The following is a 49916-nucleotide window of genomic DNA, read 5'->3' on the forward strand; positions in this document are numbered from 1 at the left end:
CGAGATGACCCGAGCGCTCGATGAGCGGATCCAGCAGGGCGCGCTCGAATTCATCCCGGCCAAGCGTGTCGGCACCGCCGAGGAGGTGGCCGGCGTGGTGAGTTTCCTGGCGTCCGAAGATGCCAGCTACATCTCCGGCGCGGTGATCCCGGTCGACGGCGGCATGGGCATGGGCCACTGAGAGGACAGATATGACGCTGCTCGAAGGCAAACGGATCCTGGTCACCGGGATCATCACTGATTCGTCGATCGCCTTCCACATTGCGAAGGTGGCGCAGGAAGCCGGCGCGGAGCTGGTGTGCACCGGCTTCGACCGGTTGCGGCTCATCGAGCGCATCCTCGATCGGCTGCCTCAGAAGCCGCCGCTGCTGGAGCTCGACGTGCAGAACAACGAGCACCTCGACACGCTCGCCGACCGGGTCACCGAGGTGATCGGCGAGGGCAACAAGCTCGACGGTGTGGTGCACTCGATCGGTTTCATGCCGCAATCCGGGATGGGCATCAATCCGTTCTTCGACGCGCCGTTCGAAGACGTCGCCAAGGGCATCCACATCTCGGCGTATTCGTATGCCTCGCTTGCCAAAGCGCTACTGCCGATCATGAATCACGGCGGGTCGATCGTCGGCATGGACTTCGACCCCAGCCGGGCGATGCCCGCTTACAACTGGATGACCGTCGCCAAGAGCGCGCTCGAGTCGGTCAACCGCTTCGTCGCACGCGAAGCCGGCCCGCACGGCGTGCGGTCCAATCTCGTTGCGGCAGGGCCGATTCGGACGCTGGCGATGAGCGCAATCGTCGGCGGTGCACTCGGTGAAGAGGCCGGCGCCCAGATGCAGCTGCTCGAAGAAGGCTGGGACCAGCGGGCGCCGATCGGCTGGGACATGAAAGACCCGACGCCCGTGGCGAAGACGGTGTGCGCGGTGCTGTCGGACTGGCTGCCCGCGACCACCGGAACGGTCATCTACGCCGACGGCGGCGCGAGCACCCAGTTGCTTTGAGTTGAGCCGCAACGACTTCGACGCCCTGCTGCTGCTGTCGTTCGGCGGCCCGGAGGGGCCGGAGCAGGTGCGCCCGTTTCTGGAGAACGTCACCCGCGGCCGAGGTGTGCCGCCCGAGCGGCTCGACGACGTCGCCCGGCACTACCTGCATTTCGGTGGCGTGTCGCCGATCAACGGGATCAACCGTGCGCTGATCGAGCAGATCCGCGCGGAGCTCGCCGACCGCGGCGAGCAGCTACCGGTGTATTTCGGTAACCGCAACTGGGAGCCGTTCGTGGAGGACACCGTCGTCGGAATGCGCGACGACGGCGTGCGCCGCGCTGCGGTGTTCGCGACGTCCGCCTGGGGCGGGTACTCCAGCTGCCGGCAGTATCTCGAGGACATTGCGCGGGCACGCGCCGTCGTCGGCGCCGGCGCCCCCGAACTGGTGAAGCTGCGCCACTACTACGATCACCCGCTGCTGGTGGAGATGTTCGCCGACGGAATCGCCGCCGCTGCGCAGACTGTGCCGGCCGGCGCGCGGCTGGTGTTCACTGCGCATTCGATTCCCGTTGCGGCGCAAGACAAGTGCGGACCGAAACTGTATGCACGTCAAGTCGCACATGCGTCGGCACTGGTAGCAGCCGCCGCCGGATACGACGACTTCGACCAGGTGTGGCAGTCCCGCTCCGGGCCGCCGCAGGTGCCGTGGCTGGAACCCGACATTTCCGACCATCTGAGCGCACTGGCTGCCCGCGGCACCGCCGCGGTGATCGTGTGCCCGATAGGTTTCGTCGCCGACCACATCGAAGTGGTGTGGGACCTGGACCACGAATTGCGCGAGCAGGCAAAGTCTTTGGGCATCGCGTTCGCCCGGGCGACCACGCCGAATGCGGATCGTCGATTCGCCTGTCTTGCCGTGGATTTGATCGACGAGCTGCGTCTTGGCCGAGATCCAGCTCGGGTCCCGGCATCGGATATGCCTGCATTGCAGGGCTTTTCGGTGAACGGCGCTCCTTGCACAGCCGCGTGCACCTGACCGGCGAAGTGTCAGCGCGGTGACTCCCGGACTTCCGGCTCGGCGAGCGTGCGCAGTTGTCCGCGTCCCCCCGGCGTGTCGCTGTGCAGACACGCACGCTCGCGGCAACAAGGGAAGTCAGCGGCGCCAGGCCGAGTGCAGGATCGCATTGACGGCAGCCATCCGCGCGGACCGCACCACCGCAGACAACGGCGTGAACGCGTCACTGACGATCTGCGCCTCAGAGCTCACCGCAAGGATCGCATCGACGCGCGCGGCGTTCTCCAGCACACGCAGCGCACGAGAGGGCGCCCCGTCGGGCACGCGGTGCGCATGCGTGGATTCCAGCAGCTGCTCGACCATGCCGCGCGGGTCGGCGACCGCATAACCCGGCCGGATCGCGCCGAACGCGTCGGCGGCCGAGCGCACCGCGTTACGCAATGCGTATTCGGCTTCGCCGAGATCTGGATGCTCCGCCGGCGGCACTTCCGGCAGGCAGTAGACCGTCCACAGCACAGCCCGCGGGGCGTCGTCACCGGCGTCGTATCCGTTGTCGCCGTAGTCGAATTCCGGCACGAGCCCGATCGCGGTGCCCGGTTCGCCCGCCACCACGATGGCCTCCCCGGCGGCCAGCGCGTCTCGCTGGAATTGTGTTCCGGCGGTCAGCCCGCGCACGTCTCCGGGCACGGGCAGCAGGACGCGGATGGACCCCTCGCAGGGGCCGGTCCGAGGCGCGGTCGTGCGCAGCGTCTGCAGCAACGTGACCACGCTGGCATCGTCCACATCCGGCCACGGCAACCCAGTGTGCCCGGCGGTGACCGAATCGTATGCCGCGACGAAATGCCTTGGCGCCCATAGGCTTAGCGCATCCAGAACGTCGTCTGGCGCAGCCGAGCCGGCGAGCCAGGCGTTGGCCCACACCGACAGCGAGACACTCGGGCACCACATGACCGCCGAGTGTAATAGTTCGCCGCGGAGCGGGCTGGTTTCGCGTTAGGCTGGCGTCATGCCTGTGGCGCTGATCTGGCTGATCGTCGCGCTGGCGCTGGCGGGCGCGGAGGCTTTGACCGGCGACCTGTTTTTACTGATGCTCGGCGGCGGTGCGCTCGCGGCGGCAGGGGCCAGTGCCGCGTTCGACTGGCCGGTCTGGGCCGACGGCGTCGTGTTCCTTGGTGTGTCGGTTCTGCTGCTCGTCGGTGTCCGGCCCGCATTGCGCCGACACCTCATCACCGGCAAGGGCCTGCCGGAGCCCATGAAGGAGCTGGAGGGCAAAAGCGCGCTCGTGCTCGACCGGGTGGCGCGGCACGAGGGTCAGGTCAAGCTCGACGGCCAGGTATGGACCGCCCGGCCGCTCAACGAGAGCGACGTCTACGAACCGGGGGACCACGTGACCGTCGTACACATCGACGGAGCCACCGCGGTCGTCTCCAAGATCGACTAGACCTGGAATAGCAGGAAGGAACCCTCATGGAAGGTGCCGTCGCCGGGCTGGTGCTGCTCGGCGTGCTGGTGATCCTGGCGATCATCATCGTCGCGAAATCCGTTGCGCTGATACCACAGGCCGAGGCTGCGGTGATCGAACGGCTGGGCCGCTACAGCAAGACCGTGTCCGGTCAGCTGACGCTGCTGCTGCCGTTCATCGACCGGATCCGCGCGCGAGTGGACCTGCGCGAGCGCGTGGTCTCCTTTCCGCCGCAGCCGGTGATCACCGAAGACAACCTGACCGTCAACATCGACACTGTCGTCTACTTCCAGGTGACCAATCCGCAGGCCGCGGTGTACCAGATCAGCAACTACATCGTCGGCGTCGAGCAGCTCACCACCACCACGTTGCGCAACGTGGTCGGCGGTATGACGCTGGAGCAGACGCTGACGTCGCGCGACCAGATCAACGCGCAGCTGCGCGGCGTGCTCGACGAGGCCACCGGCCGGTGGGGACTGCGAGTCGCACGCGTCGAGCTGCGCAGCATCGACCCGCCGCCGTCCATCCAGGACTCGATGGAAAAGCAGATGCGCGCCGACCGCGAGAAGCGCGCGATGATCCTCAACGCCGAAGGTGTCCGCGAGTCGTCGATCAAGCAGGCGGAGGGGCAGAAGCAGGCGCAGATCCTGGCCGCCGAAGGAGCGAAGCAGGCTGCGATCCTCGCGGCCGAGGCCGACCGGCAGTCGCGGATGTTGCGGGCGCAAGGTGAGCGCGCCGCGCAGTACCTGCAGGCTCAGGGTCAAGCCAAGGCGATCGAGAAGGTGTTTGCAGCGATCAAGTCCGGCCGGCCCACTCCTGAGCTGCTTGCCTACCAGTATTTGCAGACGCTGCCGCAGATGGCCAAGGGCGAGGCGAACAAGGTCTGGATCGTGCCCAGCGACTTTGGATCTGCGCTGCAGGGATTCACCAAACTGCTGGGAGCGCCGGGCGACGATGGGGTGTTCCGGTATCAGCCCTCTCCGGACGACGACGCCAAACATGCCGCGCCCCATGACGATTCGGCCGAAGTCGCCGACTGGTTCAACACCGAAACCGATCCGGCGATCGCGCAGGCGGTGGCCGCAGCCGAGGCCGACGCGCGCAAACCGGTGGCCGGACCCACTACTCCACCGTCGTTGACCAGCTGATGAGTGCGCTCACCTCGCCCAAGACCTACGTCGCACTCGCCGCGTTCCAGGCCGGTGACGCCGTGGCGTGCGCAATCCCGCTGCCGCCGATTGCGAAGCTTCTCGACCAGCTCGGCGTTCCGGAAGGCATCCGCTGGGTCCTGCCTGTCGCGAAGGCCGCGTCGGCGATCGGGCTGGCATCGGTGTTGCGGTTTCCGTGGCTCGCCAGGCTCACCACCGCGATGCTGACGCTGTACTTCATCCTCGCCGTCGGCGCGCACGTGCGCGCCCGCGACCGCTTCTACAACGCGATTCCGGCGGCCACGTTCCTGGTGACGTTCGCCGCGATGACGGTGAAGGGTCCCGACCGATCCTAGGCGGCTGAGTCGACGGCCCTGCGCCGATGTGCCCGCACCTCGTATGCCAGCCCGGCGATGCCGACGGACGCGGTGAGCACCGACACGACGACGAGCACCGGATTGACCCGGCCGGTGACGGCATCGCCCAGCACGACGATCGCGAGCGTTCCCGGCATCAGTCCGATCAGCGTCGCCAGCGTGTACGGCAGCAGTCGCACCGCCGACATGCCCGCGGCGTAGTTGATCACCGAGAACGGAACGGCGGGGATCAACCGCAGCGAGAACACCACCGGCCAGCCTCGGCCGCGCAGCCGCGCGTCGACCGTCTCTACTGCCGGATGGCTGACCAAGCGGTCCAGCCGCCAGCCCGTCGCCCGCACCAGAATCAACGCGATCACCGCGCTGATGGTGCTGGCCAGCACCGCCAAGGTGACTCCCAGCGCGGTCCCGAACAGCAGACCCGCGGCGAGCGTGAAAGCGGTTCGGGGAAACGGCAAGACCGTGACGAGCACGTGGGTGGCGAAAAACACCAACGGAACCCAAGCACCGGCCGAGGTCGCCCAGTCGCGCACCTGCACGGCCGTCGGCATCGGGGTGAAGAACCACAGTGCGACCAAGATCACAATGGCGGTCGCCATCGCGACAATGCGCCGGCGGGGCACTTGCTGAGCCGCGACAACCATGGCGGAGTTGAGTCTGCGCAGGTCACGCAGGGCTCCGCCGATCTTCATGGCTATCGAGAGTACGGCCCCTTGATGAACACGTCGTTGATGCTGGCTTAGCCTGAACACGTGTCTATCGAAGCCAGCGTCGACCCCTCCGAGGTAGAGCAGGCTCGTCAGCGTTGGCGCTCGGCAGTGGCCGGCGTGCTGGCGAAAACCCACAAGTCCGATCTGCCCCCCGATCCGGAACGCCTGCTCGACACGCCCACTTACGAAGGCTTTCCCGTCCGGGCGCTCTACACCGCGCTCGACGCCCGCTCCGAGCATCCGTTGCCGGGGCGCTGGCCGTTCGTTCGCGGCGCCGACGCGCTGCGTGACGTCAACACCGGCTGGAAGGTCGCCGAGACCTTCCCGCCGCCGGGGGAGACCGGCGTCAGCGACCTCAACGGTGCGGTGCTGCTGTCGCTGACCGAAGGGGTCAGCGCGCTGGTGCTGCGGGTAGGCGACGGCGCCATCGCACCGGGTTCGCTCGGCGACGTTCTGGAGGGTGTGTTCCTCGAGTTGGTGCCGGTCGTGCTCGACGCCGGCGCCGACTTCGTCAGCGCCGCCGAGGCGGTGCTCGCGCTGGCTGCGCAACTGGACGAGGGCAAGTACGCGATGCTGTCGGTCGACCTGGGTGCCGACCCGCTCACCGCGCCGCTGAGCGGGCGCGCGGCGCCGAGCCTCGACGACGTGGTCGCGGTCGCGTCTCGGGCGGGCGGCTATCGGGGGGCGGTGCGCACGGTCACGGTCGACGGTCCCGCATTCCACAACCTCGGCGCCAGCGCGTCCTGGGAGCTGGGCGCCGGCATCGCCGCCGGCGTGGCGTATTTGAGGTCGCTGTCGTCGGTCACGGCCGCACATGCTCTGCGCCAAATCAGCTTCCGGTTCGCCGCAGACGACGACCAGTTCATGACGATCGCGAAATTCCGTGCAGCGCGGCAACTTTGGGCTCGTGTGGCCGAAGTCGTCGGCGCCCCGGGCGCCGGCGCGGCGACCATGCACGCCGTCACCTCGCTGCCGATGATGACTCAGCGTGACCCCTGGGTGAACATGCTGCGCACCACTGTTGCGGCATTCGCGGCCGGAATCGGCGGCGCCGACACGGTTTTGGTGCATCCGTTCGACGTCGCGATCCCGGGCGGCGCGCCGGGGATGAGTCCCGGCTTCTCGCGGCGCATTGCACGCAACACGCAGCTGCTGCTGCTCGAAGAATCCAACATCGGACGCGTGCTCGATCCCGCGGGCGGCTCCTGGTACGTCGAAGATCTCACCGAAGCACTGGCGCAACAGGCATGGGACCACTTCCAGGCGATCGAGGCGCGCGGCGGCTTCACCGAAGCTCGCGACTTCGTCGCAGACGAGCTCGACCGGCTGCATCAGAAGCGCACCGACGACGTCGCGCACCGACGCGCCAAAATCACCGGGGTCAACGAATACCCCAACCTTGCCGAGGCGCCGCTTCCGCAGGCCGGGGAGACCACCGATACCGGATTACGCCGGTACGCCGCCGGTTTCGAGGCATTGCGGGACCGATCCGATGCCTATCTGCAGCGCACGGGAAGCCGGCCGCGCGTGCTGTTGCTGCCGCTCGGGCCGCTGGCCGAACACAACGTCCGCGCGACGTTCGCCACGAACTTGTTGGCGTCCGGCGGAATCGAGGCCGTCAACCCCGGCCCGCTGGATGCTGCCACGATTCCCACAGCCGTCGAGCAGGCTGGCCGCCCCGACATCGCGATCATCTGCGGCACCGACAAGCGCTACGGCTCCGAGGTGGCCGGCGCGGTGGAGGCGGCGCACGCGGCCGGGATCACGACCATTTATCTGGCCGGTCCGCAAAAAGCCGTCGCGGATGTGGACCAGGCCCACCAGCCCGACGCATATCTGACCGCGACAATCGATGCGGTCGATGCCTTGTCGAACCTGCTCAGCCGATTGGGGGCGTGAGGACCGATGACGACTTCAGACGTCTCCGTAATCGCCAGCTTCGCCGACATCCCGCTGCACGGCGACGAGGTGGCGACTCCGCCGACCGCAGCGGACGTGTCCGCGCACGTCGCCGCCGCGGCCAGCGCCCACGGGTACAGCCCGGACCAATTGGATTGGCACACACCGGAAGGCATCGTCGTCAAACCGGTCTACACCGCCGCTGACCGGGCCGCCGCATCCGCGGAAGGCTATCCGCTCAACAGCTTTCCCGGTGAAGCGCCGTACCTGCGCGGGCCGTATCCGACCATGTACGTCAACCAGCCGTGGACTATCCGCCAGTATGCGGGGTTCTCCACCGCAGCGGAATCGAATGCGTTCTACCGGCGCAACCTGGCTGCCGGGCAGAAAGGTCTGTCGGTCGCCTTCGACCTGGCCACCCACCGCGGCTACGACTCCGACCACCCCCGCGTGCAGGGCGACGTCGGGATGGCCGGTGTCGCAATCGACTCCATCCTCGACATGCGCCAGCTGTTCGACGGGATCGACCTGGCTTCGGTGTCGGTGTCGATGACCATGAACGGTGCCGTGCTGCCGATTCTCGCGCTCTACGTGGTGGCCGCCGAAGAGCAGGGGGTGCCGCCGGAGAAGCTCGCCGGGACCATCCAGAACGACATCCTCAAAGAGTTCATGGTCCGCAACACCTACATCTACCCACCGAAGCCGTCGATGCGGATCATCTCCGACATCTTCGCCTACACCAGCGCGAAGATGCCGAAGTTCAACTCGATCTCGATCTCGGGCTACCACATCCAAGAAGCCGGAGCCACAGCCGATCTCGAGCTCGCTTACACACTGGCCGACGGGGTCGAGTACATCAAGGCCGGGCTGGACGCCGGACTGAACATCGACCAGTTCGCGCCGCGGCTGTCGTTCTTCTGGGGCATCGGCATGAACTTCTTCATGGAAGTGGCCAAGCTGCGGGCCGGCCGGCTGCTGTGGAGCGAGCTGGTTTCCGACTTCAATCCCAAGAACCCGAAATCGCTTTCGCTGCGCACACATTCGCAAACCTCCGGCTGGTCGTTGACCGCGCAGGATCCGTTCAACAACGTCGCGCGCACCTGCATCGAGGCGATGGCCGCCACCCAGGGGCACACACAGTCTTTGCACACCAACGCTCTTGACGAAGCGCTGGCCCTGCCCACCGATTTCTCCGCGCGCATCGCACGCAACACCCAGCTGCTGCTGCAGCAGGAATCCGGGACCACGCGGCCGATAGATCCTTGGGGCGGTTCGTATTTCGTGGAGTGGCTCACCCATCAACTCGCGCAGCAGGCGCGTGCGCACCTGCGCGAGGTGGCCGAGCATGGCGGCATGGCGCAAGCGATCAGCGACGGCATTCCCAAGTTGCGCATCGAGGAGGCCGCTGCCCGCACGCAGGCCCGCATCGACTCCGGGCAGCAGCCGGTGATCGGCGTGAACAAGTATCGGGTCGACGAAGATCCGGCGATCGAGGTGCTCAAGGTGGACAACACCAAGGTGCGCGCCGAGCAGTTGGCCAAGCTGCAACAGCTGCGCGCCGAGCGGGACCCGGATCAAGTCGAGGCCGCACTCGCAGCGCTGACGCGGGCCGCCGCCGAAAACGACGGCAATCTACTGGAGTTGTCCATCAACGCCGCCCGGGCCAAGGCCACCGTCGGCGAGATCTCCGACGCGCTCGAGAAGGTCTATGGCCGCCACCAGGCCGAGATTCGTACGATTTCGGGCGTCTACCGCGACGAGATCGGAAAGGGGACCGCTATTTCGTCCGCCACCGAGCTCGTCGAGAAGTTCGCCGAGGCCGACGGCCGCCGGCCGCGCATCCTGGTCGCCAAGATGGGCCAGGACGGCCACGACCGCGGACAGAAGGTGATCGCAACGGCGTTCGCCGACATCGGGTTCGACGTGGATGTCGGCTCGTTGTTCTCCACGCCCGAGGAGGTGGCGCGGCAGGCCGCCGACAACGACGTCCATGTGATCGGTGTGTCGTCGCTGGCCGCCGGACACCTGACACTGGTTCCGGCGCTGCGCGACGCGCTCGCCGACGTCGGCCGGCCCGACATCATGATCGTGGTGGGCGGAGTGATTCCGCCCGACGATTTCGACGCACTCTATGCCGCCGGGGCGACCGCGATCTTCCCGCCGGGAACCGTGATCTCCGACGCCGCGATCGGCCTGCTGCGTAAGCTCGCCGAGCGGCTCGGCTACAGCCTGGACTGATGGCCGAAACGACCGATCGGGTCGCCGAGGCGATCCGCGCCGGCGACCGAACCGAGCTGTCCCGGGCGATCACGCTTGTCGAGTCGACGCGGCCCGACCACCGCGAGCAGGCCCAGCAATTGCTGCTGACGCTGCTACCGCAGGCCGGAAGCGCGCTACACGTCGGCATCACCGGGGTACCGGGCGTGGGCAAGTCGACGGCGATCGAAGCGCTCGGCATGATGCTGATCGAGCAAGGGCACCGCGTCGCCGTGCTCGCGGTCGACCCGTCGTCGACGCGTACCGGAGGCTCGATTCTCGGCGACAAGACCCGGATGGCCCGCCTCGCAGTGCATCCCGATGCTTACGTGCGTCCGTCGCCGACGTCGGGAACGCTGGGCGGCGTCGCGAAAGCCACCCGCGAAACCATCGTGCTGTTGGAGGCCGCCGGCTTCGACGTGATCCTGGTGGAGACCGTCGGCGTCGGGCAGTCCGAAGTCGCGGTGGCCAACATGGTGGACTGCTTCGTCTTCCTGACGCTGGCGCGCGCCGGAGATCAGTTGCAGGGCATCAAGAAAGGCGTGCTGGAACTCGCCGACATCGTGGTGGTGAACAAGGCCGACGGCGAGCATGCCACCGAAGCGAAGGCGGCCGCTCGCGAACTGACGATGGCGATCCGGTTGATCTACCCGCGCGACACTTTGTGGCGGCCACCGGTGCTGACCATGAGCGCGCTGGAGGGTACCGGTCTGCAAGAGCTGTGGGACACGGTGCTGCGACACCGCGACGTGCTGACCGAGGCCGGCGAGTTCGAGGCGAAACGCCGCCAGCAGCAAGTGGATTGGATGTGGTCGATGGTGCGCGACGCGGTGCTGGACAGAGTGCTGTCGAACCCGGCGGTGAAAGACATTCGCGGCGACGTCGAGCGGCAGGTCCGCGACGGCGAGTTGACCGCTGCGCTGGGCGCGCAGCGGATCCTGGACACCGCCTCGCAGCCGTAGATTAACGGAACCATAACAATGGGTTTGTTTGGACAGCTAAAGGGTCATCATTAGCCTGTGACGCGCGCTCAGCTGCATCTGATCGACAGTGGCTTGCCCCACGGGGTGCAGGGCGCCGCCGATCCCCACTTCGCGTGTGCGATCCGGTTGTTCTCGAAACTCTTCCCGGGCCGCCGGTTCGGTGGCGGCGCGCTGGCGGTGTATCTCGACGGCCGACCGGTGGTCGACGTGTGGACGGGATACTCCGACCGGCGCGGAAAACAGCGGTGGACCGCCGACACCGGTGCAATGGTCTTCTCGGCCACCAAAGGCGTGGCCGCGACCGTGATCCACCGGCTCGTCGACAGGGGACTGCTCAGCTACGACGTGCCGGTGGCGGCCTACTGGCCGGAGTTCGGGGTGAACGGCAAGCACGCGATCACAGTCCGCGACCTGATGGGTCACCGCGCCGGTCTGTCGCACCTCAACGGAGTCAGCAAGACCGAACTGCTGGACCACGTCGCGATGGAAGCACGGATGGCGGCCGCGCATGTGACGCGCCTCCTGGGCCATCCCGCTTATCACGCAATCACTTACGGCTGGCTGGTTTCCGGGCTCGCGCGCGCGGTCACCGGTGTCGGCATGCGCGAACTCATTCGCTCCGAAGTGGCCCGTCCGCTCAACATCGACGGCTTGCATCTGGGCCGCCCGCCCGCACATTCGCCGACCCGCACTGCGCAGATCCTCGCGCCGCAGAGCACGCGCGCCAACCCGCTGTTCAATCTGATCGCACCCAAGTACGCGGCATTGTGGTTCTCCGGCGGCTTTGGGGCGATGTACTTTCCCGGTGCGAAATCCTTTGTGCAGGGCGACATTCCGTTCCTCGACGGCGAAATCCCTTCTGTCAACGGGGTAGCGACCGCTCGGGGGCTGGCGAAGATGTACGGCGCGATCGCCAACTGCGGACGGATCGACGGAATGCGTTATCTGTCAGCAGATGTGGTGCGCGGGCTGGCTGGCCGGCCGAGCCTGCGGCCCGATCTCAACATCGTTGTGCCGCTCGCTTGGCACCTGGGCTACCACTCCGTGCCGATTCCCGGTGTGCTGCCGGGATTCGGGCATGCCGGGCTCGGCGGGTCGATCGGCTGGGCAGATCCCAGCACCGGGATGTCGTTTGGTTTCGTGCACAACCGGCTGCTGACGCCAATGGTTTTCGACCAGGCGACGTTCGCGGCACTGGGAAATCTGCTGCGCCGTGGCGCAGAAGCCGCGCGCAGGCACGGCGCGCACTCGGTGCCACATTTCGGTGCGCCGTACACCGAGCCGTCGGAATCGGTCGCGGGCTAGACGCCTCGTCAAAGGCTGAAGGCCTGGACCGACTTCCTTGTAGTCAGTCGGTCCAGGCCTCCGCGAGAGTCGCTCAGTAGTTGTTGCAGGTGTTGAAGACCTGCTGCAGCATGCCGATGTACGGCCGGTTCGCCGGCGCGTTCATCATGTTCTCAGCCATCTTCTGGCGTTGATCCGGCGGCGCGGCCAGGAACTGCCGCAGACCCGACTGCAGCTTGCGCGACGAGTTGAAGTACGCAGCCGCAGTGGCATCCTGCGCGTTGAGCGCCGCCACCCACTGCGGATACGTGCAGGTCGTGTTGACCACCGGACCCAAATCCGGGTCCGCGGACGCGGTCCCTGCGGCGCCGGTGAGCGCGATTGCCAGACTGCCCACCCCGATAGCCAGTCCAGTCAGCGAACGCTTGATCATTCGAAACTCCCTCCCTCTAGCTGACCGCATCGACTCTAGCCATCGAAGCCGAGCGGTGCATCAAGGTCGGCAAACATCGGTTAACCAAGCACTGCGGTGTTCGGCTTTCAGGGAGCCGTCGAGAGGTGATCGGCAGGTGGCTCAACGGGATTCGGCGGGCTCGGCGCCGGAGTCACTGACGATGTGCCGGGCGCCATTCGCTGGAAGCACTCCCGCCGCCCGGAACCACCGCCCTTGCCGACGTGAGCGGTGAGGCTGTCGCGCTCGGCACGGGAACCCGACCCCTGCGTCCATCGCTTGCTCTCACCTGCCGTTTCATGTTCGTCATGAATTGGTTGCCGCGTCAATTCGTCACCGCTGGCGGGCCGGACTGTACACTTCTACGCCACCCAAGCCACAGCATCGTGTGATTTGCGGGTGATGCCGACGATCCATACCGTGCCTGTACGCGCGCGGTGCGTATTGCGATCCCATATCACGTTGGGAACGACCCAATATGGAGGTAAGCGGCATGGTTTACTGTTCAAGATCGGGTTGCGCTCCCGAGGCGCCGCAGGTCTGAGGTGCCGCCGCACGGCTAGCCGGCGACGCCCAGCGCATACCATGTGCGGCCGTCGGCTGTCGCGGCCGACGCGAGTGACAAATGGTTGAGCGGCTGATTTTGCACCGGGTGGCTGGAACGGGCGGAGGGGAGTCACAATTTTCCGGGTACTGAGGCGGCTGTGGATTCCGCTGCTGGCGCTGGTGGTGATCGCCGCCGGCGGATTTACGGTGTCCCGGCTGCACGGAATCTTCGGCTCTGAGAAGCGCCCGTCGTACGCAGACACCAAGATCAACGACACCAAACCGTTCAACCCCAAAAAGCTGACGTATGAGGTCTTTGGCGCCCCGGGAACGGTGGCCGACATCAGCTACTTCGACGCCGAAGCCGAACCCCAACACATCCAGGGAGTGCCTCTGCCATGGTCGTTGCAGTTCGAGATCACTAAAGCGTCGGCGGCTGGAAGTGTCGTGGCCCAGGGCGACAGCGACAGCATCGGCTGCCGCATCGTCGTCGACGGTGAGGTCAAAGCCGAGAGGATCTCAAACGACGTGAACGCCCTCACCTTCTGCCTGTTGAAGTCGGCATGAGAGATCGAAACACAGAGCCCGTCCGGCGGCCGTTCTTCGCGCGCAACATCCATCGGCTTTCGCTGCTGATCATCTTGGCCTGGCTGGGCGTCGCCGTCGTCGTAACCGTCGGTGTCCCGCCGCTGGAGCAGGTCGAACGCGAGCATTCGGTATCACTGAGTCCGTCAGACGCGCCGTCGTACAAGGCGATGAAGCGCATGGGCGAGGACTTCCGGGAGTCGAATTCGCAGAGCGTCGCGGTGCTGGTTCTCGAAAGCGACCAACCGCTGGGCGACGAAGCACATCAGTACTACAACAACTTGATTCGCCAGCTGCGCGACGACCCGAAGCATGTGCAGCACATCCAGGATTTCTGGGGGGATCCGCTCACCGCCGGTGCGGCACAAAGCGCCGACGGTAAAGCGGCCTACGTCCAGTTGAACCTCGCCGGCAACTTGGGCTCGGCTTTGGGCAACGATTCCGTCGAATTCGTCCGCCACGTCGTCGACAGCACGCCGCCGCCGGCCGGGCTCAAGGCCTACGTCACCGGCCCCGCCCCCGTGGTGGCCGATATGGGCAAGAGCGGCAACAGAACAGTCGTTCTCATCACGGCCGTCACGTTCGCGGTCATCTTCATCATGCTGCTCATCGTCTTCCGGTCGTTCATCTCGGTGATCGTGCTGCTGCTGATGGTGGGCATTCAGCTTCAAGTAGCCCGAGGAATAGTCGCGTTCCTCGGCGACCACGAGATCGTCGGTCTCACCACATACGTCGTCAATCTCTTGGTGTCCATCGGGATCGCGGCCGGAACCGACTATGGAATCTTCTTCGCCGGCCGCTATCAAGAGGCCCGGCAAGCCGGTGAGGACCGGGAAACCGCTTACTACACCGCCTACAGCGGCGTCGCGAAAGTGGTCCTCGCTTCTGGTTTGACCATCGCCGGCGCCATCTTCTGCCTCAGCTTCACTCGCCTGCCTTATTTCCAGCCGCTGGGTGTGCCGGGCGCCGTGGGCATGCTCGTCGCGGTCGCGGTGGCGCTGACGTTGATTCCGGCTGTCATGGCCGCGGGCAGCCGCTTCGGGCTCTTCGACCCCAAGCGGCTGATCAAAACCCGGGGATGGCGGCGGATCGGCACGGCGATCGTCCGCTGGCCGGGACCGATCTTCGCAGCGACGATGGCAGTCGCGCTGATCGGTCTGTTGACGTTGCCGGGATACAACCCCAGCTACAGCGATCAGAAGTTCATCCCGAAAGACATCCCGGCCAACCTCGGGCTTGCCGCAGCCGCGCGCCATTTCCCGCAGTCGCGAATGTCGACGCCGGACATCTTGTTGATCGAGAGCGATCACGACATGCGCAATCCGACCGACTTCTTGGTGCTGAACAAATTGGCCAAGGCGGTCTTCGCGGTGCCGGGTATCTCGAGTGTGCAGGCGATCACCCGCCCGGAGGGCACGCCGATCGCGCACACGTCAATCCCGTTCATGCTCAGCATTTCTCAGGCCAGCCAGCGGTTGAACCTGCCGTTCCAGAAGAGCCGCATGAAGGATCTGCTCAAGCAGGCCGACGAGATGTCGACGACCATCAGCGTGATGCAGCGCATGTACTCCTTGATGCAGCAGATGAACGACACGACGCATCGGATGGTGGGCCAGACCCACGAGCTGCAGGAAATCACCGGAGAATTGCGGGACCACATTGCCGACTTCGACGACTTCTGGCGGCCGATCCGCAATTACTTCTATTGGGAACAGCACTGCTATGACATCCCCATCTGCTGGTCGCTGAAGGCAATCTTCGACTCGATCGACGGTGTGGACGAGATCAACGACAAGATGCAGGATCTCGTCAAGAACCTGGATGAACTCGACAGGCTGCTGCCTCAGATGCTCGCCCAGTTCCCGCCGATGATCGACATCATGCAGAGCTCGCGGACCATGATCCTGACGATGCACAGCACGATGTCCGGGATCTTCGACCAGATGGACGAGTCGACGAAGGACGCGACGGCGATGGGCAAGGCCTTCGACGCCGCCAACAACGACGACTCCTTCTACCTGCCGCCAGATGTGTTGAACAACAAGGACTTTCAGCGCATCCTGAAAGTCTTCCTGTCGCCGGACGGCAGGGCTGCGCGCATGCTCATCACGCAGCGGGGCGATCCGGCGACACCTGAGGGGATTTCGAGGGTCGACCCGATCAAGACCGCCGCCGAAGAGGCGCTGAAGGGCACTCCGCTGGAGGACTCCAAGATCTACCTCGCCGGCACGTCGGCGATGGTCAAGGACCTGGTGGACGGCTCCCGCTACGACCTGATGATCGCCGGCATCGCTGCTCTGTGCCTCATTTTCATCATCATGATGATCGTGACGCGCAGCTTCGTCGCCGCGCTGGTCATCGTGGGAACTGTGGCGCTATCGCTGGGCGCGTCATTCGGGTTATCTGTGCTCGTCTGGCAATACCTGCTGGGAATTCAAATCCACTGGGTCGTGCTCGCAATGTCGGTGATCCTGCTGTTGGCTGTGGGGTCGGACTACAACTTGCTGCTCGTGTCCCGCATGAAAGAAGAGTTACACGCCGGCCTGAATACCGGCATCGTCCGGGCGATGGCCGGTACCGGCAAGGTGGTGACGGCCGCGGGTCTGGTGTTCGCGTTCACCATGGGCTCCATGGTGGTCAGCGACCTCCTCAGCATCAGTCAGGTGGGCACCACCATCGGTATGGGTTTGTTGTTCGACACCCTGATCGTGCGTGCATTCATGACGCCGTCGATCGCTGCACTACTGGGCCGCTGGTTCTGGTGGCCGCAGCGCGTGCGGCCTCGTCCCGCGAGCACAATGCTTCGGCCGGTCGGTCCCCGTCCCTTGGTGCGTGCCCTGTTGCTGAGGGACTAGCGAAGGCCGCATGAGCACCCCACGCAATCGGCCGCCCGTCATCGCGCGGATAATTCGGCGATTCTCGCTGCCCATCGTCCTGTTCTGGATAGCGGTCACGTTGTTCACGACGCTGGCTTCGGTCGGCTGGCATTGGAAATCCGCCATCCCGGCGCTCGAGCGGGTCGGCGAACAGCATTCCGTGTCGCTGATGCCTGCGGATGCGCCCTCGGTTCGGGCCATGACACGAATCGGCCAAGACTTCCAAGAATCCGACTCGGATAGCTTCGCGATGATCGTGCTGGAGGGCCAGCAGCCACTCGGCGACGATGCCCACCAGTATTACGACGGATTGGTCCAGCAGCTCAGAGCCGACACCAAGCATGTGCAACACGTGCAGGATTTGTGGGGCGACCGGCTCACCTCGTCCAGTGTGCAAAGTCCCGACGGTAAGGCTGCCTATGTGCAGCTGAATCTGGTCGGCAACCAAGGCACGCCCTCGGGCGAAGCATCAGTGGCCGGTATCCGCAACATCGTCAACCGCACGCCGCCGCCGCCCGGCATCAACGTATTCGTCACCGGCCCCTCACCGCTGGTCTCGGATATGCAGCACAGCGGCAACAGATCCATTCTGAAAATCACGCTGGTCACCGTCGTGATCATTTTCACGATGCTGCTTCTTGTGTACCGCTCCATTCTCACCGTTGTCCTGCTGCTCGTCATGGTCGGGGTCGAATTGGCGGCGGCCAGGGGTGTCGTGGCATTTCTTGGGCATAACGACGTTTTCGTGTTGTCGACTTTTGCCGTCAACATGCTGGTCTTCCTCGCAATCGCGGCGGGAACGGACTACGGAATCTTCTTCTTCGGTCGATATCAAGAGGCACGCCAAGCCGGCGAAGACCGGGAAACGGCGTACTACAGCACGTATCGCGGCGTCGCGCCCGTCGTGCTGGCTTCCGGCTTGACCATCGCGGGGGCGATCTTCTGCCTGAGCTTCACCCGGCTGTCCTACTTCCAGACAATGGGTGTCCCGTGCGCAATCGGAATGCTTGTTGCCGTCGCGGTGGCGGTGACGCTGGTGCCGGCAGGCATTGCGCTGGGCAGCGCTGTTGGACTACTGGATCCGAAGCGCAAAATGCGGGTTCGCCGCTGGCGTGGGGTCGGCACGGCCATCGTTCGCTGGCCGGCGCCCATCCTGGCCGCTTCGTTGGCAGTCGCCTTGATCGGCCTCATTGCCTTACCCGGCTACAAAACCAGCTACAACGACCGGCTCTACATACCCGCCGACATTCCCGCCAATCTCGGGTATGCCGCCGCGGAACGGCACTTCACGCAGGCGCGCATGATGCCGGACATCGTGATGATCGAGGCCAACCACGACCTGCGCAATCCTTCGGATTTCCTGGTGCTGAACAAGGTGGCGAAGGCCCTTTTCCGGGTGCACGGTATTTCTCGCGTTCAGGGCATCACGCGGCCGGAAGGCACGCCCATCGAGCACACCTCGATCCCGTTCTTGTTGAGCGTGCAGAACGCCGGCCAGCAACAGGCCATGCAGTTCCAGCGAAAACGTATCGAGGATATGACCAAGCAGGCCGACGATCTGGGCAAGCAGATCAAGATCATGCGGGAGCAATACGCCATCCTGCAGCAGTTGGTCAGTACCACTCATCGAATGGTCGAAACCACTCATGATCTGCAAGACGTGACGGTAGAACTGCGCGATCACATAGCCGATTTCGACGACTTCTGGCGGCCTATTCGCAATTACTTCTACTGGGAACAGCACTGCTACGACATTCCGATCTGTTGGTCGCTGAGAGCGATTTTCGATTCGATCGACGGCATCGACATACTGACCGACAAGCTGCAAGACCTTGTCAAGAGCATGGACGACCTCGACACCCTGATGCCGCAGATACTTCCGGTCATCGCGGAGATGATTCCGACTTTGGAATCCATGCGTATGTCGGTACTGACCATGCACAGCACGATGTCGAGCACGTTCGCCGAAATGGACGAAACAAGCAAAGACACCGCCGCCATGGGGCAGGCGTTCGACGCGTCGAAGAACGACGACTCGTTCTATTTGCCGCCGGAGGTCTTCCAGAATCCCGACTTCCAGCGCGCGATGAAATCCTTCTTGTCGCCGGACGGCAAATCAGCGCGCTTCATCATTTCTCACAGCGGCGATCCCGCGACTCCTGAGGGCATCAAGCGCATCAACCAGCTGCAAACGGCGGCCGAGGAAGCGCTCAAGGGCACACCTCTTGTCGACGCCAAGGTCTATCTCGCCGGCACCACCGCCACAGCGAAAGACTGGCAAGACGGTTCTACCTACGACCTGTTGATTGCCGCTATTGCCGCGCTCTGCCTCGTCTTCATCATCATGCTGATCATCACGCGAGGCTTTATCGCGGCACTGGTGATCGTGGGAACGGTGGCGCTGTCGCTGGGTGCCTCGTTCGGCCTCTCAGTGCTGCTGTGGCAGTACATCCTCGGAGTCAATCTGCACTGGATGGTCCTTGCAATGTCGGTGATCATCCTGCTGGCGGTCGGCTCCGACTACAACCTGCTGCTGGTTTCCCGGATGAAAGAGGAGATAGGCGCCGGCATCAACACCGGCATCATCCGCGCCATGGGGGGCACCGGCAAGGTCGTCACCTCAGCGGGCTTGGTGTTCGCCGCGACCATGGCTTCGATGGCCGTCAGCGACTTGCGGATCATCGGTCAGATCGGCACCACGATCGGCTTGGGCCTGTTGTTCGACACGTTGATCGTGCGTTCATTCATGACGCCGTCCATTGCTGCCATCCTGGGTCGCTGGTTCTGGTGGCCGCAGCGAGTGCGTCAACGCCCCGCCAGTGCACTGCTCAGGTCGGAAGGACCCCGTCCGCTGGTGCGGTCCTTGCTTCTGAAGAACGAAGGCCGCGACGACGACGCAGTCACCGACCGGATTCCGAGGCCGTCGGTCTGACCGCTGTTGGCGCAGCGACAAATTGCGAGGGCGATGCGGAAGTCGGCACAGCACAAGCTCGTTCGCTGGTCGGTGTAACGCCGGAGCACCGGGCGGCGATGGACTGATTGGCGCCGCAATCCACGGCACCGGTTGCGTTCTGGCTGGTGTGGGCTATCGGGGCCTGAGGTTTAGAGACAGCGACTAGAGTCAATGTCATCAGCTAGAGGGAGGGATCACCTATGATCAAACGTTCTTTGAGCAAACTTGCTATCGGAGTCAGTGGTCTGGCGTTGGCGTTCACCGCTGGTGCGGGTACGGCGTCGGCGGACCCCGACCTGGGCCCCGTCGTGAACACGACTTGCTCGTACTCGCAGTGGGTGGCTGCACTCAATGCTCAGGACAAGTCGGCTGCCGCGTACTTCAACTCGTCGCCGCGGCTGCAATCGGGATTGCGCCAGTTCCTGGCCGCGCCGCCGGATGAGCGGCAGAAGATGGCCGAGAACATGATGAACGCACCGGCCAATCGACCGATCATTCCGATGCTTCAGCAGGTCTTCAACACCTGTAGCAACTACTGAGCGGTCGCCCGTCAGGGCACGCTCGACTAGAACCCCACATGGCCTTGAGCGACTGCCCGGGGCACATGTGGGGTTTTGGTTTGCGGGGGCCATCACGCCTTCGGCAGCCGTCATCATCACGCGAGGTAACGTGCGCGCAGATTGCCCGCCAGCAATGCTGAATTAACCGTATTCTTCGGCCGGTCGCGTGGCAATTTCAGGTGTCGCAAGAATTGCGGTGTGGCGCTACGGCACGGCCATACCAGTCGCCGTCGGCAGCGCGGCCTTGTCGTCGAATACGGCCGCCGAATCCCCGGTATTCTCTGACGCTGTACTTGCTCGAGAACTGCCGCATTCCACGCGTTTTCCTGGCGCGCTTCTGTGCACGACCGGCCGTGCCGGCCGAATAGCCGAGCCGACCGATTCTCCAGAGCTGGCTTTTGCCGCAGCGCGGCTCGACGCGCGCGGCTGTGGCCGCTGGGAAATGGGTGCGTTCGTCGGGAAAGCCCAAATCCAACCTGGCGCGGCCGGTACTCTCTACGCAGAGCAGCGGGTGACCCACCGCATTGGCGGCCCTCCGCATGCGCCCAGCGAACTAGTCAGCGTCAGGTTTCGAAGGTTGTCGCGTCCGCCGCGGCGTGCCTGTGCGCCACCAGCTGGCGAATTCAACTGTGCTGGCCCGAACTTCGGCGCTTCGAACCACGCTGAGCGTAAATGTCGCTTTGCTGAAGTGCCTACGCAGGGTTGTAGTGCGCGGAGCTGGAGCGCCTCCGCACACCGTGGCGGCGGTAAACCCGAGCGGCTGTGGACACTCGACGAGCGACACGGACGCGACCCACTGCGGGGTCGGGTGGCGGCGACGCGGATACCGCTATGATGTGCTGAGCACTATGATTTGACGAGCGTTTCGCGGTAAACAGCGGTAGCCGCCGAGAGCCGGCGGAAGTCCGCGGCGCCGAACGCTCGTGCAGCTAGATGCCGTACTTTCGATCACGTTGAGGGGGAACCCCAGCGTCGCCCGTGTGCCGACCTGGGATGACATGTGCAAGTTCAAGAAGTTTGCCGAAACAGGGTGCTGACCCTGTTTGGCTTCAGTATTGTTTGGGGGATTCCACCTATGTCGACTAGACGGTCTGGAGAACTATGAGCATCAATCCGTTTGACGACGACAACGGCACTTTCTACGTCTTGGTCAACGACGAAGAGCAACACAGCCTCTGGCCGACCTTCGCCGACGTTCCAGCCGGCTGGCGGGTGGTCTACGGGGAGGCGGACCGCGCCGCGTGCCTGGAGTACATCGAACAGAACTGGCCGGATATCCGCCCGAAGAGCCTTCGCGACAGGCTCGCCAAGGGTTCGGGCTCTTGACCTTTGTCCCGTGGTTTGGGGGGCCGCATGGAACATGATGACCGCGCACTTCCACTGACGCGCGGCCAGCTGGACATCTGGCTGGCGCAGGAAACCGGTGATTCCGGCACGGAGTGGCAGCTCGGCCTGTTCGTGCGGATTGAGGGGCTGGTACAGCGTGACTCGCTCGAGTGGGCGATCCGCCGCGTCGTGCGAGAGGTGGAACCCGGCAGAGCCGCCTTCTTCGAACGAGACGGCCAGGTCTTCCAAAAGGTCATCGACAACCCGGACGTCGAACTCGCGTATCACGATCTGCGCGATTCCGCCGATCCAGTGGGCGAAGCTCACCGAATTGCCGAGTCGATCCAGCGGACGCCACTGCCATTCAGCGGGCCGCTCTTCAAATTCGCGTTATTCCAGACCCGGGTCGATGAATTCTATTTGTTCGCCTGCTGCCACCACATCATCATCGACGGATTCGGTCTCGGTTTGGTGGGCCAGCGAATTGCATCGGTTTACTCCGCAGTTGTTTCCGGCGCCGCCATTCCGCCGTCTATTTTCGGCTCACTGCAGGAACTGGTCGACCTCGAAGCAGAGTACGAAGCGTCCAAGGACTACCTCGACGACCAGGCGTACTGGAGTGAGAACCTTCCGTCGGGAACGGGCTCGGACTACCAGTTACCACCAGCAGAGGACGACCGAGATCCGTCCTGGCTGTCTCCGCCGGTGCGCCTGGACCCCGCGGTGCTGCGCCGGGTCGACGATCTGTCTCGAGCGTGGAACGTTCCGCGCTCGTCCGTCATCACCGCAGCGTGCGCACTGCTGGTTCGCGGCTGGAGTGTTGAAGGTTCGGAGGTCGTGCTCGACTTCCCGGTGAACAGGCGCGTGCGTCCGGAGGTGCGGACGCTTCCCGGGATGGTCGCCGGCGTTGTGCCGTTGGTGCTCAACGCCTCACCCGACTCCGCGGTCGCAGACTTCTGCAAGCACGTCGACGCCCGGATCCGCGAAGCTGTCCAACACCAGCGATTTCCGGTACACGCTCTCGAGCGCAGGTCCGGGTCGCGGCAGCGGGCCGACAGGGTAAGCGTCAACTTCCTCCCGCCGGCCCTCACATTCCCGTTCGGTGGCGCCACGGCGACCGCGTCATACACCAATCCCGGGCCGGTAGGCGCCTTCGGATTCATCTTCGCCAACTCGGGCGACGATCTGTTCCTCAGCACAGAGGGCGCCGCCCAGCCCTTCGCGAACTTCGAGCCCGCCGAACTCGCCCGACGGTTGGAACAGCTGCTGGTGGCGATGGCCGCTGATCCGTCGCGGCGGTTGTCGACCGTGACTGTGCTCGACGAGGCCGAGTGCGCGCGGCTTGATGAGTTGGGTAATCGGGCGGTGTTGTCGGGGCCTGCACCGGCGGTGGTGTCGATTCCGGAGGTGTTTGCGGCTCGGGTGGCTGCTGCGCCGGATGCGGTGGCGGTGACGTTCGAGGGCCGGGCGTTGTCGTATCGGGAGTTGGACGAGGCCTCGAATCGGTTGGCGCACATGCTCGTTGAGCTGGGTGCGGGGCCGGGTCGGACGGTGGCGTTGTTGTTCAACCGGTCGGCTGAGGCGATCGTGTCGATGTTGGCGGTGCTCAAGAGCGGTGCGGCGTACTTGCCGATTGATCCGACACATCCGGATGCGCGCATCGAGTTCATGCTCGCCGATGCGGCGCCGATCGCGGCGGTGAGCACAGCGGGGTTGGCAGGGCGGTTGCAGGGCCGGGATCTGTTGGTTCTCGATGTGGCCGATGCCCGCATCGAGGCCTATCCGAGCACGGCGCTGCCGGTGCCGGCTGCCGATGATCTGGCGTATGTGATCTACACCTCGGGGACCACCGGCACGCCGAAGGGTGTGGCGATCACGCATTACAACGTGACCCAGTTGGTGGGGTCGATGGATGCGGCGGGTCTGCCGGCGGGTGCGGGACAGGTGTGGTCGCAGTGGCATTCCTACAGCTTTGACATTTCGGGTTGGGAGATCTTCGGTGCGCTGCTGCGTGGCGGGCAGTTGGCGGTGGTGCCGGAGTCGGTGGCGCGCTCACCGGAGGATCTGCGGGCGTTGCTGATCCGGGAGAAGGTCAGCGTGCTCAGCCAGACGCCGTCGGCGGCGGGGATGTTGTCGCCGCAGGGGCTGGAGTCGGTGCACGCGTTGCTGGTCGGTGGTGAGGCGTGCCCGCCGGATCTGGTGGATCGGTGGGCGCCGGGTCGGGTGATGATCAACGAGTACGGCCCGACCGAGACCACGATGTGGGTGGCGGTCAGCGCGCCGCTGTCGGCAGGTTCGGGGGTGGTGCCGATCGGGGTGCCGTTGCCGGGGTCGGCGTTGTTCGTCCTGGATTCGTGGTTGCGTGCGGTGCCGGCCGGTGTGGTCGGTGAGTTGTATGTCGCCGGTTACGGCGTGGGTGTGGGCTATGTGGGCCGGGCGGGGCTCTCGGCGTCGCGGTTTGTGGCGTGTCCGTTCGGTGGGCCCGGCCAGCGGATGTATCGCACCGGGGATTTGGTGCGTTGGGGTGCCGACGGGCAGTTGCAATATCTGGGCCGTGTCGACGAGCAGGTCAAGATCCGCGGGCATCGCATCGAGTTGGGCGAGATTCAGGCGGCGTTGGCCGCTGTGGACGGGGTGGAGCAGGCCGCGGTCATCGCCCGGGAGGACCGTCCCGGTGACAAGCGGCTGGTCGGCTACATCACCGGCACCGCTGATCCGGTCAAGGCGCGCACGGCGCTGGCCGAGCGGCTGCCGGCCTATGAGGTGCCCTCCGCAGTGGTCGTGGTGGACAGGCTTCCGCTGACGCCCAACGGCAAACTCGACAAGCGGGCGTTGCCCGCCCCGGAATACCTCGACGTCGATTCCTACCGCGCCCCGGCGACCGCCACTGAAGAAATCCTGGCCGGCCTCTATGCCCAAGTGCTCGGTGTGGAGCGGGTGGGGGCTGACGACTCCTTCTTCGACCTCGGCGGCGATTCGCTGCTGGCCATGCGTCTGGTCGCCGCCATCAACAAGGCCCTCGACACCCACGTCCCCGTCCGCGCGTTGTTCGAGTCGCCCACGGTCGCGCAGCTCGCGTTGCGTGTGGGGGAGGACGAGGGCGGACTGGAGCCGTTGGTCGCCGTCGAGCGGCCGGCGGTGATTCCGTTGTCGTTTGCGCAGAACCGGTTGTGGTTCCTCGATCAACTGCAGGGGCCGTCAGCGATCTACAACATGGCCGTCGCGTTGCGGCTGCGAGGCCCGCTTGATGCTGCAGCTTTGAAGGCCGCGCTGGGTGATGTGGTGGCCCGCCACGAGAGTTTGCGCACGGTGTTCGTGGCGGCCGACGGTGTGCCGCAGCAGGTGGTGGTTCCCGCCGAGCAGGCCGAGTTCGGCTGGGAGCTGGTCGATGCGACCGCGTGGTCGGCGGATCAGCTCGACGATGCCGTCGGGCAGGCGAGCGGTTACACGTTCGATTTGGCTGCCGAAGTTCCTTTGCGCGCAACGCTTTTTCAGCTCGGAGATGACGAGCACGTGTTGGTGGGTGTGGTGCATCACATCGCCGCCGACGGCTGGTCGATCACTCCGTTGGTCCGAGATCTGGGTGAGGCTTATCTGGCGCGCCGTGAGGGCCGTGCGCCGGGGTGGGCGCCGTTGCCGGTGCAGTATGTGGATTTCACGTTGTGGCAGCGGGCGCAGTTGGGTGAGCTCGACGATCCGGACAGCCGCATCAACGCGCAGTTGGCCTATTGGCAGCAGGCGTTGGCCGGGCTGCCCGACTGGTTGGCGTTGCCTACGGATCGGCCGTATCCGGCGGTGGCGGATTATCGCGGGGCCAGTGTGGTGGTGGACTGGCCGGCAGAGTTGGCGCAGCGGGTGCGTGAGGTGGCCCACGGGCACAACGCGACCAGTTTCATGGTGGTGCAGGCGGCGCTGGCGTTGTTGTTGGCCAAGATCGCCGCGAGTTCTGATGTGGCCCTTGGGTTTCCGATTGCCGGTCGGCGTGATCCCGCACTCGACGATTTGGTCGGGTTCTTCGTCAACACCTTGGTGTTGCGGGTAGATGTGGCCGGCGATCCGACGGTGGGCGAGCTGGTCGATCAGGTGCGCCAACGCAGCCTAGCGGCGTTCGAGCACCAGGACGTGCCGTTCGAGGTGCTCGTCGAGCGGCTCAACCCGGTGCGCTCGCAAACCCATCACCCGCTGGTGCAGGTGCTGTTGGCGTGGCAGAACTTCGCCGGGCACGACAACGGCGATCCGGCTGCCGGGCTGACGCTGGGTGAGGTCCAAGTCAGCGAAATGCCGGTGCAAACCCGCACGGCGCGAATGGATTTGGCGTTCTCGCTGGGTGAGCGCTGGGATGCCGCGGGTGAGCTTGTCGGTCTCGGTGGGGTGGTGGAGTTTCGCACTGATGTGTTTGATGCGGCCAGCGTTGAGGCGTTGGTGGGCCGGTTGCAGCGGGTGTTGGTGGCGATTACCGCTGAGCCGACGCGGCGGGTGTCGAGGGTTGATGTGCTCGACAGCGGTGAGCGGGTGGTGTTGGAGCGGTGGGGCAACGCGGCGGCGTTGACTGCGCCGCAGCGCGCCGCGGCGACTATCACGGAGTTGTTCGCGGCTCAGGTTGCCCGTGTTGGTGACGCGATCGCGGTGAGGTGTGGTGGTCGGTCGTTGACGTATCGCGAGCTCGATGAGGCGTCGAATCGGTTGGCGCATCTGCTGGTTGAGTTGGGTGCGGGCCCGGGTCGGTGTGTGGGGTTGTTGGTGCCGCGCTCGATCGAGATGGTGGTGTCGGTGTTGGCGGTGCTCAAGACGGGTGCGGCGTATTTGCCGATTGATCCGGCGCATCCGGATGCGCGTATCGGGTTCATGGTTGCCGATGCGGGTCCGGTGGTTGCGGTGAGTACTGCGCAGCTGGCGGGGCGGCTGCAGGGCGTTGGGGTGGTGGTCGATGTCGAGGATCCGCGTATCGACGGTTATCCGAGTAGCGCGCTGCCCGCTCCGGGTGCCGATGATGTGGCGTATGTGATCTACACGTCGGGCACGACCGGTACGCCCAAGGGGGTGGCGGTGGCGCATCGCCATGTCGTGCAGTTGTTGGAGCAACTCGGACAGTATTTGCCGGTGACCGGGGTGTGGTCGCAGTGCCATTCGTATGGGTTTGACACCTCGGTGTGGGAGACGTTCGGGGCGTTGGTGCATGGCGGGCGGCTGGTGGTGGTGCCCGATGAGGTGGTGCGTTCGCCGCAGGAGTTGCATGCGGTGTTGGTGGCCGAGGGTGTGGGGATGTTGACCCAGACGCCGTCGGCGGTGGGGGCGCTGTCGGAGCGGGGTTTGGACGGGGCGGCGTTGGTGGTGGCCGGGGAGGCGTGCCCGCCGGATGTGGTGGATCGGTGGGCGCCGGGGCGGGTGATGATCAACGCTTACGGGCCGACCGAGACGACGATGGTGGTGATGCTCAGTGCCCCGCTGGAGGCGGGGTCGGGGGAGCCGCCGATCGGGTCGCCGGTGGCCTCGGCGGCGTTGTTCGTGCTGGATCAGTGGCTGGCGCCGGTGGCCCCGGGTGTGGTCGGTGAGTTGTATGTGGCCGGGCAGGGGGTGAGCTACGGCTATGTGGGCCGGCCGGGGTTGTCGGCGTCGCGGTTTGTGGCGTGCCCGTTCGGGGCGCCCGGGCAGCGGATGTATCGCACCGGGGATTTGGTGCGCTGGGGCGCCGATGGGCAGCTGCGGTATCTGGGCCGCGCGGATGAGCAGGTCAAGATCCGCGGGCATCGCATCGAGCTCGGCGAGATCCAGGCCGTGCTGGCCGGCGTGGAGGGGGTGGCGCAGGCGGCGGTGATCGCGCGTGAGGACCGCCCCGGTGACAAGCGCCTGGTCGGCTACATCACCGGCAGCGCCGACCCGGTCAAGGTGCGCGCGCAGCTCGCTGAGCGGCTACCGGCCTACGAAGTGCCCGCCGCCGTAGTGGTGTTGGACAAGCTGCCGTTGACCGTCAACGGCAAACTCGACACCCGCGCACTGCCCGCACCCGAGTACCACGACGCCCAGCGCTACCGCGCCCCGTCCACCCCCACCGAAGAAATCCTGGCCGCCATCTACGCCAACGTCCTGGGCCTCGACCGCGTCGGCATCGACGACTCCTTCTTCGACCTCGGCGGCGACAGCATCTCGGCGATGCGAGTGGTCGCCGCCGTCAACAAGGCGCTGAATACCTCACTCGCGGTCCGGACCCTGTTCGAGGCGCCGACGGTGGCGCAGTTGGCGCCCCGGATCGGCGAAGACACCGACGGGCTCGAACCGCTGAAACCCGTCGAGCGGCCGGCGGTGGTGCCGCTGTCGTTCGCGCAGAACCGGTTGTGGTTCCTCGACCAGCTGCAAGGGCCGTCGCCGATCTACAACATGGCTGTCGCGCTGCAACTGCGGGGCACGCTCGACGTCGACGCGCTGAAGGCCGCGCTGTCCGACGTGGTGGCCCGGCACGAGAGCCTGCGCACCCTGTTCGTGGCGTCCGACGGGGTGCCCCAGCAGGTGATCGTGCCGGCCGAGCAAGCCGAATTCGGCTGGCAGGTGGTGGATGCCAGCGAGTGGTCGGCAAGCCGACTCGAAGAGGCCATTCAGGAGGCAGGCAGCTACACATTCGCGCTTGCGGCCGAAATCCCCTTGCGCGCAACGCTTTTCAAGCGGACAGACGACGACTACGTGCTGGTCGGGGTGGTGCACCACATCGCCGCCGACGGCTGGTCGATCACCCCGCTGGTCGCTGATCTGGCGCAGGCCTACCAGGCGCGCCAACAGGGACACGCGCCTGCGTGGGCGCCGTTGCCGGTGCAGTATGTCGACTACACGCTGTGGCAACGCGAGCAGTTCGGCGACCTGGACGACAGCGAAAGCCGCATCGCTGCCCAGCTGGCCTACTGGGAACAGGCTCTGGCCGGACTGCCTGAGCGGCTCGAATTGCCCACGGACCGGCCGTATCCGGCCGTGGCCGACTACCGCGGCGCCAGCGTGGCGGTGGAGTGGCCGGCGCAGCTGCAGCAGCAGATCAACGAGGTAGCTCGTCAGCACAACGCGACCGCCTTCATGGTGCTGCAGGCCGCGTTGGCGGTGCTGCTGGCCAAGATCAGCGCCAGCAGGGATGTGGCCGTCGGCTTCCCGATCGCCGGGCGCCGCGATCCTGCGCTTGACGATCTGATCGGGTTCTTCGTCAACACCCTCGTCTTGCGCGTCGACCTCACCGGGAATCCCACGGTCGGCGAGTTGCTGGAGCAGGTGCGCCAGCGCAGCCTCGCCGCCTTCGAGCATCAAGACGTGCCGTTCGAGGTGCTGGTCGAGCGACTCAATCCGGTTCGGTCCCGCAGCCACCACCCGCTGGTCCAGGTGCTGTTGGCGTGGCAGAACTTCGCCGGGCAGGGCAACGACCTGGTTTCCGGCTTGTCCCTGGGTGATGTCGAGGTCGCCCAGATGCCGGTGGAAACGCACACCGCCCGCATGGATCTGGCGTTCTCGCTCGGGGAGCGCTGGACCGAGGCCGGAGAGCCCGCTGGAATCGGCGGATCGGTGGAGTTCCGCACCGACGTGTTCGACACCGGAACCATCCAAGCGCTGATCGAGCGGTTGCAGCGGGTGCTGGCGACCATGACCGCCGACCCGGCGCAGCGGCTCTCGTCGATCGATCTGGTCGACGCCGGCGAGCTCGTCGTCCTTGATCAGATGGGCAACCGGGCGGTGCTCGGCCAGCCAGCGACGCCGGTGTCGATACCGGAGCTGTTCGCCGAGCACGTGGCGCGCTCGCCGGAGGCGACGGCGATCACCTTCGCGGGTCACGCGATGACCTACCGCGAGCTCGACGAGGCCGCCAATCGGCTGGCGCATCTGCTGGTCGACCGGGGCGTCGGGCCGGGCGATTCCGTGGCGGTTCTCTTCCCACGCTCTGCCGCCGCGATCGTGTCGATCCTCGCGGTGCTCAAGACCGGAGCGGCATATCTGCCCATCGATCCCGCGCTGCCGGCCGCGCGGATGGAGTTCGTGCTTGCCGACGCCGCGCCCGTCGCTGCCGTCACCACCGCGGACTTCGCCGAGCGGCTGCAGGGCCGCAACCTGTTCGTCGTCGACGTCGACGACCCGAGCATCGCGGCTTACCCCGCTACGGGCCTGCCTGCCCCCGCGCCCGACAACATCGCCTACATCATCTACACATCCGGCACCACCGGAGTGCCCAAGGGCGTGGCCGTCGCCCACCGCAATGCGGCCGAACTGTTCAAGTCGCTGCACGCGGACATGGGCTTGACGCCGGGACAGGTGTGGACGCAGTACCACTCACTGGCGTTCGACTTCTCGGTGTGGGAGATCTGGGGTGCGCTGATCGGCGGTGGCCGTCTAGTGGTGGTCCCGGAATCGGTGGCGCGCTCACCTCAAGACTTCCACGACGTGCTGATCAAAGAGCACGTCACCGTGCTGACGCAGACCCCGTCCGCGGTCGGGGCGCTGTCGCCGGAAGGGCTGGAGTCGGTGGCGCTGGTGGTGGCCGGTGAGGTGTGCCCCGCCGAGGTGGTGGACCGATGGGCGCCCGGCCGTCTGATGATCAACGGCTACGGCCCGACGGAGACCACGGTGTGCGTGGCGATCAGTGCGCCGCTGTCACCCGGATCGACCGTGCCGATCGGCTCGCCGGTGTCCGGTGCCGCGTTGTTCGTGCTCGACGAATGGCTGCGCCGGGTGCCGCCCGGCGTGGTCGGCGAGCTGTACGTAGCCGGACGTGGCGTGACGTGCGGCTACATCCGTCGGCCCGGACTGACCGCCGCGCGCTTCACGGCCTGCCCCTTCGGCGAGCCCGGCGAGCGGATGTACCGCACCGGCGACCTGGTGCGGTGGGGTCCCGACGGCCAGCTGCAGTACCTGGGCCGCGCCGACGAGCAGGTCAAGATTCGCGGCTACCGCGTGGAACTCGGCGAGATCCAGGCCGCGCTGGTGGCACTCGACGGCGTGCAGCAGGCGGCGGTCATCGCGCGCGAGGACCGCCCGGGCGACAAGCGGCTGGTGGGCTATGTCACCGAGTCGGTGCCGGGCGCGGTGGACCCGTCCGCGGCACGTGCGGCGCTGGCGGAGCGGCTGCCGGCGTACATGGTGCCCGCTGCGGTGGTGGTGCTGGACACGCTGCCGCTGACCGCCAACGGCAAGCTCGACAAGCGCGCGCTGCCCGCGCCGGAATACCGCGACGGCGATTCGTACCGCGCACCGAGCACTCCGACCGAGGAGATCCTGGCCGGCATCTACGCACAGGTGCTCGGCCTGGAGCGGGTCGGCGTCGACGACTCGTTCTTCGACCTCGGCGGCGACAGCATTTCGGCGATGCGCCTGGTGGCGGCCGTCAACAAAGCGCTCGACGCCCACGTTGCGGTGCGTGCTCTGTTCGAGGCGCCCACCGTGGCGCAGCTGGCGCCGCGGATCGGCGAGGAAGCCGACGGGCTCGAGCCGCTGGTGGCCGTCGAGCGGCCGGCGGTGGTGCCGTTGTCGTTCGCGCAGAACCGGTTGTGGTTCGTCGATCAGCTGCAGGGGCCGTCGCCGATCTACAACATGGCGGTCGCACTGCAGTTGCGCGGCACGCTGGATGCCGATGCGCTGCACGCGGCACTGGCCGACGTGGTGGCCCGTCACGAGAGCCTGCGGACCGTGTTCCCGGCGTCCGACGGGATCCCACACCAGCACGTCGTGCCCGCTGAGCAAGCCGTGTTCGGATGGGATGTCGTCGACGCCACCGGTTGGTCGGCAGCACAGCTGGAGCAGGCCATCGAGCAGGCCGCCGGCTACACGTTCGAGCTCACCAGCGAAATCCCTTTGCGCACAACGCTTTTCCAGACCAGCGATGACGAGCACGTGCTGGTGGGTGTGGTGCACCACATCGCCGCCGACGGCTGGTCGATCACCCCGCTGGTCGCTGACCTGGCGCGGGCTTACCAAGCGCGTCAGCACGGCCGGGCCCCGGACTGGGCGCCGTTGCCGGTGCAGTACGTGGACTACACGCTATGGCAGCGGGCCCAACTCGGCGATCTCGACGACGGCGACAGCCGCATCGCCGCACAGTTGGCCTACTGGCAACAGACCCTCGCCGGACTGCCGGAACGGTTGCAGCTGCCCACGGATCGGCCGTATCCGGCCGTGGCCGACTATCGCGGAGCCAGCGTGGCGGTGGATTGGCCGGCGCAACTGCAGCAGCGCGTCATCGAGGTGGCCCGTCAGCACAACGCCACCAGCTTCATGGTGATGCAAGCCGCGCTGGCCGTGCTGCTCTCGAAGATCAGCGCGAGCTCCGATGTGGCCATGGGCTTCCCGATCGCCGGGCGCCGCGATCCGGCGCTGGACGACCTGATCGGGTTCTTCGTCAACACCCTGGTCCTGCGCGTCGAGGTCGCCGGCGACCCAACCGTCGCCGAGCTGCTGGAACACGTGCGCCAGCGCAGCCTGGCCGCCTTCGAGCATCAAGACGTGCCGTTCGAGGCGCTCGTCGAGCGGCTCAACCCGACACGATCCCTGAGCCATCACCCGCTGGTGCAGGTGTTGTTGGCGTGGCAGAACTTCGCCGGACAGGGCAATGACCTGATCTCCGGCCTTTCGCTGGGCGACGTCGACGTCAGCCAGCTGCCCGTGGACACTCACACCGCCCGCATGGACCTGGCGTTCTCACTCGGCGAGCGCTGGACCGAGGCCGGGGAGCCGGCAGGCATCGGCGGCGCGGTCGAGTTCCGCACCGACGTGTTCGACGCCGCCAGCATCGAGTCGTTGGTCGACCGGCTCCAGCGGGTGCTGACGGCCATGACCGCCGACCCGACGCAGCGGCTGTCGTCGATCGACCTCCTTGACGCGGGTGAACACGCCGGCCTCGACGAGATGGGCAACCGCGCTGTGCTGACCCAGCCCGCGACGCCGGTGTCCATTCCCGAGCTGTTTGCCGAACATGTGGCACGCCACCCAGAGGCTGTCGCGATCAGCTTCGAGGGCCGCTCGACCACCTACCGCGAGCTCGACGAAGCCGCCAACCGGCTGGCACATCTGCTGGTCGAGCACGGTGCCGGCCCGGGCCAGTGCGTGGCGCTTCTCATGCCGCGATCGGCGCAGGCCGTCGTGTCGATCCTGGCGGTGCTGAAGGCCGGCGCGGCCTACCTGCCGATCGATCCCGCGCATCCCGATGCCCGCGTCGAGTTCATGCTGGCCGACGCCGCGCCCGTCGCCGCCGTCACCACCGCTTCGCTGGCGGAGCGCCTCGACGGCTCCGGACTGCTCGTCATCGATTTCGACGACCCGCGGATCGCCGCGCAACCCAGCACCGCGCTGCCGGCGCCGGCGCCCGACGACATCGCCTACCTCATCTACACCTCCGGCACCACCGGCGTGCCCAAAGGCGTGGCAATCACCCACCACAACGCCACCCAGCTGCTCGAATCGCTGGACGCCGGTCTCCCGCGTGACGGCGTGTGGCCGCTGTGCCATTCGCTGGCCTTCGACGTGTCGGTGTGGGAGATCTTCGGCGCGCTGCTGCGCGGCGGGCGGCTGGTCGTCGTCCCCGAAGTGGTCGCCGGCTCGCCCGAGGACTTCCACGACGTGCTGGTCACCGAGCAGGTGAGCGTGCTGACCCAAACCCCTTCTGCGGTCGGGATGTTGGAGCCCGAAGGGCTGGAGTCGGCGGCCTTGGTGGTGGTCGGTGAGGCGTGCCCCGCCGAGGTGGTGGACCGCTGGGCGCCCGGCCGGGTGATGATCAACGCCTACGGCCCCACCGAGACCACGATGTGCGTGGCCATCAGCGCACCGCTGAGCCCCGGCTCGGCCGTGCCGATCGGCTCGCCGGTCACCGGCGCTGCGTTGTTCGTGCTGGACCAGTGGCTGCGGCCGGTGCCGGCCGGCGTGGTCGGCGAGTTGTACGTCGCCGGGCGCGGCGTGGGTGTCGGCTATGTCCGTCGCGCCGGGTTGACCGCGGCGCGGTTCGTGGCCTGCCCGTTCGGCGGACCCGGGGCACGGATGTACCGCACCGGTGACCTGGTCCGCTGGGGTGCCGACGGGCAGCTGCAGTACCTGGGCCGCGCCGACGAGCAGGTCAAGATCCGCGGCTACCGCATCGAGCTCGGCGAGGTGCAGGCGGCCCTGGCCGCGCTGGACGGCGTGGAGCACGCGGCGGTCATCGCCCGCGAAGACCGCCCCGGCGACAAGCGCCTCGTCGGCTACATCACCGGAACCGCGGACCTGGTCGCGGTGCGGCGCGAACTCAGCGAGCGCCTGCCGGTCTACATGGTCCCCGCGGCGGTGGTGGTGCTCGACGCGCTGCCGCTGACGCCGAACAACAAACTCGACACGCGCGCTCTGCCCGCGCCGGAATACCAGGATGCCGGAGGCGAGTATCGCGCCCCGTCCAGCGCGGTCGAAGAGGTCCTTGCCGGGATCTACGCGCAGGTGCTGGGCCTGGAACGGGTGGGCGTCGACGACTCGTTCTTCGAGCTCGGCGGCGACAGCATCTTGTCGATGCAGGTGGTGGCCCGGGCGCGGGCAGCCGGCCTGACCTGCCGCCCACGCGACATCTTCGTCGAGCAGACCGTGGCGCGCCTGGCCCAGGTGGTCGGCGTTGCCGACGGCGCGTCCGGTGTGGCGGACGAGGGCACCGGCCCCGTGGTGGCCACCCCGATCATGCGCTGGCTGCACAGCGTCGACGGCGCGGTCGACCAGTTCAACCAGACCGTCGTGGTGCAGGCGCCGACCGGGGCGACCGAGGACGACGTCGTGGTGCTGTTGCAGGCGCTGCTGGACCGGCACGCCGCGCTGCGACTGCGCGTCGACGACGACGGCGCGGGCGGCTGGGCGCCGATCGTGCCCGAACCCGGCAGTGTCGACGCACGCGAATGCCTACAGGTCGTCGACGTGCTGTCCGAGGACGCCGTGACAGCGGCCCGCGCGAGGCTGAACCCGTCCGCTGGGACCATGCTCAGCGCGCTGTGGGCTACCGACTCCGGCCAGCTGGCTCTGATCGTGCACCACCTTGCCGTCGACGGCGTTTCGTGGCGAATTCTGTTGGAAGACTTGAACATTGCGTGGGCTCAGCACCACAGCGGCCAGCCGATCGCACTGCCTGCGCCCGGAACGTCGTTCGCCCGCTGGTCGGCGCTGCTGGCCGAGCGCGCTCATGCCGCCGACGTGGTGGCGCAGGCTGACGCCTGGCGCCAGGTCGCCGCGACGCCGGGCGTGTTGCCGACGGTGCAGCCCCAGGTCGATACCTACGCCACCGCCGGGTCACTGTCGATGAGGCTCGACGCCGACACCACGCGACGGCTGCTCGGTGAGGTGCCGGCCGCGTTCCACGCCGGGGTCAACGACATCCTGCTGATCGCGTTCGGGCTGGCATTGTCGGAATTCCTGGGCAGTGGCGCCGCGCCGATCGGCATCGATGTCGAGGGCCACGGCCGCGCCGAGGAGCTGTTCGGCGACGTCGACCTGTCCCGCACCGTCGGCTGGTTCACCACCAAGTACCCGGTCGCCCTGGCGCCCGGCGGCCTGTCGTGGAGTCACGTGGTGGCCGGGGACGCGGCGCTGGGTGCCGCGGTGAAGAACGCCAAGGAGCAACTGCGCGCGCTGCCCGACGGATTGACCTACGGGCTGCTGCGCTACCTCAACGCCGACGTCGAGCTGGCCCAACCGGATCCGACCATCGGGTTCAACTACCTCGGGCGGCTGGGTGCGGCCGCGTCGCAAACCTCCGAGGACCTGTGGCGGCCCAGCCAGGACGCCGGATCGCTGACCGCCGCAGCGGCCGCGGTGCCGATGCCGCTGGCGCACACCCTGGAACTCAACGCCGGCACCGTCGACACCGACACCGGCCCGCATCTCGAGGCGAACTGGACGTGGGCGCCGTCAGCTGTCGACGACGCGCAGGTCCGGCGTCTCAGCCAGTTGTGGTTCGACGCCCTGGCCGGCATCTGCGCGCACGTCGAACGCGGTGGAGGCGGCCTCACCCCGTCCGACATCCTCCCGGCTCGGCTGACCCAGCAGGAGATCGACGAGCTGCAGTCCCGGCAGCGCGTCGCCGACATCTTGCCGCTGACCCCGATGCAGCAGGGCCTGCTCTTTCACGCCAGCGCCACCGAAGGCAACGACGACGACGTGTATGCCCTGCAGCTGAGCATCACGGTCACCGGCCCCCTCGAGGCCGACCGACTCCGCGAAGCAGTGGACCTGGTGGTCAACCGTCACCCGAACCTCGCGGCGCAGTTCTGCGATCAGTTCGACCAGCCGGTCCAGGTCATCCCGGCCGCCCCGGTGCCGGCGTTCCGGTATGTCGAGCTCGACGGCGGCTCGGCAGACCTCGACGGGCAGATCGAGCAACTGTGCGCGGACGAACGCGCCGCGGTCTGCAACCTGGGAGACCCGCCGGTCTTCCGGACGGCGCTGATCCGCACCGCCGAGGACCGGCACCAGTTCGTGCTGACCAGCCACCACATTGTGCTCGACGGCTGGTCGCTGCCGATCCTGCTGAGGGAGATCTTCGCCGGCTACTACGGGCAGCGGCTGCCCGCCGCGGCGTCGTACCGCAGCTATGTGAGCTGGCTGGCCGATCGTGACCTGGATGCCGCCCGCGCCGCCTGGGCCGACGTGCTCGCCGGGTTCGACACCCCCACGCTGGTGGGTCCCGCGGATCGGCTCGGGCTCGGCAAACGCGGCGTCGAATCGCTTCAGGTGTCCGAAGAGACGACGCAGGCCCTCGGCGAGCTGGCGCGCTCGCAGCACACCACCGTCAACACGGTGCTGCAAGCGGCGTGGGCGCAGCTGCTGATGTGGCTGACCGGCCAGCACGACGTGGCCTTCGGGGCCGTGGTGTCAGGACGACCGGTCGAGTTGCCCGGCGCGGACTCCATGGTGGGTCTGCTGATCAACACCGTGCCGGTGCGGGCGACGCTCAGCGCCACCACCACCAGCGCCCAGCTGCTCGACCAGCTTCAGCGCGCCCACAATCACACACTCGAGCACGACCATCTGGCGCTGCACGAAATCCATCGCATCACTGGGCACGACCAGCTGTTCGACACACTGTTCGTGGTCGAGAACTATCCCATCGACACCGGTGTGCCGCTGGGCGTCGACGGGCTCGCCATCGCGGAGTTCGCCAGCCGCGAATACAACCACTACCCGCTGACCGTGCAAGCGGTGCCGGGCCGGGAACTGACACTGCGCGTCGAGTTCGACACCGAGGTGTTCGACGCCGCCAGCGTCGAGTCGCTGGTCGAGCGGCTGCGGCGGGTGTTGGTCGCGATGACGACCGATCCGTCACTACGGCTCTCGTCGGTCGATGTGCTCGACGAGCGTGAACACGCCCGCCTCGACGAGGCCGGCAACCGGGCGGTGCTGAGTGAGCCTGAGACTGCGTTCGCGTCGATTCCGGCGCTGTTCGCCGTGCAAGCCGCGCGAGCACCCGAGGCCGTGGCGGTGACGTGTGAGGGTCGGTCGTTGACCTATCGCGAGTTGGATGAGGCGTCGAATCGGTTGGCGCACTTGCTGATTGGTTATGGTGCCGGACCGGGGCAGCGGGTGGCGGTGTTGTTCCCGCGCTCGATCGAGGCGATCGTGTCGATTTTGGCGGTGCTCAAGACCGGGGCGGCGTATTTGCCGATGGATCCGGCGCATCCGGTGGCGCGGATGCAGTTCATGTTGGGTGATGCGGTGCCGGTGGCGGTGGTGACGACGGCGCAGTTGGCGGAGCGGTTCGAGGGTGCGGGTGTGGCGGTGATCGACATCGACGATCCGCGCATCCACGCTCAGCCGGCCACGGCGTTGCCGGTGCCGGCCGCTGATGACATCGCCTACATCATCTACACCTCGGGTACGACCGGGACGCCGAAGGGTGTGGCGATTGCGCATCGCAATGTGGCGGTGTTGTTGGAGACGTTGGATGAAAGCCTGGAGCTGGGTGGGCAGGTGTTCACCCAGTTCCATTCGCTGGCGTTCGATTTCTCGGTGTGGGAGATCTGGGGGGCGCTGCTGGGTGGTGGGCGGCTGGTGATGGTGCCCGATTCGGTGGCGCGTTCACCGGAGGAGTTCCACGCGTTGTTGGTGGCTGAGCAGGTCAGTGTGCTCAGCCAGACGCCGTCGGCGTTTTATGCGTTGCAAAGCGCTGATGCGTTGCAGCCCGAGTTGGGCCAGCAGCTCAAGTTGCAGACGGTGGTGTTTGGCGGTGAGGCGTTGGAGCCGGCGCGGATGCGGTCGTGGCTGGAGCGTCATCCGGGGTTGCCGCGGATGATCAACATGTACGGCATCACCGAGACGACGGTGCATGCGTCGTTGCGGGAGATCGTCGAGGCCGACGTCGAGGTGAGTGTCAGCCCGATCGGGGTGCCGCTGGCGCATCTGGGGTTTTTCGTCCTGGATGGGTGGTTGCGTGCGGTGCCGGCTGGTGTGGTCGGTGAGTTGTATGTGGCCGGGTCCGCGTTGGCGTACGGCTATGTGGGCCGGCCGGGGCTCAGTGCGGCGCGGTTTGTGGCGTGCCCGTTCGGGGGCTTTGGTGCGCGGATGTATCGCACCGGGGATTTGGTGCGCTGGGGTGCTGACGGGCAGTTGCAGTATCTGGGTCGCGCGGATGAGCAGGTCAAGATCCGCGGCTATCGCATCGAGCTCGGTGAGATCCAGGCGGCGCTGGCCGGTGTGGACGGCGTGGATCAGGCGGTGGTGATCGCCCGCGAGGACCGCCCCGGTGACAAGCGCCTCGTCGGCTACATCACCGGCACCGCCGACCCGGTCAAGGTGCGCGCCGAGCTCGGCGGGCGGCTGCCCGAATACATGGTGCCCGCCGCGGTGGTGGTGCTCGAGGCGCTGCCCCTGACCGTCAACGGCAAACTCGACACCCGCGCACTGCCGCCACCGGAATACCAGGACGTCGACGGCTATCGGGCGCCGGCGAGCGCGGTCGAAGAGATCCTGGCCGGCATCTACGCCGAAGTCCTCGGCCTCGAGCGCGTCGGCGTCGACGACTCCTTCTTCGAACTCGGCGGCGACAGCATCCTGTCCATGCAGGTTGCGGCCCGGGCCCGGGCCGCCGGTCTGACCTGCCGGCCGCGCGACGTGTTCGTCGAGCAGACCGTGGCGAAGCTGGCCCGCGTCGTCGGGGTGGCCGACGGTCCCGGTGTGGTCGACGAGGGCACCGGCCGGGTGGTTGCCACCCCGATCATGCACTGGCTGCGCAGCGTCGGCGGTCCCGTCGACCAGTTCAACCAGACCGTCGTGGTGCAGGCCCCTGATGGGGCGAGCGCGGACGATGCGGTGGTGCTGTTGCAGGCTCTGCTGGACCGGCACGCGATGCTGCGGCTGCGCGTGGAAGACGACGGCGCCGGCGGTTGGTCACTGACCGTGCCCGACGCCGGATCCGTCGACGCGCACGGTTGCGTGCAGGTGGTCGACACCCTGACGGACGAGGCGCTGGTGGCGGCCCGTGAGCGGCTGAGCCTGGCCGCGGGCGCGATGGTCAGCGCGTTGTGGGTGACGGACACCAGCCAGCTGGTGCTGATCGTCCACCACCTTGCCGTGGACGGAGTGTCGTGGCGAATTCTGTTGGAAGACTTGAACGTTGCGTGGGCCCAGCACCACAGCGGTCGACCGATCGAACTGCCTGCGCCGGGCACGTCGTTCGCCCGCTGGTCGGCGCTGCTGGCTGAATATGCGCACGCCGCGAAGGTGGCGGCGCAGGCCGACGCCTGGCGGCAGGTGACGGCCACGCCCGCGGTGTTGCCGGCCGTGCAGCCGGACAAGGACACCTACGCCACCGCAGGCTCGATGTCGGTGTCGGTGGACCCCGAGACGACGCGGCGCCTGCTCGGTGAAGTGCCGGCCGCGTTCCACGCCGGGGTCAACGACATCCTGTTGATCGCCTTCGGGTTGGCGCTGTCGGAGTTCCTGGGCACCGGCTCCGCACCGATTGCCATCGATGTCGAAGGCCACGGCCGCGTCGAGGAACTGTTCGGCGACGTCGACCTGTCGCGCACCGTGGGCTGGTTCACCACCAAGTACCCGGTGGCGCTGACGGGCGGTGGCGTGTCCTGGGAGCAGGTGCTCGCCGGCGACGCGGCGCTGGGTGCAGCGATCAAGAACGCCAAGGAGCAGCTGCGTGCGCTGCCGGATGGGCTCACCTACGGCCTGCTGCGCTACCTCAACGCCGACGTCGACCTGGCCGGCTTCGATCCGGCCATCGGGTTCAACTACCTGGGACGGCTGGGCGCCGGCGGCGCCGAGATGTCCGGTGACCTCTGGCTGATGAGCCAGGACGGAATGTCGGAAACCGCAGCCGCGTCGGCGCTCCCGATGCCGTTGGCGCACACTGTGGAACTCAATGCCGGAACCGTGGACACCGACGCCGGCCCCAGCTTGCGTGCCGCATGGACGTGGGCACCGTCGGCGCTGGATCAGACCCAGGTCGACCGGCTCAGCCAGCTGTGGCTCGACGCGCTGACCGGCATCTGCGCGCACGTCCAACACGGCGGCGGCGGTCTCACGCCGTCCGACATCGCGCCGGCCCGCCTCACCCAGCAGCAGATCGACGAGTTGCAGGCGCAGGACCGCGTCGCCGACATCCTTCCGCTGACCCCGCTGCAGCATGGCCTGCTCTTCCACGCAAGCACCGCGCACGGCAGCGACGACGACCTCTACGCGGTGCAGCTGAGCATCACCGTGACCGGTCCGATCGACGCTGAACGGTTGCGCGAAGCGGTGAACACCGTGGTGAACCGCCACCCGAACCTGGCGGCCCGGTTCTGCGACCAGTTCGACGAGCCGGTGCAGGTTCTGCCGGTCGAGACCGTCGTGCCGTGGAAGTACGTGCAGCTCGACGGCGCCGGCGTCGACGTCGACAGACAGGTGCAGCAGCTGTGCGCCGACGAACGCGCCGCAGTCTGCGACCTCGCCGACCCGCCGGCCTTCCGCGCCGCCTTGATCCGCACCGCACCCGACCGCCACCGCCTGGTGCTGACGAACCACCACATCGTCATGGACGGCTGGTCGATGCCGATCCTGCTGCAGGAAATCTTCGCCAGCTATTGGGGCCAGCGGCTACCCGCGCCGCCGTCATACCGCAGCTTCGTCACTTGGCTGGCCGAACGCGATCTCGATGCCGCCCGGGCCGCCTGGCGCAAGGTGCTGGCCGGCTTCGACACGCCCACTCTTGTGGCGCCGCCCAACCGCATGGGCCTCGGGCGGCGCGGCGTGAAGTCTCTGCAGATGCCCGAGGAGACCACGCGCGCCATCAGCGAGCTGGCGCGCTCGGAACACACCACCGTCAGCACTGTGCTGCACGGCGCATGGGCTCAGCTGCTGATGTGGCTGACCGGAAACAACGACGTGGTGTTCGGCACCACGGTGTCGGGCCGCCCGCCGGAATTGCCAGGCTCCGAATCCATGGTGGGCCTGCTGATCAACACCGTTCCGGTGCGCGCAACGATCACCGCGTCCACCACCATCGGCGACCTCCTTCAACAGCTGCAGACCGCCCACCTCGACACGCTGGAGCACCAGCATTTGGCGCTGCATGAAATCCATCGCATCGCCGGCCACGACCAACTTTTCGACACCGCCTTCGTGTACGAGAACTACCCGATCGACAGCGGTGCCCAGTTGAGCGCCGAGGATCTGGCGGTCACCGAGATCACGCCGCAGGAGTACAACCACTACCCGTTGACGGTGCAAGCCGTCCCGGGCCGCGAGTTGACCCTGCGGGTCGAATTCGATACTGACGTGTTCGAAGAGGAAACCGTCGAAGCGCTGATCGAGCGGCTGCGACGAGTACTGGTGGCGATGACCGCCGACCTGGGGGGAAATTCATGACTTCTGGCGCCTCGCGGCGTTTGTTGTCGATTGATTTGTTGGATGAGGGTGAGCACGCGAGCCTGGATGAGTGGGCTAATCGTGCGGTGTTGACTCGTCCGGGGCCGCCGGCGCGGTCGATTCCGGAGGTGTTCGCCGAGTGGGTGGCGCGGGCCCCGGAGGCGGTGGCGGTCAGCGGCGGGGGTGTGTCGTTGACGTATCGCGAGTTGGATGAGTTGTCGAACCGGTTGGCGCATTTGTTGGCCGGTCGCGGTGCTGGGCCTGGCCGGTGTGTGGCGCTGTTGATGTCGCGGTCGTCGCGGGCGGTGGTGTCGATTCTGGCGGTGCTCAAGACGGGGGCGGCGTATGTGCCGATCGATCCGGTGGTGCCGGATGCGCGTATCGAGTTCATGTTGGGTGATGCTGCTCCGGTGGCGGTGATCAGCACCGCGGAGTTGGCGCAGCGCCTGGATGGGTTCGAGGTTGCGGTGATCGACGCGCACGATCCGCGCATCGAGGCCGAGCCGGTGACGGGGTTGGCGTTGGCGGCGCCTGACGATGTGGCGTATCTGATCTACACGTCGGGCACCACCGGTGTGCCCAAGGGTGTGGCGGTGACCCATCACAACGTCACGCAGTTGCTGGAGTCGCTGGATGCGGGCCTGCCCAAGCCGGGTGTGTGGGCGTTGTGTCATTCGTTGGCGTTCGACGTGTCGGTGTGGGAGATCTTCGGGGCGTTGCTGCGTGGTGGGCGGCTGGTGGTGGTGTCTGAGGTGGTGGCCGCCTCGCCGGACGATTTCCACGATGTGCTGGTGGCCGAGCAGGTCAGTGTGTTGACGCAGACGCCGTCGGCGGTGTCGGCGCTGGACCCGCAGGGTTTGGAGTCGGTGGCGTTGGTGATGGCCGGTGAGGCCTGTCCGCCGGAGGTGGTGGATGCGTGGGCGGCTGGCCGGGTGATGGTCAACGCCTACGGCCCGACCGAGACGACGATGTGTGTGTCGATCAGTGCGCCGTTGAGGCCGGGTTCGGGCGCGCCGCCGATTGGTTCGCCGGTGCCGCAGGCGGCGTTGTTTGTGCTGGACAAGTGGCTGCGGCCGGCGCCGGCGGGGGTGGCCGGTGAGTTGTATGTGGCCGGGGCGGGGGTGGCCAACGGTTATGTGGGCCGCTCGGGGTTGACGGCGTCGCGGTTTATGGCGTGCCCGTTCGGCGGTCCGGGCGCGCGGATGTATCGCACCGGGGATCGGGTGCGCTGGGGCACTGACGGGCAGTTGCAGTATCTGGGCCGCACCGACGAGCAGGTCAAGATCCGCGGGTATCGCATCGAGCTGGGCGAGGTGCAGTCGGCGCTGGGGGCGTTGGACGGGGTCAAGCAGGCAGTGGTGATCGCCCGGGAGGACCGCCCGGGTGATAAGCGTCTGGTGGGGTATGTCACCGAGACGGTCAGCGGGGCGGTCGATGCGGTGGCGGTGCGCGCGCAGCTGGCTGAGCGGCTGCCCACCTATATGGTGCCGGCGGCGGTGGTGGTGTTGGAGTCGCTGCCGTTGACGGCCAACAACAAGCTCGACACGCGGGCGTTGCCGGCGCCGGAGTATCTGGATGGCGGTGGGGCGTATCGGGCGCCGGGCACGCCCACCGAGGAGTTGTTGGCCCGCATCTTCGCCGAGGTGTTGGGGGTGGAGCGGGTCGGGGTGGACGACTCGTTTTTCGAGTTGGGCGGCGACAGCATCTTGTCGATGCAGGTGGTGTCACGCGCGCGGGCGGCCGGTGTGGTGTGCAAGCCGCGGGATGTGTTCGTCGAGCAGACGGTGGCCAAGCTGGCGCGGGTGGTGCGCACCGCGGATGCGGCGGAGGTGGCCGATGAGGGCACCGGCGCGGTGGTGGCGACGCCGATCATTCGCTGGTTGCAGACGGTGCAGGGTCCGGTCGATCAGTTCAATCAGACGGTGGTGCTGCAGGCCCCGGCCGGGGTCGGTGAAGCCGACGTGGTGGTGGTGTTGCAGGCGTTGGTGGATCGGCATGCCACGCTGCGGCTGCGGGTCGATGACGACGGTGCCGGCGGGTGGGCGCTGTCGATACCGCCGGTGGGATCGGTGGATGCGGCTGCGTGCGTGCAGACCGTCGACGTCATCTCTGATGAGGCGTTGGTGGCCGCGCGACAGCGGTTGAACCCGGCAGCGGGGGTGATGCTCGCCGCGTTGTGGGTGGCTTCGGTGCGTCAGTTGGTGGTGATGGTCCATCATCTGGCGGTCGACGGGGTGTCGTGGCGAATCCTGTTGGAAGACTTGAACATTGCGTGGGCGCAGCACCACAGTGGCCAGCCGATCGCGTTGCCGGCGGTGGGCACCTCGTTTGCCCGCTGGTCGAGGCTTTTGGCCGAGTATGCCGACGACCCCAAGGTGGTGGCGCAGGCGGAGGCGTGGCGTCAGGTGGCGGCCACCGCACAGGTGGTGGCGCCCGTGGTGCCCGACCGCGACACCTATGCCAGCGCGGGGTCGTTGGCGGTGTCGCTGGAGGTTGAGACCACGCGGATGGTGTTGGGGGAGGTGCCGGCGGCGTTTCACGCCGGGGTCAACGATGTGTTGTTGATCGCGTTCGGGTTGGCGTTGGCGGAGTTCTTCGGCACCGGCAGCGCGGCGGTGGGTATCGACGTGGAGGGCCACGGCCGCGCCGAGGAATTGTTCGACGACGTGGACCTGTCGCGCACCGTCGGTTGGTTCACCACGAAGTATCCGGTCGCGCTTTCGGTGGGCGGGGTGTCGTGGAGTCAGGTGGTGGGCGGGGACGCCGCGTTGGGCGCGGTGGTCAAAGACGCCAAGGAGCAGCTGCGTGGGATGCCCGACGGGCTGACCTATGGGCTGTTGCGTTATCTCAACCGCGAGGTCGAGGTGGGTGGGGCCGATCCGACGGTCGGGTTCAACTATCTGGGTCGGATGGGCGCCGCCGGTGCGGAGTTGTCCGGGGAGTTGTGGTTGATCAGCCAGGACGCGTTGGCGGCGACGGGTGCGGTGGCCGCGGTGCCGATGCCGTTGGCGCACACCCTGGAGCTCAACGCGGCCACGGTGGACACCGAGGCGGGCCCCACCCTCAACGCGACCTGGACGTGGGCGCCGGCGGTGCTCAGCGAGGCGCAGATCAGCCGGCTGGGCGAGCTGTGGTTTGAGGCGCTGCGTGGGATCTGCGCGCATGTGCGCCGCGGCGGGGGCGGGTTGACCCCCTCGGATATTGCGCCGGCTCGGCTTTCTCAGCAGCAGATCGACGAGCTGGCCGAGCAGTACCGCATCGCCGACATCTTGCCGTTGACGCCGCTGCAGCAGGGGTTGTTGTTTCACGCCAGCACCGCCGCGGCCGGTGGTGAGGTGGCCGACCTGTACACGTTGCAGCTCGATTTCACGGTGGCCGGCCCGTTGGATGCCGATCGGCTGCGCCACGCAGTGCAGGTCGTGGTGGGGCGCCATCCGAACCTGGCGGCGCGGTTCTGCGAGCGCTTCGAGCAGCCGGTGCAGATCATCCCCGCCGATGCGGTGCCGGCATGGCGCTACGTCGATCTGGCCGGCCAAGCCGATGTCGAGCAGCAGACCAGCCAGCTGGTGGCCGCGGAGCGGGTCGGGGTGTGCGATCTGGCCCATCCGCCGGCGTTTCGTGCCGCGTTGGTGCGCACCGGCGCCGATCGGCACCGGTTCGTGCTGACCGTGCACCACATCGTGATGGACGGCTGGTCGATGCCGATCCTGCTGTCTGAGATCTTCGCCAGCTACTACGAGCAACCGCTAGGTGCGCCGGTGCCCTATCGGCGGTTCGTCACCTGGCTGGCCGAGCGCGACCTGGATGCCGCGCGTGCGGCGTGGGCGCAGGTGCTGGCCGGGTTCGACACCCCCACCCTGGTGGCGCCCGGGGATCGGTTGGCCGTGGGCGAACGCGGCGTGCAAACGTTCGCGATCCCCGAAGACATCACCGCCGCGGTCGCAGAGCTGGCGCGCACCCAGCACACCACCGCCAACACCGTGCTGCAGGCCGCGTGGGCGCTTTTGCTGTCGTCGCTGACCGGCCAGCACGACATCACGTTCGGGTTCACCGTCTCAGGGCGCCCACCGGAGTTGGCCGGCGCCGACTCCATGGTGGGGTTGTTGATCAACACCGTGCCGGTGCGCGCCCTCATCGGTGTGCACACCAGCACCGTCGATCTGCTCGAGCAGCTCACGACCGCGCACCACCAGACCCTGGAGCACCAGCATCTGGCGCTGCACGACATCCACCGTCTCACCGGAGTCGAGCAGCTGTTCGACACGCTGTTCGTCTACGAGAACTACCCGATCGACACCGAAGCGCTGTCGGGGGCGGCCGGGCTGGCCGTCACCGACATCACCAACCACGAATCCACCCACTACCCCCTGTCGGTGGTCGCAGTGCCCGGCCGCGAGCTGGGGCTGCGCATCGAATTCGACAAAGACGTCTTCGATGAGCCCGCCGTCGCGGCGCTGATGACACGCTTGGAGCACCTGCTGGCGGCGATGACCGCCGACCCGGGCCAACCGCTGTCGACCATCAATATGCTCGACCCCGCCGACCAGGCCCGCCTCGACGAGCTCGGCAACCGGGCGGTACTGACCCGGCCCGCGCCCCAAACCCCTTCCATCCCAACACTTTTCGCCGCGCAGGTGACCCGCGCCCCGCACGCCACCGCCATCACCGACCAACGCCAATCCCTCACCTACACCCAACTCGACGAAGCCTCAAACCGATTGGCGCACAAGCTCATCGGCCACGGCGCCGGCCCAGGCCAATGCGTGGCACTGCTGATGCCGCGCTCCGCACAGGCCATCGTCGCGATTCTCGCGGTGCTCAAAACCGGGGCCGCCTATCTACCGATCGACCCGGCAGTGCCCGAGGCGCGCATCGCGGTGATCCTCGGCGACGCCAAGCCGGTCGCGGTGGTGAGCACCGCCGCTGTGGCGGCAGGGCTTGACGTCCTCAAAGGTGACGTCGCGATCGTCGACGTCGAGGATCCAGCCATCCAGACACAGCCGAGCACACCGCTGCCAGCCCCGGCCGCCGATGATCTGGCCTACCTGATCTACACCTCGGGCACCACCGGCACACCCAAGGGTGTGGCGCTGACGCACCGCAACGTGACGCATCTGCTCGAGTCGGTGGACGTCGGGCTGCCGCGTGACGGGGTGTGGTCGCAGTGGCATTCGTTGGCGTTCGACGTGTCGGTGTGGGAGATCTTCAACCCGCTGCTCGGCGGTGGGCGGCTGGTGGTGGTGCCCGAAGCAGTGGCCGCCTCACCCGAGGACTTCCACGCATTGTTGGTGGGCGAGCAGGTCACGGTGCTCAACCAAACACCGTCGGCTGCGGCGGCGCTGTCGCCGCAGGGGTTGGAGTCGGTGGCGTTGGTGGTCGCGGGGGAGGCGTGCCCGCCCGAGCTGGTGGATCGGTGGGCGCCTGGGCGCTTGATGCTCAACGCCTACGGTCCCACCGAGACCTGGTACACGTCGTTCAGCGCGCCGCTGAGCCCGGGAACCGCGGTGGTGCCGATCGGCACGCCGGCACCCGGAGCGGCCTTCTTTGTGCTCGACACCTGGTTGCGCCCGGTACCAACCGGCACGGTCGGCGAGCTGTATGTGGCCGGGCACGGCGTGGCCAGCGGCTATGTGCGCCGTGCCGGGTTGACCGCGTCGCGGTTTGTGGCGTGCCCGTTCGGGGCGCCCGGGCAGCGGATGTATCGCACCGGGGATTTGGTGCGCTGGGGTGCCGACGGGCAGTTGCAGTATCTGGGCCGCGCTGATGAGCAGGTCAAGATCCGCGGCTATCGCATCGAACTGGGCGACGTGCAAGCCGTGCTGGCCGACATCGACGGAGTGGACCAAGCCGTCGTCGTTGCCCGCGAAGACCGCCCCGGTGACAAGCGCCTCGTCGGCTACATCACCGGCACCGCCGACCCGGCCGCGGTGCGCGCCCAGCTGGGCGGGCGGCTGCCGGCCTACATGGTGCCCGCGGCGATCGTGGTGCTCGAGGCGCTGCCGCTGACGGTCAACGGCAAACTCGACAAGCGGGCATTGCCGGCGCCGGAGTATCAGAGCGGCGTCTACCGTGCACCGAGCAATCTCACCGAGGAAATGCTGGCCGGCATCTACGCCGCGGTGCTCGGTGTGGAGCGGGTCGGGGTCGACGACTCCTTCTTCGAGTTGGGTGGGAACTCGCTGCTGGCCATGCGGGTGGTCGCCGCGATCAACAACGCCTTCGAGGCCGACGTTTCGGTGCGCGCATTGTTCGAGGCGCCCACCATCGCCGAGTTGGCCCCGCGCATCACGCAATCCGCCGGTGGGCTCGCGCCGTTGACGGCGGTCGAGCGCCCGGACGTGATCCCCCTGTCGTTCGCGCAGAACCGGCTGTGGTTTTTGGATCAACTGCAGGGCCCGTCGCCGGTCTACAACATGGCGGTCGCGCTGCAACTGCGCGGCGCGCTGGATGTCGACGCATTGGGTGCGGCGCTGGCCGATGTGGTGGCCCGCCACGAGACGCTGCGCACCGTATTCGTGGCCGCCGACGGTGTGCCCCAGCAGGTGGTGCTGCCCGCCGAGCAGGCCGACTTCGGTTGGCGGATCATCGATGCGGTCGGCTGGCCGGCCCAACAGCTCGAGGAAGCCATCGGCCAGCAGGTCCGCTACACGTTCAACCTCGCGACCGAAACCCCTTTGCGCGCAACGCTTTTCCGTCTTGCCGACGACGACTATGTACTGGTGGCGGTGGTGCACCACATCGCCGCCGACGGTTGGTCGATCACCCCGCTGGTCAACGACTTGGGACAGGCGTACCTGGCCCGCCACGAAGGACATGCGCCTGGGTGGGCGCCGTTGCCGGTGCAGTACATCGATTACACGTTGTGGCAGCGGGCCCAGCTCGGTGATCTCGACGATCCCGACAGCCGCATCAACGCCCAGCTGGCCTTCTGGCAGGACGCGTTGGTCAACTTGCCGGAACGGTTGGCGCTGCCCACGGATCGGCCGTATCCGGCGGTCGCCGATTACCGCGGGGCCAGCGTGGCGGTGGACTGGCCGGCCGAATTGCAGCAGCAGGTCGCCGAGGTGGCCCGCGAACACAATGCCACCACCTTCATGGTGGTGCAGGCCGCGTTGGCGGTGCTGCTGTCCAAGATCTGCGCCACTTCCGATGTGGCCCTTGGTTTTTCGATCGCCGGGCGCCGCGACCCGGCACTCGACGATCTGGTCGGCTTCTTCGTCAACACCCTGGTGCTGCGCGTCGAGGTCGACGGTGACCCTACCGTCACGCAAGTGCTCGAGCAGGTACGCCAGCGCAGCCTGGCCGCCTACGAACACCAAGACGTGCCCTTCGAAGTACTCGTCGAACGGCTCAACCCGACACGGTCATTGAGCCATCACCCACTGATCCAGGTGTTGTTGGCCTGGCAGAACTTCACCGGCCAGGGCAACGCCCCGGTGCCAGACTTGGCGTTGGGCGATGTGCAGGTAAGCCAGCTGCCAGTGCAAACCCGCGCCGCGCGAATGGATTTGGGGTTCTCCCTCGGTGAGCGCTGGAATGCGTCCGGGGAACCCGCAGGCATCGGTGGGTCGGTGGAGTTCCGCACCGACGTGTTCGACGCGGCCAGTATCGAGGTGTTGATCCACCGGCTGCGGCGGGTGTTGACGGCGATCACCGCCGATCCGGCGCGGCGGTTGTCGACGATCGATGTGCTCGATGAGCAGGAATATGCCCGGCTGGATGAGCTGGGTAATCGGGCGGTTCTGACCCAGCCCGCGCCGGCCGCGGCGACGATCACCGAGTTGTTCGCGGCGCAGGTCGCCCGTGTTGGCGACGCGACCGCGGTTACGTGTGGCGACCGGTCGCTGACCTATCGCGAGCTCGATGAGGCGTCGAATCGCTTGGCACACATGCTCGTTCACTTGGGTGCGCGGCCAGGACAGTCTGTGGCACTGCTGTTGCCGCGCTCCGCGCAGGCGATCGTGTCGATTCTGGCGGTGCTCAAGACCGGGGCGGCGTATCTGCCGATCGACCCGGCGGTGCCCGAAGCGCGCATCGCGGTGATCCTCGGCGACGCCAAGCCGGTCGCGGTGGTGAGCACCGCTGGGTTAGCGGCGCGGGTTGACGGCGATGTCGTGGTCGTCGATGTGGACGATCCGCGCATCGACACCTTATCGAGCACGGCGCTGCCGGGTCCGGTCGCCGATGACATCGCCTACATCATCTACACCTCCGGCACCACGGGTGTGCCCAAGGGTGTGGCGATCACTCATCACAACGCCACGCGGTTTGTCGAGTCGGTGGCTTCGCGGTTGCCGCGCGATGGTGTGTGGACGCAGTGGCATTCGTTGGCCTTTGACGTGTCGGTGTGGGACATCTTCGGTCCGTTGCTCGGTGGTGGGCGGCTTGTGGTGGTGCCCGAGGAGGTGGCCGCCTCGCCGGAAGAGTTCCGCGCTCTGCTGATTCGCGAACACGTCGATGTGCTCAGTGAGACTCCCTCGGCCGTCGGGTTGCTCTCGGCGGAAGGCTTGGAGTCCACCGCGTTGGTGGTGGCCGGTGAGGCGTGCCCCGTCGAGTTGGTGGATCGCTGGGCGGCCGACGGGCGGGTGATGATCAACGCCTACGGCCCAACCGAAGCCACGGTGTATGCGGCGATCAGTGCGCCGTTGACGCCAGGGTCTGGTGTGGTGCCGATCGGTGCGCCGGTGCCGCAGGCC

The 49916-nt window shown here is 66.9% G+C and carries 20 protein-coding genes (1 of these 20 running past the window's edge); 17 read left to right on the forward strand and 3 right to left on the reverse strand.

Annotated features, from left to right (window positions below; genetic code table 11):
* The 3 genes in view from fabG1 to AC5Y39_RS11070 are tightly spaced (at most 10 nt apart) and all read left to right on the forward strand, a layout consistent with a single transcriptional unit that may run on beyond the window.
* On the forward strand, positions 1 to 181 hold the 3' end of the coding sequence (gene fabG1 / locus AC5Y39_RS11060) for a 3-oxoacyl-ACP reductase FabG1 (RefSeq protein ID WP_500017138.1). 587 nt of this gene lie to the left of the window's left edge; the window shows 181 of its 768 coding nt (coding positions 588-768); its start codon lies off the left edge, out of view; it ends in the stop codon at positions 179 to 181.
* 10 nt (positions 182 to 191) lie between these two features.
* Complete coding sequence (inhA, locus tag AC5Y39_RS11065; protein WP_500017136.1) at positions 192 to 998, forward strand: NADH-dependent enoyl-ACP reductase InhA; 807 nt, start codon at positions 192 to 194, stop codon at positions 996 to 998.
* A 1-nt stretch (position 999) separates the two neighbouring features.
* A complete protein-coding gene (locus AC5Y39_RS11070; RefSeq protein WP_500017134.1) occupies positions 1000 to 2016 on the forward strand; it encodes a ferrochelatase in 1017 nt (338 codons plus the stop codon).
* Between the two features lie 117 nt (positions 2017 to 2133).
* On the opposite strand, the gene AC5Y39_RS11075 is transcribed toward AC5Y39_RS11070, so the two are convergent.
* Positions 2134 to 2943, reverse strand: a complete 810-nt coding sequence (locus AC5Y39_RS11075; protein WP_500017132.1) for an Rv1486c family protein — start codon at positions 2941 to 2943, stop codon at positions 2134 to 2136.
* 58 nt (positions 2944 to 3001) lie between these two features.
* Here AC5Y39_RS11075 and AC5Y39_RS11080 point away from each other — a divergent pair, with 58 nt between their 5' ends.
* Genes AC5Y39_RS11080 through AC5Y39_RS11090 form a run of 3 tightly spaced genes read left to right on the forward strand, consistent with a single transcriptional unit; the run spans position 3002 to position 4961 of the window.
* Positions 3002 to 3436, forward strand: coding sequence for an NfeD family protein (locus tag AC5Y39_RS11080; protein WP_500017130.1), 435 nt, complete (start codon positions 3002 to 3004; stop codon positions 3434 to 3436).
* Positions 3437 to 3462: 26 nt separating this feature from the next.
* The gene (locus AC5Y39_RS11085; RefSeq protein WP_500017128.1) at positions 3463 to 4605 is read left to right on the forward strand and encodes an SPFH domain-containing protein; all 1143 of its coding nucleotides are present in this window, start codon (positions 3463 to 3465) and stop codon (positions 4603 to 4605) included.
* The gene (locus AC5Y39_RS11090) at positions 4605 to 4961 is read left to right on the forward strand and encodes a DoxX family protein (RefSeq protein ID WP_500017126.1); all 357 of its coding nucleotides are present in this window, start codon (positions 4605 to 4607) and stop codon (positions 4959 to 4961) included. The genes AC5Y39_RS11085 and AC5Y39_RS11090 overlap by 1 nt, the downstream gene beginning before the upstream one ends.
* Here AC5Y39_RS11090 and AC5Y39_RS11095 read toward each other — a convergent pair.
* A complete protein-coding gene (locus tag AC5Y39_RS11095; RefSeq protein WP_500017125.1) occupies positions 4958 to 5674 on the reverse strand; it encodes a TVP38/TMEM64 family protein in 717 nt (238 codons plus the stop codon). The genes AC5Y39_RS11090 and AC5Y39_RS11095 overlap by 4 nt on opposite strands.
* Before the next feature lie 60 nt (positions 5675 to 5734).
* Between AC5Y39_RS11095 and mutA the strand changes: the two genes are divergently transcribed.
* The 4 genes from mutA to lipL are packed head-to-tail and all read left to right on the forward strand — an operon-like array spanning position 5735 to position 12135.
* Positions 5735 to 7591: a methylmalonyl-CoA mutase small subunit gene (mutA, locus tag AC5Y39_RS11100; RefSeq protein ID WP_500017123.1), complete on the forward strand. Its 1857-nt coding sequence runs from the start codon at positions 5735 to 5737 to the stop codon at positions 7589 to 7591.
* A gap of 6 nt (positions 7592 to 7597) precedes the next feature.
* On the forward strand, positions 7598 to 9829 hold the full coding sequence (scpA, locus tag AC5Y39_RS11105) for a methylmalonyl-CoA mutase (protein WP_500017121.1): 2232 nt from the start codon (positions 7598 to 7600) through the stop codon (positions 9827 to 9829).
* Positions 9829 to 10809 carry a methylmalonyl Co-A mutase-associated GTPase MeaB gene (gene meaB, locus AC5Y39_RS11110; RefSeq protein WP_500017119.1) on the forward strand — a complete coding sequence of 327 codons (981 nt, stop codon included), beginning with the start codon at positions 9829 to 9831 and terminating at the stop codon, positions 10807 to 10809. The genes scpA and meaB overlap by 1 nt, the downstream gene beginning before the upstream one ends.
* 57 nt (positions 10810 to 10866) lie before the next feature.
* A complete protein-coding gene (gene lipL, locus AC5Y39_RS11115; RefSeq protein ID WP_500017117.1) occupies positions 10867 to 12135 on the forward strand; it encodes an esterase/beta-lactamase LipL in 1269 nt (422 codons plus the stop codon).
* A gap of 73 nt (positions 12136 to 12208) precedes the next feature.
* On the opposite strand, the gene AC5Y39_RS11120 is transcribed toward lipL, so the two are convergent.
* Positions 12209 to 12547: a hemophore-related protein gene (locus AC5Y39_RS11120; protein WP_499909878.1), complete on the reverse strand. Its 339-nt coding sequence runs from the start codon at positions 12545 to 12547 to the stop codon at positions 12209 to 12211.
* Positions 12548 to 13258: 711 nt separating this feature from the next.
* Between AC5Y39_RS11120 and AC5Y39_RS11125 the strand changes: the two genes are divergently transcribed.
* The 7 genes from AC5Y39_RS11125 to AC5Y39_RS11155 form a co-directional block, all read left to right on the forward strand.
* Positions 13259 to 13678, forward strand: a complete 420-nt coding sequence (locus AC5Y39_RS11125) for an MmpS family transport accessory protein (protein WP_500017489.1) — start codon at positions 13259 to 13261, stop codon at positions 13676 to 13678.
* Positions 13675 to 16551, forward strand: coding sequence for an MMPL/RND family transporter (locus AC5Y39_RS11130; protein ID WP_500017115.1), 2877 nt, complete (start codon positions 13675 to 13677; stop codon positions 16549 to 16551). The genes AC5Y39_RS11125 and AC5Y39_RS11130 overlap by 4 nt, the downstream gene beginning before the upstream one ends.
* 10 nt (positions 16552 to 16561) lie before the next feature.
* On the forward strand, positions 16562 to 19504 hold the full coding sequence (locus AC5Y39_RS11135) for an MMPL/RND family transporter (RefSeq protein ID WP_500017113.1): 2943 nt from the start codon (positions 16562 to 16564) through the stop codon (positions 19502 to 19504).
* A 236-nt stretch (positions 19505 to 19740) separates the two neighbouring features.
* On the forward strand, positions 19741 to 20064 hold the full coding sequence (locus AC5Y39_RS11140) for a hemophore-related protein (protein ID WP_500048215.1): 324 nt from the start codon (positions 19741 to 19743) through the stop codon (positions 20062 to 20064).
* Positions 20065 to 21186: 1122 nt separating this feature from the next.
* Positions 21187 to 21411 carry an MbtH family protein gene (locus tag AC5Y39_RS11145; protein WP_499909885.1) on the forward strand — a complete coding sequence of 75 codons (225 nt, stop codon included), beginning with the start codon at positions 21187 to 21189 and terminating at the stop codon, positions 21409 to 21411.
* A 27-nt stretch (positions 21412 to 21438) separates the two neighbouring features.
* Entirely contained in the window at positions 21439 to 41220 is a 19782-nt protein-coding gene (locus AC5Y39_RS11150; protein ID WP_500017109.1) for a non-ribosomal peptide synthase/polyketide synthase, read from the forward strand.
* An 86-nt stretch (positions 41221 to 41306) separates the two neighbouring features.
* Positions 41307 to 49916: amino acid adenylation domain-containing protein (locus tag AC5Y39_RS11155; protein WP_500048216.1), on the forward strand; the 8610-nt coding region annotated here is incomplete at its 3' end.

It is taken from the genome of Mycobacterium sp. NGS39 (genome assembly GCF_059812765.1).

Bases quoted from the DNA above. Each gene is read 5' to 3' on its own strand.
- AC5Y39_RS11150 (WP_500017109.1), top strand. From the start codon at position 21,439: ATGGAACATGATGACCGCGCACTTCCACTGACGCGCGGCCAGCTGGAC.
- scpA (WP_500017121.1), top strand. From the start codon at position 7,598: ATGACGACTTCAGACGTCTCCGTAATCGCCAGCTTCGCCGACATCCCG.
- AC5Y39_RS11090 (WP_500017126.1), top strand. From the start codon at position 4,605: ATGAGTGCGCTCACCTCGCCCAAGACCTACGTCGCACTCGCCGCGTTC.
- AC5Y39_RS11095 (WP_500017125.1), bottom strand. From the start codon at position 5,674: ATGAAGATCGGCGGAGCCCTGCGTGACCTGCGCAGACTCAACTCCGCC.
- AC5Y39_RS11130 (WP_500017115.1), top strand. From the start codon at position 13,675: ATGAGAGATCGAAACACAGAGCCCGTCCGGCGGCCGTTCTTCGCGCGC.
- inhA (WP_500017136.1), top strand. From the start codon at position 192: ATGACGCTGCTCGAAGGCAAACGGATCCTGGTCACCGGGATCATCACT.
- AC5Y39_RS11120 (WP_499909878.1), bottom strand. From the start codon at position 12,547: ATGATCAAGCGTTCGCTGACTGGACTGGCTATCGGGGTGGGCAGTCTG.
- AC5Y39_RS11075 (WP_500017132.1), bottom strand. From the start codon at position 2,943: ATGTGGTGCCCGAGTGTCTCGCTGTCGGTGTGGGCCAACGCCTGGCTC.
- AC5Y39_RS11080 (WP_500017130.1), top strand. From the start codon at position 3,002: ATGCCTGTGGCGCTGATCTGGCTGATCGTCGCGCTGGCGCTGGCGGGC.
- AC5Y39_RS11085 (WP_500017128.1), top strand. From the start codon at position 3,463: ATGGAAGGTGCCGTCGCCGGGCTGGTGCTGCTCGGCGTGCTGGTGATC.
- AC5Y39_RS11135 (WP_500017113.1), top strand. From the start codon at position 16,562: ATGAGCACCCCACGCAATCGGCCGCCCGTCATCGCGCGGATAATTCGG.
- AC5Y39_RS11145 (WP_499909885.1), top strand. From the start codon at position 21,187: ATGAGCATCAATCCGTTTGACGACGACAACGGCACTTTCTACGTCTTG.
- meaB (WP_500017119.1), top strand. From the start codon at position 9,829: ATGGCCGAAACGACCGATCGGGTCGCCGAGGCGATCCGCGCCGGCGAC.